Annotated in this window: 51 protein-coding genes and 3 rRNA genes (2 of these 54 only partly in view); 42 read left to right on the forward strand and 12 right to left on the reverse strand. The window is 67.1% G+C overall.

All coding sequences use genetic code 11. The features are described 5' to 3' along the window. The 7 genes from ACQPYY_RS05815 to prmC all read left to right on the forward strand — a co-directional run. Positions 1 to 280: the final stretch of a homoserine dehydrogenase gene (locus tag ACQPYY_RS05815; RefSeq protein WP_433592991.1), read on the forward strand. 1,064 nt of this gene lie to the left of the window's left edge; only the last 280 of its 1,344 coding nucleotides appear in the window; the start codon falls outside the window, past its left edge; the stop codon is at positions 278 to 280. Then, entirely contained in the window at positions 277 to 1,368 is a 1,092-nt protein-coding gene (gene thrC, locus ACQPYY_RS05820) for a threonine synthase (RefSeq protein ID WP_357282059.1), read from the forward strand. Before ACQPYY_RS05815 ends, thrC begins: the two co-directional genes overlap by 4 nt. 115 nt (positions 1,369 to 1,483) lie before the next feature. Then, complete coding sequence (gene thrB, locus ACQPYY_RS05825; RefSeq protein WP_433594577.1) at positions 1,484 to 2,425, forward strand: homoserine kinase; 942 nt, start codon at positions 1,484 to 1,486, stop codon at positions 2,423 to 2,425. A 392-nt stretch (positions 2,426 to 2,817) separates the two neighbouring features. Then, positions 2,818 to 4,809 (forward strand): transcription termination factor Rho, encoded by a 1,992-nt coding sequence (rho, locus tag ACQPYY_RS05830; RefSeq protein WP_433592992.1) that lies wholly within the window; start codon positions 2,818 to 2,820, stop codon positions 4,807 to 4,809. A gap of 644 nt (positions 4,810 to 5,453) precedes the next feature. Then, positions 5,454 to 5,675 (forward strand): 50S ribosomal protein L31, encoded by a 222-nt coding sequence (gene rpmE, locus ACQPYY_RS05835; RefSeq protein ID WP_357098869.1) that lies wholly within the window; start codon positions 5,454 to 5,456, stop codon positions 5,673 to 5,675. Positions 5,676 to 5,756: 81 nt separating this feature from the next. After that, the gene (gene prfA / locus ACQPYY_RS05840; protein WP_357289676.1) at positions 5,757 to 6,836 is read left to right on the forward strand and encodes a peptide chain release factor 1; all 1,080 of its coding nucleotides are present in this window, start codon (positions 5,757 to 5,759) and stop codon (positions 6,834 to 6,836) included. Positions 6,837 to 7,032: 196 nt separating this feature from the next. Further along, entirely contained in the window at positions 7,033 to 7,911 is an 879-nt protein-coding gene (gene prmC / locus ACQPYY_RS05845; protein ID WP_379105657.1) for a peptide chain release factor N(5)-glutamine methyltransferase, read from the forward strand. Positions 7,912 to 7,914: 3 nt separating this feature from the next. Here the strand turns inward: prmC and ACQPYY_RS05850 are convergent, their stop codons facing one another. Beyond that, positions 7,915 to 8,208, reverse strand: coding sequence for a DUF427 domain-containing protein (locus tag ACQPYY_RS05850; RefSeq protein ID WP_433592993.1), 294 nt, complete (start codon positions 8,206 to 8,208; stop codon positions 7,915 to 7,917). 257 nt (positions 8,209 to 8,465) lie between these two features. Between ACQPYY_RS05850 and ACQPYY_RS05855 the strand changes: the two genes are divergently transcribed. The 11 genes from ACQPYY_RS05855 to ACQPYY_RS05905 all read left to right on the forward strand — a co-directional run bounded on the left by ACQPYY_RS05855 (position 8,466) and on the right by ACQPYY_RS05905 (position 18,268). Then, entirely contained in the window at positions 8,466 to 9,131 is a 666-nt protein-coding gene (locus ACQPYY_RS05855; protein ID WP_357289668.1) for an L-threonylcarbamoyladenylate synthase, read from the forward strand. 11 nt (positions 9,132 to 9,142) lie between these two features. Beyond that, entirely contained in the window at positions 9,143 to 10,339 is a 1,197-nt protein-coding gene (locus ACQPYY_RS05860) for an MraY family glycosyltransferase (RefSeq protein WP_357289665.1), read from the forward strand. Positions 10,340 to 10,341: 2 nt separating this feature from the next. Continuing rightward, positions 10,342 to 10,779 carry a hypothetical protein gene (locus ACQPYY_RS05865; protein ID WP_379105661.1) on the forward strand — a complete coding sequence of 146 codons (438 nt, stop codon included), beginning with the start codon at positions 10,342 to 10,344 and terminating at the stop codon, positions 10,777 to 10,779. Between the two features lie 419 nt (positions 10,780 to 11,198). Then, positions 11,199 to 11,924, forward strand: coding sequence for a F0F1 ATP synthase subunit A (gene atpB / locus ACQPYY_RS05870; protein ID WP_357098873.1), 726 nt, complete (start codon positions 11,199 to 11,201; stop codon positions 11,922 to 11,924). Between the two features lie 75 nt (positions 11,925 to 11,999). Further along, positions 12,000 to 12,245, forward strand: coding sequence for an ATP synthase F0 subunit C (locus ACQPYY_RS05875; protein WP_357289659.1), 246 nt, complete (start codon positions 12,000 to 12,002; stop codon positions 12,243 to 12,245). A 26-nt stretch (positions 12,246 to 12,271) separates the two neighbouring features. Further along, the gene (locus tag ACQPYY_RS05880; protein ID WP_357289658.1) at positions 12,272 to 12,829 is read left to right on the forward strand and encodes a F0F1 ATP synthase subunit B; all 558 of its coding nucleotides are present in this window, start codon (positions 12,272 to 12,274) and stop codon (positions 12,827 to 12,829) included. 19 nt (positions 12,830 to 12,848) lie between these two features. Continuing rightward, positions 12,849 to 13,658, forward strand: coding sequence for a F0F1 ATP synthase subunit delta (locus ACQPYY_RS05885; RefSeq protein ID WP_379105665.1), 810 nt, complete (start codon positions 12,849 to 12,851; stop codon positions 13,656 to 13,658). Between the two features lie 89 nt (positions 13,659 to 13,747). Next, positions 13,748 to 15,385 (forward strand): F0F1 ATP synthase subunit alpha, encoded by a 1,638-nt coding sequence (gene atpA, locus ACQPYY_RS05890; protein WP_433592994.1) that lies wholly within the window; start codon positions 13,748 to 13,750, stop codon positions 15,383 to 15,385. A gap of 57 nt (positions 15,386 to 15,442) precedes the next feature. Beyond that, entirely contained in the window at positions 15,443 to 16,414 is a 972-nt protein-coding gene (locus ACQPYY_RS05895) for a F0F1 ATP synthase subunit gamma (RefSeq protein ID WP_379105669.1), read from the forward strand. A gap of 18 nt (positions 16,415 to 16,432) precedes the next feature. Continuing rightward, the gene (atpD, locus tag ACQPYY_RS05900; RefSeq protein ID WP_357289649.1) at positions 16,433 to 17,863 is read left to right on the forward strand and encodes a F0F1 ATP synthase subunit beta; all 1,431 of its coding nucleotides are present in this window, start codon (positions 16,433 to 16,435) and stop codon (positions 17,861 to 17,863) included. A gap of 33 nt (positions 17,864 to 17,896) precedes the next feature. Beyond that, complete coding sequence (locus tag ACQPYY_RS05905) at positions 17,897 to 18,268, forward strand: F0F1 ATP synthase subunit epsilon (protein ID WP_379105672.1); 372 nt, start codon at positions 17,897 to 17,899, stop codon at positions 18,266 to 18,268. A gap of 121 nt (positions 18,269 to 18,389) precedes the next feature. Here the strand turns inward: ACQPYY_RS05905 and ACQPYY_RS05910 are convergent, their stop codons facing one another. Further along, a complete protein-coding gene (locus ACQPYY_RS05910) occupies positions 18,390 to 19,481 on the reverse strand; it encodes an NAD(P)-dependent alcohol dehydrogenase (protein WP_433592995.1) in 1,092 nt (363 codons plus the stop codon). A 306-nt stretch (positions 19,482 to 19,787) separates the two neighbouring features. On the opposite strand from ACQPYY_RS05910, the gene ACQPYY_RS05915 reads away from it, so the two are divergent. The 11 genes from ACQPYY_RS05915 to ACQPYY_RS05965 all read left to right on the forward strand — a co-directional run bounded on the left by ACQPYY_RS05915 (position 19,788) and on the right by ACQPYY_RS05965 (position 31,105). Next, complete coding sequence (locus tag ACQPYY_RS05915; protein ID WP_433592996.1) at positions 19,788 to 20,417, forward strand: MspA family porin; 630 nt, start codon at positions 19,788 to 19,790, stop codon at positions 20,415 to 20,417. A gap of 170 nt (positions 20,418 to 20,587) precedes the next feature. Then, positions 20,588 to 21,010: a DUF2550 family protein gene (locus ACQPYY_RS05920; protein ID WP_379105680.1), complete on the forward strand. Its 423-nt coding sequence runs from the start codon at positions 20,588 to 20,590 to the stop codon at positions 21,008 to 21,010. A gap of 29 nt (positions 21,011 to 21,039) precedes the next feature. Continuing rightward, a complete protein-coding gene (locus tag ACQPYY_RS05925; RefSeq protein ID WP_433592997.1) occupies positions 21,040 to 21,633 on the forward strand; it encodes a cob(I)yrinic acid a,c-diamide adenosyltransferase in 594 nt (197 codons plus the stop codon). Between the two features lie 10 nt (positions 21,634 to 21,643). Continuing rightward, positions 21,644 to 22,906 (forward strand): UDP-N-acetylglucosamine 1-carboxyvinyltransferase, encoded by a 1,263-nt coding sequence (gene murA / locus ACQPYY_RS05930; protein ID WP_357289633.1) that lies wholly within the window; start codon positions 21,644 to 21,646, stop codon positions 22,904 to 22,906. Between the two features lie 466 nt (positions 22,907 to 23,372). Further along, positions 23,373 to 24,889 (forward strand): 16S ribosomal RNA (locus tag ACQPYY_RS05935). A gap of 325 nt (positions 24,890 to 25,214) precedes the next feature. Further along, positions 25,215 to 28,322 (forward strand): 23S ribosomal RNA (locus ACQPYY_RS05940). 139 nt (positions 28,323 to 28,461) lie between these two features. After that, a 5S ribosomal RNA gene (rrf, locus tag ACQPYY_RS05945) occupies positions 28,462 to 28,578 on the forward strand. The 16S, 23S and 5S rRNA genes sit together here, the layout of an rRNA operon. Before the next feature lie 131 nt (positions 28,579 to 28,709). Continuing rightward, positions 28,710 to 29,441 carry a rhomboid-like protein gene (locus ACQPYY_RS05950; RefSeq protein ID WP_379100330.1) on the forward strand — a complete coding sequence of 244 codons (732 nt, stop codon included), beginning with the start codon at positions 28,710 to 28,712 and terminating at the stop codon, positions 29,439 to 29,441. A gap of 63 nt (positions 29,442 to 29,504) precedes the next feature. Then, on the forward strand, positions 29,505 to 30,182 hold the full coding sequence (nucS, locus tag ACQPYY_RS05955; RefSeq protein ID WP_433592998.1) for an endonuclease NucS: 678 nt from the start codon (positions 29,505 to 29,507) through the stop codon (positions 30,180 to 30,182). A gap of 4 nt (positions 30,183 to 30,186) precedes the next feature. Then, the gene (locus tag ACQPYY_RS05960; protein ID WP_433592999.1) at positions 30,187 to 30,492 is read left to right on the forward strand and encodes an ATP/GTP-binding protein; all 306 of its coding nucleotides are present in this window, start codon (positions 30,187 to 30,189) and stop codon (positions 30,490 to 30,492) included. Between the two features lie 127 nt (positions 30,493 to 30,619). Continuing rightward, on the forward strand, positions 30,620 to 31,105 hold the full coding sequence (locus ACQPYY_RS05965) for a hypothetical protein (protein ID WP_433593000.1): 486 nt from the start codon (positions 30,620 to 30,622) through the stop codon (positions 31,103 to 31,105). Between the two features lie 89 nt (positions 31,106 to 31,194). Here ACQPYY_RS05965 and ACQPYY_RS05970 read toward each other — a convergent pair whose 3' ends face one another. Further along, a complete protein-coding gene (locus ACQPYY_RS05970) occupies positions 31,195 to 32,166 on the reverse strand; it encodes a hypothetical protein (RefSeq protein ID WP_379100336.1) in 972 nt (323 codons plus the stop codon). Positions 32,167 to 32,252: 86 nt separating this feature from the next. Further along, complete coding sequence (gene mce, locus ACQPYY_RS05975) at positions 32,253 to 32,750, reverse strand: methylmalonyl-CoA epimerase (protein WP_357289341.1); 498 nt, start codon at positions 32,748 to 32,750, stop codon at positions 32,253 to 32,255. Between the two features lie 87 nt (positions 32,751 to 32,837). Here mce and ACQPYY_RS05980 point away from each other — a divergent pair, with 87 nt between their 5' ends. The 3 genes from ACQPYY_RS05980 to ACQPYY_RS05990 all read left to right on the forward strand — a co-directional run bounded on the left by ACQPYY_RS05980 (position 32,838) and on the right by ACQPYY_RS05990 (position 35,595). After that, entirely contained in the window at positions 32,838 to 34,022 is a 1,185-nt protein-coding gene (locus ACQPYY_RS05980) for an acetyl-CoA C-acetyltransferase (RefSeq protein WP_433593001.1), read from the forward strand. A gap of 285 nt (positions 34,023 to 34,307) precedes the next feature. Beyond that, positions 34,308 to 34,679, forward strand: coding sequence for a DUF3817 domain-containing protein (locus tag ACQPYY_RS05985; protein ID WP_357289336.1), 372 nt, complete (start codon positions 34,308 to 34,310; stop codon positions 34,677 to 34,679). A 58-nt stretch (positions 34,680 to 34,737) separates the two neighbouring features. Beyond that, a complete protein-coding gene (locus tag ACQPYY_RS05990; RefSeq protein WP_379102102.1) occupies positions 34,738 to 35,595 on the forward strand; it encodes a tetratricopeptide repeat protein in 858 nt (285 codons plus the stop codon). Between the two features lie 70 nt (positions 35,596 to 35,665). Here ACQPYY_RS05990 and ACQPYY_RS05995 read toward each other — a convergent pair whose 3' ends face one another. Then, entirely contained in the window at positions 35,666 to 37,027 is a 1,362-nt protein-coding gene (locus ACQPYY_RS05995) for a TrpB-like pyridoxal phosphate-dependent enzyme (protein ID WP_433593002.1), read from the reverse strand. A gap of 120 nt (positions 37,028 to 37,147) precedes the next feature. On the opposite strand from ACQPYY_RS05995, the gene ACQPYY_RS06000 reads away from it, so the two are divergent. After that, positions 37,148 to 37,768: a TIGR03086 family metal-binding protein gene (locus ACQPYY_RS06000; protein WP_433593003.1), complete on the forward strand. Its 621-nt coding sequence runs from the start codon at positions 37,148 to 37,150 to the stop codon at positions 37,766 to 37,768. Positions 37,769 to 37,775: 7 nt separating this feature from the next. Here ACQPYY_RS06000 and glgB read toward each other — a convergent pair whose 3' ends face one another. From glgB to ACQPYY_RS06015, 3 genes are read right to left on the reverse strand one after another with little or no spacing between them, the layout of a single operon-like run. Beyond that, positions 37,776 to 39,947, reverse strand: coding sequence for a 1,4-alpha-glucan branching protein GlgB (gene glgB, locus ACQPYY_RS06005; RefSeq protein WP_433593004.1), 2,172 nt, complete (start codon positions 39,945 to 39,947; stop codon positions 37,776 to 37,778). Beyond that, on the reverse strand, positions 39,944 to 41,947 hold the full coding sequence (locus tag ACQPYY_RS06010) for an alpha-1,4-glucan--maltose-1-phosphate maltosyltransferase (RefSeq protein WP_433593005.1): 2,004 nt from the start codon (positions 41,945 to 41,947) through the stop codon (positions 39,944 to 39,946). The genes glgB and ACQPYY_RS06010 overlap by 4 nt, the downstream gene beginning before the upstream one ends. 22 nt (positions 41,948 to 41,969) lie before the next feature. Continuing rightward, on the reverse strand, positions 41,970 to 42,620 hold the full coding sequence (locus ACQPYY_RS06015; protein ID WP_357098629.1) for a PaaI family thioesterase: 651 nt from the start codon (positions 42,618 to 42,620) through the stop codon (positions 41,970 to 41,972). A gap of 211 nt (positions 42,621 to 42,831) precedes the next feature. On the opposite strand from ACQPYY_RS06015, the gene glgP reads away from it, so the two are divergent. After that, the gene (glgP, locus tag ACQPYY_RS06020; protein WP_433593006.1) at positions 42,832 to 45,405 is read left to right on the forward strand and encodes an alpha-glucan family phosphorylase; all 2,574 of its coding nucleotides are present in this window, start codon (positions 42,832 to 42,834) and stop codon (positions 45,403 to 45,405) included. Between the two features lie 6 nt (positions 45,406 to 45,411). Here the strand turns inward: glgP and ACQPYY_RS06025 are convergent, their stop codons facing one another. Next, positions 45,412 to 47,466, reverse strand: a complete 2,055-nt coding sequence (locus ACQPYY_RS06025; RefSeq protein WP_433593007.1) for an AMP-binding protein — start codon at positions 47,464 to 47,466, stop codon at positions 45,412 to 45,414. Positions 47,467 to 47,736: 270 nt separating this feature from the next. Between ACQPYY_RS06025 and ACQPYY_RS06030 the strand changes: the two genes are divergently transcribed. Beyond that, positions 47,737 to 49,104, forward strand: coding sequence for an NCS2 family permease (locus ACQPYY_RS06030; protein WP_379278532.1), 1,368 nt, complete (start codon positions 47,737 to 47,739; stop codon positions 49,102 to 49,104). Between the two features lie 153 nt (positions 49,105 to 49,257). Beyond that, a complete protein-coding gene (locus tag ACQPYY_RS06035; protein WP_433593008.1) occupies positions 49,258 to 49,764 on the forward strand; it encodes a DoxX family protein in 507 nt (168 codons plus the stop codon). Positions 49,765 to 49,926: 162 nt separating this feature from the next. Here the strand turns inward: ACQPYY_RS06035 and ACQPYY_RS06040 are convergent, their stop codons facing one another. The 3 genes from ACQPYY_RS06040 to ACQPYY_RS06050 form a co-directional block, all read right to left on the reverse strand. Beyond that, on the reverse strand, positions 49,927 to 51,972 hold the full coding sequence (locus ACQPYY_RS06040; RefSeq protein ID WP_357289306.1) for an ATP-dependent DNA helicase: 2,046 nt from the start codon (positions 51,970 to 51,972) through the stop codon (positions 49,927 to 49,929). A gap of 90 nt (positions 51,973 to 52,062) precedes the next feature. Next, positions 52,063 to 52,629 (reverse strand): nicotinamidase, encoded by a 567-nt coding sequence (locus ACQPYY_RS06045; protein ID WP_433593009.1) that lies wholly within the window; start codon positions 52,627 to 52,629, stop codon positions 52,063 to 52,065. A gap of 69 nt (positions 52,630 to 52,698) precedes the next feature. Further along, positions 52,699 to 54,006 carry a nicotinate phosphoribosyltransferase gene (locus ACQPYY_RS06050; RefSeq protein ID WP_433594578.1) on the reverse strand — a complete coding sequence of 436 codons (1,308 nt, stop codon included), beginning with the start codon at positions 54,004 to 54,006 and terminating at the stop codon, positions 52,699 to 52,701. Between the two features lie 182 nt (positions 54,007 to 54,188). Here ACQPYY_RS06050 and clpS point away from each other — a divergent pair, with 182 nt between their 5' ends. The 6 genes from clpS to ACQPYY_RS06080 form a co-directional block, all read left to right on the forward strand. Then, positions 54,189 to 54,545, forward strand: coding sequence for an ATP-dependent Clp protease adapter ClpS (gene clpS / locus ACQPYY_RS06055; protein WP_379102106.1), 357 nt, complete (start codon positions 54,189 to 54,191; stop codon positions 54,543 to 54,545). A 22-nt stretch (positions 54,546 to 54,567) separates the two neighbouring features. Further along, positions 54,568 to 55,137, forward strand: a complete 570-nt coding sequence (locus ACQPYY_RS06060; RefSeq protein ID WP_433593010.1) for a DUF2017 domain-containing protein — start codon at positions 54,568 to 54,570, stop codon at positions 55,135 to 55,137. A 57-nt stretch (positions 55,138 to 55,194) separates the two neighbouring features. Further along, a complete protein-coding gene (locus tag ACQPYY_RS06065) occupies positions 55,195 to 56,256 on the forward strand; it encodes a P1 family peptidase (RefSeq protein WP_433593011.1) in 1,062 nt (353 codons plus the stop codon). Between the two features lie 128 nt (positions 56,257 to 56,384). Next, the gene (locus ACQPYY_RS06070) at positions 56,385 to 56,804 is read left to right on the forward strand and encodes a M67 family metallopeptidase (RefSeq protein ID WP_357098659.1); all 420 of its coding nucleotides are present in this window, start codon (positions 56,385 to 56,387) and stop codon (positions 56,802 to 56,804) included. A 30-nt stretch (positions 56,805 to 56,834) separates the two neighbouring features. Beyond that, positions 56,835 to 57,113, forward strand: a complete 279-nt coding sequence (locus ACQPYY_RS06075; RefSeq protein WP_357289292.1) for a MoaD/ThiS family protein — start codon at positions 56,835 to 56,837, stop codon at positions 57,111 to 57,113. 2 nt (positions 57,114 to 57,115) lie between these two features. Then, a protein-coding gene (locus ACQPYY_RS06080; protein ID WP_433593012.1) for a PLP-dependent cysteine synthase family protein crosses the window boundary here: on the forward strand, positions 57,116 to 57,671 show its 5' portion. It continues 407 nt past the right edge of the window; 556 of the gene's 963 nt are visible here — the first part of the coding sequence; it begins with the start codon at positions 57,116 to 57,118; its stop codon lies beyond the right edge, outside the window.

Below are 57,671 nucleotides of genomic sequence, written 5' to 3' on the forward strand. Positions count from 1 at the left end.
GCCGATCGCCTCGATCGGCGACACCCCGACCCGCTACCACGTGAACATGCAGGTCGCCGACCGCACCGGTGTGCTGGAAGCGGTCGCCGGGGAATTCGCCAAGCACAGTGTGAGCATCTCGACGGTCCGCCAGGAGGGACACGACGAGGGTGCGCGCCTGGTTGTGGTGACCCACCACGCGCTGGAGTCCGCGCTGGCGGATACCGTTGCCGCATTGGCCGAACTGGACTCCGTCACGTCCGTGACCAGTGTTCTGAGATTGGAAGGCACCGAGGAATGAGTGCAACCGCACGCGCTGCTGCACCTGTGCACACGCCGTGGCCGGGTTTGATCGACGCGTATCGCGATCGTCTCGCGATTCCCGCCGACTGGAAGGCCGTCACTCTCTTCGAGGGCGGCACCCCGCTGGTGCCCGCACACCACCTGTCGGAACTGACCGGCTGTGAGGTGTACCTCAAGGTCGAGGGCGCGAACCCGACCGGCTCGTTCAAGGACCGTGGCATGACCATGGCCATGACCGATGCCAAGTACAACGGCAAGACCGCCGTGCTGTGCGCCTCCACCGGCAACACCTCGGCCTCGGCCGCGGCGTACGCCACTCGCGCGGGACTGCACTGCGCGGTGCTGATCCCGTCGGGCAAGATCGCCATGGGCAAGCTGGCCCAGGCGGTCATGCTGGGCGCGAAGATCATCCAGGTGGACGGCAACTTCGACGACTGCCTGGAGCTGGCCCGCAAGGTCACCTCCGACTTCCCCGAGGTCGGCCTGGTGAACTCGGTGAACCCGGCCCGCATCGAGGGCCAGAAGACCGCCGCCTTCGAGATCGCCGACGCGCTGGGCAAGGCCCCCGACGTGCACGTGCTCCCGGTCGGCAACGCGGGCAACATCACCGCGTACTGGAAGGGCTACAGCGAGTACTTCGCCGACGGCGTCACCACCTCGCGCCCGCGCATGCTGGGCGTGCAGGCCGCGGGCGCCGCGCCGCTGGTCAACGGCGCTCCGGTGTCGAACCCGGAGACCATCGCCACCGCGATCCGGATCGGCGCGCCCGCGTCCTGGAACGGTGCGATGAACGCCAAGGAGGAGTCGGGCGGCGCCTTCCGCGCGGCCACCGACGAGGAGATCCTCGCCGCGTACCGCCTGGTCGCGGCCACCGAGGGCGTTTTCGTGGAGCCCGCCTCCGCCGCGTCGGTCGCCGGTCTGCTGGCCGCTCGCGCCGAGGGCTGGCTGGATTCCGGCCTCACCGTGGTCTGCACCGTGACCGGCAACGGTCTCAAGGACCCGGACAACGCGCTCAAGGGGATGCCCGAGGTCAAGCCGATCGCGGTCGACCCGGTCGCCGTGGCCCACGAGCTCGAGCTGGCCTGAGTTGACCGCGCGCGACGCACAGCTCAGTGATCGAGCGGAGCGAGAGAACCATGTCGCAGCCGCTTCGCGGTCCGGTGGCACCGAGCGCCAGCGAGGCGGCGGCGGGACGCGGACGCTGACCGCCGGAATCTCCGTCACCGTGCGGGTTCCGGCGTCCAGCGCGAATCTGGGTCCGGGATTCGATTCCCTCGGAATCGCTCTGGGTCTCTACGACGAGATCACGGTGTCCACCACCGACACCGGCCTCACCATCCGGGTCGAGGGGGAGGGCGCCGATGACGTGCCCTGGGGCCCTTCGCATCTGGTGGTGCGCGCCATCGAACGCGGCCTGCAGGCCGCGGGCGTGTGGGCGGACGGCCTGGACGTGGTGTGCCGCAACGTGATTCCGCATTCGCGGGGCATGGGCTCGTCGGCTTCGGCGGTGGTCGGCGGTTTGGCCGCCGGCCGCGGCCTGGCCGCGAAATTCGATGCCGGACTGGCCTACGGCGATGACGTGATGGTGCAGCTGGCCTCGGAATTCGAGGGCCACCCGGACAACGCGTCGGCCAGCATCCTGGGCGGGATCGTGGTGTCCTGGTCCGAAACCGACGGTCCCGCAGCCGGAAACGGCACGGCCGAGCTTCATGGCCGCGCCTACCGCGCGGTGCGGCTGGAACCGCACGCCTCGTTGCGCCCGGTGGTGCTCATCCCCGAGGAGCGTTCCTCCACCGCGCACACCCGCGGTCTGCTGCCGGACACCGTGCCGCACGCCGACGCGGCGTTCAACGCCAGCCGGGCCGCGCTGGCGGTAGTCGCCTTGACGCAGCGCCCTGACCTGCTGATGCCCGCCACGGCCGACCGGCTACATCAGGGCTACCGCGCCTCGGCGCTGCCGCTCACCACGAAGTGGATCGAACGGCTGCGCGCGGCCGGCATCCCGGCGACCGTGTCGGGCGCCGGTCCGACCGTGTTGGCCTTCGCGACCAGCGAATTCCCCGAGGAACTGCGTGAACTCGCGATCTCCGACGGACTGCGCGTGCTCGAGCCCGGCATCGCTGACGGCGTCTTGGTGGATTGACAGCGCGCCTGCCTTGCCGATGCAAAAGGTGGGAGCTATCCTGAGCGAGTCCGTACATCGTGCGCGTCAGACGCCGGTGCTTCATCAGGGCAAATCGCTCCAGAGGCTCCTTGCTCGGGCTCGAGCTCGAGGCTCGAAACTTGGGGGTAGCCAGTCAACTGGAATGATCTCTCCCACCATTTGGCGAGCCCACCGGTCCGGCGGGACAGGCGATACGGCATCCGAGTCCGGCAGGAGTCCGGACTGCAGGAGGAACCCTCGAACTGGCACACGGCGGTCGAGGGAAGGAAAGGATTTCCGTGACAGATACGGACCTGCTCGCGACACCCGGGGTGGACAGTGATCCAGCGTCCTCGGGGAGCCGCGAAAGTGACTCCGGACAGATTTCGAAGATGAGCGAACAAACTGACGTCGCACGATCGGGGCTGACTGGAATGTTGTTGCCGCAGTTGCGTGCGCTTGCGGGAGAGCTCGGTATCCGAGGCACTTCCGGGATGCGTAAGGGTGATCTCATCGCCGCTATCAAGGAGAACCAGGTCGGGGCCACCACCAAGGCGCCCGCGACCGTTGGTGGCAAGACCACGGGCAAGGCCAAGGCGAAGGCCGAGGACGCGTCGACCGGCGGTGAGTCCGTGTCGGCCGCCGACACCGAGTCCGTGAAGAAGTCCGCCCGGTCCGCCGATGCGGCGCCGGCCGAGGCGAAGACCGAGGCGAAGACCGACCGCGCCGAGAAGGCCGAGTCCCGCCAAAACGCTTCGGAGACGCGCGAATCCACCGCTTCGGAGAAGCGCGATGCCAAGGGCGCGGAGTCCCGTGAGGCCAAGCGCGAGGAGGGCGAGACCGCCCGCGCCGAGGGTGGCGAGGACACTCGCGACGGCGGCCAGCGTGGCCGCGGCCGCCAGCGCCGGGGCCGCGAGCAGCGCGGCGCGGCCGACAATGCCGAGGCCCCCGTCGCCGACAAGGGCGAGCAGGAGGGCGGCGAGCGCCGCCGCGAGCGCAACCAGGGCGAGCGTGGTCAGGGCGAGCGCGGTCAGCGCGGCGACCAGGGCGAGCGCAACCAGAACGCCGGCCAGCAGAACGGCGCCGGCCGCAACGACCGCAACGACCGCGGTGGTGACGACGAAGAGGGCCGTGGCCGTCGGGGTCGCCGCTTCCGTGAGCGTCGCCGTGGGCGGGACCGCGACGGCGGCGCCGGTGGCGGCGGCGGCGAGGCCCGCGAGATGGAGATCCGCGAGGACGACATCCTGCAGCCGGTCGCGGGCATCCTCGATGTCCTCGACAACTACGCGTTCGTCCGCACCTCCGGCTACCTGGCCGGCCCGAACGACGTGTACGTGTCGATGAACCTGGTCCGCAAGAACGGCCTGCGCCGCGGTGACCACATCGTCGGTGCGGTGCGCGCCCCGCGCGACGGCGACCAGAGCAACCAGCGTCAGAAGTTCGATCCGCTGGTGCGGTTGGACACGGTCAACGGCGGCGACGTCGAAAGCGCCAGGCGCCGACCGGAATTCAACAAGCTCACCCCGCTGTACCCGAACCAGCGCCTGCGGCTGGAGACCCAGCCGAACAAGCTGACCACGCGCATCATCGACCTGATCATGCCGATCGGTAAGGGCCAGCGTGCGCTGATCGTGTCCCCGCCCAAGGCGGGTAAGACGATGGTCATCCAGGACATCGCCAACGCGATCGCGACCAACAACCCCGAGTGCTACCTGATGGTGGTGCTGGTGGACGAGCGTCCCGAGGAAGTGACCGACATGCAGCGCTCCGTGCGCGGCGAGGTCATCGCCTCCACCTTCGACCGCCCGCCGAGCGACCACACCTCGGTCGCCGAGCTCGCCATCGAGCGGGCCAAGCGCCTGGTCGAGGCCGGTCAGGACGTCGTCGTGCTGCTCGATTCGATCACTCGTCTCGGCCGCGCGTACAACAACTCGTCCCCGGCATCGGGCCGAATCCTTTCCGGTGGTGTGGATTCCACCGCGCTGTACCCGCCCAAGCGGTTCCTCGGCGCGGCCCGCAACATCGAGAACGGCGGCTCGCTCACCATCATCGCCACCGCGCTGGTGGAGACCGGTTCCACCGGTGACACGGTCATCTTCGAGGAGTTCAAGGGCACGGGTAACGCCGAGCTCAAGCTCGATCGCAAGATCGCCGAGCGCCGCGTGTTCCCGGCGGTCGACGTCAACCTGTCCAGCACCCGTCGCGACGACCTGCTGATGTCCCCGGACGAGGCGGCCGTGCTGCACAAGCTGCGTCGCGTGCTGTCCGGCCTGGACTCGCATCAGGCCATCGACCTGATGGTGGACCGGTTGAAGAAGACCAAGTCCAACATCGAGTTCCTGATGACGGTCTCCAAGACCGCCCCGGGCGCGATCGACGAATAAGCCTGTGGCGCAAGGCAACCGATTGCCTCGCGTCCGCAGCGAACCACGACGGCGGCCCCGCTTCGGCGGGGCCGCCGCCGTATGTCCGGAACCGGGACCGGGCCGAAGAAGAACAGTCCGATCAATGCCGCGCCGCCGATCATGAAGCCGAGCACGAGCGCGGTCACGGCACCGGTGTTCTCCGATACCGTGACCGCTCGATAGGTGAGGGTGTCGTCCCCCCGCGGCGGGAGTGGGGCCGGATTCACGGATCCCACCGCGTTGCCGGACTCTCCGGGAGCCATCCACCAACCCGCGAGAACCAGCAGACCGAGCAGCGCCAGGATTCCCCCAGCTGTCGCTTCCTTCCTGGTCGCCATGTCGCCTTTCCGGTCGCTCGCGTGGCCTTCACCTGGCAAGAACTCTATGAACACGGGTGTTCGCATTCCTGAGTAGCGCACTACTCGACTTTCGGGTTTGCTCGCGCGGTCTTCCGGGGCGCGGTCGGGAACAAATGGCTCGGGGCGCCTGTTCTGCCCCATGTCACCCCTCGTGGTGACCACGCGGGAGCAGCGCATAGACTGTTCCGTCGGCAACCATGCCTCTAGTCGGTTCCGGTTCACGCCTTCTCGAAGGCGACCCGGCGACCATTGAAAGGACACCCAATGAGGGCAGGAATTCACCCCACTTACGTGGACACCACCGTGGTCTGCGGTTGTGGCAACACCTTCCAGACCAAGAGCACCAAGGAGTCGGGCCAGATCACGGTCGAGGTCTGCTCCCAGTGCCACCCGTTCTACACGGGCAAGCAGAAGATTCTGGACACCGGCGGCCGCGTGGCCCGCTTCGAGGCCCGCTACGGCAAGCGCGACAAGGCTGCCAAGTAGCTGTCCCCCCGACGCCCGTCCTGCGCTCCGCAGGCCGGGCGTCGGTGCGTTTATGGACCTACTAAGACGGGAGTAACCGCGATGGCCGACAAGACGGCCCCCAACGCGATCGACGACATCCTGGCCGAGTACCAGGGGCTGGAGACCCAGCTCGCCGACCCTTCGCTGCACAACGACCCGGGCGCGGCCCGTCGCGTCGGCAAGCGGTTCGCCGAGCTCGGCCCGATCATGTCGACCTACAACAAGCTGACCTCCGCGCGCGAGGACCTCGCCGCCGCCGAGGAGCTGGCCGCGGACGACTCGTCCTTCGCGGCCGAGGTGCCCGGTCTGCAGGCGCAGGTCGAGGAGCTGGACAAGCAGCTCACCGACCTGCTCGCGCCGCGCGACCCGCACGACGGCGACGACGTCATCCTCGAGGTGAAGTCCGGCGAGGGCGGTGAGGAGTCGGCGCTGTTCGCCTCCGATCTGGCCCGCATGTACATCCGGTACGCGGAGCGGCACGGCTGGAAGGTCGAGGTGCTCGGCGTCACCTACTCCGATCTGGACGGGTACAAGGACGCCAGCTTCTCCATCAAGAGCAAGGAGGCCTCCCGCGACGGCGTGTGGTCCAAGCTCAAGTTCGAGGGCGGCGTGCACCGCGTGCAGCGCGTGCCGGTCACCGAATCCCAAGGGCGCATTCACACTTCGGCCGCGGGCGTACTGGTCTACCCGGAGCCCGACGAGGTCGAGGAAGTCGAGATCGACGAGAAGGATCTGCGCATCGACGTGTACCGGTCCTCCGGCAAGGGCGGTCAGGGCGTCAACACCACCGACTCCGCGGTGCGCATCACCCACCTGCCCACCGGCCTGGTGGTGACCTGCCAGAACGAGCGGTCGCAGTTGCAGAACAAGATCCGCGCCAAGCAGGTCCTCGCGGCCCGGCTGCAGGCCCTGGCCGAGGAGCAGGCCGACGCCGACGCCGCGGCCGGACGCGCTTCGCAGATCCGGACGGTGGACCGTTCCGAGCGGATCCGCACCTACAACTTCCCGGAGAACCGCATCGCCGACCACCGCATCGGTTTCAAGGCCCACAACCTGGATTCCGTGCTGGACGGCAACCTCGACGACCTGTTCAACGCGCTCGGTGAGGCCGACCGCGCGGCCCGCCTGGCCGCGGAATGAGCGGCGCGCCGAACCGCCATGGACGGGAGTCCGCGACCGGAGGATCGTTTCCCACCGTGACAACGGATGTCGTGACGGTCGGAGTAGGTCCCCGGGTACGTCCAGAATCGGTTCGGCGCTCGACCGCGGGCACGGGTGCATGGCGGTCAACGGCTCTCAGGCGTCCGCTGAAGTCCCGGAGAGGCGGGGAAGCGCAGTGAGTCGTGCACCATTGCGGCCGGCCATTCGGGAGGCCGTCGACATCTTGGCCGCGGCGGGGGTCCCCAGTCCGCACGCCGACGCCGAACACCTCGCCGCCCACGTGCTGGGCGTCGATCGTGGCCGCCTGGTCCTGATGCCCATGCTCACCCCCGACCAGCTCGAGGAATTCCGCAAGCTGGTCGCCCGCCGCGCGGAACGCGTTCCGCTGCAACACCTCACGGGTACGGCCGCCATGGGGGAGATCGATCTGGCGGTCGGTCCCGGCGTCTTCGTGCCCCGCCCGGAAACCGAGTTGATCTTCGCCTGGGCGCTGGCCCGGCTGGAGGAGATCGGCCACGAACACCCGCCGATCGTCGTCGACCTGTGCACCGGCTCCGGGGCTCTGGCCCTGGCCATCGCCCACGCCCGCCCCGACGCCGAGGTGCACGCGGTCGAACTCGATCCCGAGGCGCTCGCGTGGGCCCGCCGCAACGCCCTGCAATTGGCCGACGAGGGCGACACCCCCATCGACCTGCACGCGGGCGACGTCACCGATCCGGCCATTCTCGACGACCTCAACGGCCGCGTCGACGTGGTCGTCTCCAACCCGCCCTACATCCCCGAAGACGCCCGGCTCGACCCCGAGGTCATGGACCACGACCCGCACCGCGCGTTGTTCGGCGGCCCCGACGGCCTGGACGTCATCCGCCCGATGGTGGCCACCATCGGCCGCCTGCTCCGCGACAACGGCGCGGCCGCCGTCGAACACGACGACACCAACGGCTCCGGCGTCGCCGCCCTCTTCACCGCGCACGGCGGCTTCACCGACGTGATCGAGCACCCCGACCTCGCCGGCAAACCCCGTTTCGTGGTCGCCCGCCGCATCGCGGACTGACCGCTAGCCGGGCTCGCCCTCGACCGTCACGCCGTGCCAGAAGGCGACATGGTCCTTGATCTTCCGCGCCGGCGGGCTCGGATGCGGGTAGTACCACGCCGCATCCGGATTCTCCGCGCCGTCGACCGTGACGGTGTAGTAGCTCGCGATGCCCTTCCACGGGCACACGGTGTGCTTGGCGCTCTCGCGGAAGTACTCGCTCTTCAGGGACTCCACCGGAAAGTACTGATTGCCCTCGACCTCCACGGTCGTGGCGGCCTCGGCGATGACCGTCCCGTTCCAGATCGCACGCATCATGAGTCCGTGCCTCCTTCGTCCACGCGAGCCTATGCCCGTCGCGAGCCCGCCGCCCGGGCGGTTGCCGGGTCTCGCCGGGTCCCGGCGCGCCACCCGGCAAGTCCTGGCGGGGGCTGGTGCGTGGCACCGGGGAAGTCCTGATGGGGGTTCGGGGGCGTAGCCCCCGGAGTGCTCGGGGTTTCAGGGGCGGGCTTGCCCCGGGGCCGAGAGGGGGAGCCGCGAGCTGTCGCGAGTTGATTCATGCCAAGATGTCAGCCGTGAGTACCGTCTACGACTGTGCCGATCCCGACTCCCGCGCCGCCGGTCTGAGTGCCGCGCGCAGCACGCTGAAGAGCGGTCGATTGGCCGTCATCCCGACCGACACGCTGTACGGAATCGCCGCCGACGCGTTCGACAGTCAGGCGGTGGGCGCGTTGCTGGCCGCCAAACGGCGCGGTCGCGATATGCCGGTGCCGGTGCTGGTCGGGTCGTGGACCACGATCGACGGGCTGGTGTATTCGGTGCGCCCGCAGGCGCGGGAACTGATCCGCGCGTTCTGGCCGGGTGGCCTGAGTCTGGTTGTGCAGCAAGCGCCTTCGCTGGCCTGGGATCTGGGTGACGCGCGTGGCACGGTGATGCTGCGCATGCCGCTGCATCCGGTGGCGCTGGAGCTGCTGCGCGAGGTGGGCCCGCTCGCGGTGTCGAGCGCGAACGTGTCGGGGCAGCCGCCGGCCGCCACGGTGGGGGAGGCGCAGGCGCAGCTGGGCGATCTGGTCGGTGTGTATCTGGACGGTGGTCCGGCCGATCACGCGGTGGCGTCCACCATCGTGGATCTGACCGCGGACACCCCGCGGGTGTTGCGTGAGGGCGCGGTGCCGATCGAGAAGATCGCGGAGGTGCTCGGTATGTCGCCCGAGGAACTCCGTCAGGCCGGCGCGCGCTGACGGCCAGCTGGATGCTTCTGAGTCAGGGCGTATTCAGCCAGGGCGCGGTCGTCCCGCTGCGGGAGCTGCTGCTGGTGCTGCTGGCCGCCGCGGTCATCGCCTTCCTGAGCACGGGCGGAATCCGGGTGCTGGCCATCGCCTTCGGCGCGGTGGCGATTCCGCGGGAACGCGATGTGCACGTGAAGCCGATTCCGCGGATGGGCGGCCTGGCCATCTATCTGGGTCTGGTGGCCGCCGTCCTGTTCGCGCATCAGCTGCCCGCCTTGCGCCGGGGCTTCGACTATCCCAAGGACATTCCCGCGGTGCTGGCCGCGGCGACGCTGATCGTGCTGGTCGGCATCATCGACGACCGCTGGGGCCTGGACTGGCTGACCAAGCTGGTGGGGCAGATCACCGCGGCGGGCGTGATGGCGGTGATGGGCCTGAGCTGGGTGGCCATCTACAACCCGTTCACCAACGAGACGGTGGTGCTGGATCCGCTGCAGGGCGGTCTGGTGACGGTGGGCATCACGGTGACCGTGGTGAACGCCATGAATTTCGTGGACGGTCTGGACGGATTGGCCGCGGGCCTGGGGTTCATCGCGGCGGTCGCGGTTTTCGTGTTCACCGTGGGGTTGCTCTACGAAGTGGGCGGTTCCACCGATACGTATCCGCCCGCGTTGCTGGCGGCCGCCCTCGCGGGCGCGTGCCTGGGATTTCTGCCACACAATTTCTCACCGGCCCGCATTTTCATGGGGGATACCGGATCCATGCTGATCGGATTGATGCTGGCGGCGGTGTCGACCGGCGCGTCCGGGCGAATTCCGCTGCAGGGTTACGGCCCGCGCGACATCGTGGGTCTGTTGTCACCGTTGTTGCTGGTGGGTGCGGTGATGTTCATTCCGGTACTTGATCTTGTCTTGGCCGTGGTGCGCCGAGTGCGCGCGGGTGTGAGTTTCTCCACCCCGGACAAAATGCATCTGCATCACCGTTTGCTGCAGATCGGGCATTCGCAGCGCCGCGTGGTGCTGGTGATCTATCTGTGGGTGAGCGTGTTCGCATTCGGCGCGGTCGGCACCTCGTTGATCTCCGATCGCCGCCTGGTGGTGCTGCTGTTCGCGGCCGGGCTGGTTTTCGCGCTGATCGTCACCGCGGTGCCGTCCTGGCGGGAACTGAGGATCAACTCGGTTCGCAAACCGCCGCGTGGGCGCGATCGCGCCGCCGGGTAGAGTTGCTGTCCGTGAGCACGCCTTCCGATCCCGGTCCTGACGCCCCGCTGCGCGCGGCACTGCGCTACGGCATCGCCGGTTTGGCTGTGCTGGTTGTGGTTTCGGCGATTCTGTCGTCGATCTTCGCCGGTCTGCCCGGCCTGTGGGGCGCCCTCATCGGCTCCGCCCTGGGTGGCGCGTTCATTCTGACCACGGCCGCCTCGGTGCTGTTCAGCGCCAAGATCGAAACGGGCCTGCAGGGCCTGGTGCTGCTGGGCAGCTGGGTCGGAAAGCTGCTGCTGGCAGTGATTGTCGTCGCAGTGCTGCAGAACTACGACTTCTACAGCCGCGGCGCGCTCTTCCTGACCGTGGTCGGCGCCCTGCTCATCGTGCTCGGCGCGGAGACCTACGGCCTTCTGCGCCAACGGGTTCCGACCGTTCACGTCGAGCGCGACCTGTAGCCGGAGACCCTCCGGCGCGGCCGTCGAAACATCGTTCATCCGGCGTTTCCACGACCCCCTACGCATTGTCGTAGATAACTTGATAAACTCTTTACCTGTAGCCAACCGAATCAACAGGGGGGGTCGCCTGAGACCCGCCTGAGAGCAGGTTATGCTTACAGCCGTACCGGACCCTTTCGGGTCACGGTTCTGCACCGTCGACGATGTCGCCGACGCGCGTACAGACGCCAGGGCGTGACTGCCACAGCTGCTGACGAACTTCGAGCCGACCTGAGTCGACCCACCAGATCGTCAATGTCCGATCGAACCGCAGGAGAAAACTATCTCCTGGCGGCCGACCACGGGAGAGAACGCTGAGCGTCACCATTTTGGCAGGCGAGTTCCACGCGCCGTCACTCAACGACTTCTTCCCTCCAGCAGTGCTGTTCGAGGGGACGCCTTTCGAGCTCGACCGTTTGATGCTCATTCGCATCCTGATGTCGGTCGTTCTCGTGGCAGTCATGTTCGCCGCTTTCCGTCGGCCTCAGCTGGTTCCGCGCGGACTGCAGAATGTCGCCGAATCAGGTCTGGTGTTCGTCAAGGAGCAGATCTGCGACGAGGTGCTCGGCAAGGAATCCGGTAAGAAGTTCTTCCCGCTCATCGCGTCGATCTTCTTCACCGTGCTGTTCCTGAACATCTCGGGTGTTATTCCCGGTCTGAACATCTCGTCGAACGCGCGCATCGGCATGCCGCTGGTGCTGGCCGTCGTCGCCTACGTCACCTTCAACTACGTGGGCATCAAGAAGTACGGCTTCCTGAAATACATGCGCTCGTCCATCGTGGTGCCGAATGTGCCGGCCGCGCTGCACGTGCTGCTGATCCCCATCGAGTTCATCTCGACCTTCGTGTTGCGCCCGTTCACGCTCACCGTCCGTCTTATGGCGAACATGCTGGCAGGCCACATCATGTTGGTGCTGTTCTTCAGTGCCACCCAGTTCTTCCTGTTCGATGCCGCCTCCTGGATGAAGGTGTTCTCGCCGTTCTCGCTGCTCGCGGGCTTCGGCTTCACCCTCTTCGAGCTGCTGGTGGTCTTCCTGCAGGCGTACGTGTTCGCGCTGCTGACCGCTGTCTACATCGGTCTGGCGCAGCACGCCGACTCTCACTGACCGACCGCACCAACTCCATAAACCTGCCTTCCACGCCGCCCGGCGGGTGGGCGACAGAAAGGGAATGAAACACACATGAGCACCCTCTCGTACCTGGCTGCTGAAGTTGCCGAGTCCAAGTCCAAGGGCTTCGGCGCCATCGGTTACGGCCTCGCTGCGATCGGCCCCGGCATCGGTGTGGGCATCGTCGTCGGTAAGGCCATCGAGGGCATCGCCCGCCAGCCCGAGCTGATGGGCACCATCCGGACCAACATGTTCCTGGGTATCGCGTTCACCGAGGCCCTGGCGCTGATCGGTCTCGTCGCCGGCTTCATTTTCTGATTCCGGCCAAAGACTAGGAATCAACGATGAACAGCACCTATCTGCTTGCGGCTGAGGGGTCTGACGAAGTCAACCCCCTCATCCCCGAGCCGTACGACATCTTCTGGTCTGCGGTCGTCTTCATCGTTATCGCCTTCGTCTTCGCCAAGTACGTCGTCCCGCGCCTGACCCAGGTGCTGGACGAGCGTTCGCAGAAGATCGAGGGCGGTATCGCCAAGGCCGAGGCCGTGCAGGCCGAGGCGCAGGCCACCCTGCAGCAGTACCAGGAGCAGCTGGCCGAGGCTCGCCTCGAGGCCGCTCGCATCCGCGAGGAAGCCCGCACCCAGGGTGCGGCCATCCTGTCGCAGATGCGCACCGATGCGCAGGCCGAGGCCGACCGCATCGTGGCCGCCGGCCACTCGCAGCTGGAGGCACAGCGCCAGCAGATCGTGACCGAGCTGCGGTCCGAACTGGGCCGTACCGCGGTCGACCTGGCCGAGAAGATCATCGGTCAGTCGGTGGCCGACGAGGCCAAGCAGGCGGCGTCGATCGACCGGTTCCTCGCGGAACTGGACGCGAACGCCGGCATCGGGGTCGGAAGGTAACGAACCGAAAGTGGGAAGCATGTACGCAGCGAGCCGCGAGGCGAGTTCCCGTGCGCGGGAAGCTCTTCGGGCCGCTCTGACCGGTAGCGACACCGTCGCGGCTACTACGGGGTCGGAACTGTTCGCCGTTGTCGCCGTCCTCGACGACCAGCGTTCGCTGCGTGTGGCGCTCGCGGATAAGTCGGTGTCGAGCTCGGCGCGCGCCGAGCTGGCCGAACGCGTCTTCGGCGGCAAGATCAGCGGTACCACGCTGGCCGTGCTGACCACGGCCGTGGCCCAGGACTGGTCGCGCGCCCGGGATCTGGTCGACACGCTGGTTCTGCTCGGCCGCGAGGCGCTGCTGCGCGCCGCGGACGAGCGTGGCCGCCTGACCGCGGTCGAGGACGAGCTGTTCCGGCTGGCCCGGATCATCGACGACAACCCGGACCTGGAGCAGGCGCTGCAGGACCACGGCAAGCCGGCGGAAGCCAAGCTGGCCCTGGTGCAGCGTCTGCTCGCCGGCAAGGTCGAGGACATCACCCTGCAGCTGGTCGACCAGGCCGTGCTGCGCCACAAGGGCGATGTCGGCGGCGCCATCGACGAGCTGTCCGACCTGGCGGCTTCGCTCCGGGAGCAGATCGTGGCGCACGTCCGTGCCGCGGTGGCCCTGACGCCGCAGCAGCGCGAGCACCTGGCTGCTTCGCTGCAGCGCATCTACGACAAGCCCGTCACGGTGCACGTGCAGGAAGACCCGAGCCTGCTGGCCGGCGTCGTCGTGCGCGTCGGCGACGACCTGATCGACGGCAGCGCCGTCGGCCGCCTCCAGCGCTTGCGTCAGTCTCTCGCTTAAGAGACAAACGCACGGAGTTTGATTTTCGGCTCCGCCGAAGAGCGCAGTAACACACCGACATTCGAGACCACAGCGAGAGCAGGAAGAACATGGCGGAGCTGACGATCTCCCCCGATGAGATCCGTAGCGCGATCGAGAGCTACACCCAGAGCTACACCCCCGAGACCTCCATCGAAGAGGTCGGTGTCGTCACCGACACCGGCGACGGTATCGCCCACATCAGCGGCCTGCCGTCCGCGATGGCCAACGAGCTGCTGGAGTTCCCGGGCGGCGTCCTCGGCGTGGCGCTGAACCTGGAGGACACCGAGATCGGCGCCGTCGTCCTGGGTGAGTTCGACACCCTGGAAGAGGGCCAGCAGGTCCGCCGCACCGGCGACGTGCTCTCGGTCCCCGTGGGCGACAAGTTCCTGGGCCGCGTCATCGACCCGCTGGGCGCCCCGATCGACGGCCTGGGCGAGATCGAGGCCGACGAGCGCCGCGTGCTCGAGCTGCAGGCCGCCACCGTGCTGGAGCGTCAGCCGGTCGGTGAGCCGATGGCCACCGGCATCACCGCCATCGACGCCCTGACCGCCATCGGCCGCGGCCAGCGTCAGCTGGTCATCGGTGACCGCAAGACCGGTAAGACCGCGGTCTGCATCGACGCGATCATCAACCAGAAGGCCAACTGGGCCACCGGCGATCCGTCGAAGCAGGTGCGCTGCATCTACGTCGCGATCGGCCAGAAGGGCTCCACCATCGCGGGCGTGAAGTCGGCCCTCGAGGCGCACGGCGCGATGGAGTACACCACCATCGTCGCGGCCCCGGCCTCCGACTCCGCCGGCTTCAAGTGGCTGGCCCCCTACACCGGTTCGGCCCTCGGCCAGCACTGGATGTACCAGGGCAAGCACGTCCTGATCGTGTTCGACGACCTGTCGAAGCAGGCCGAGGCCTACCGCGCCATCTCGCTGCTGCTGCGTCGCCCGCCGGGCCGCGAGGCGTACCCGGGTGACGTCTTCTACCTGCACTCGCGTCTGCTGGAGCGTTGCGCGAAGCTGTCCGACGAGCTGGGCGCGGGCTCGATGACCGGTCTGCCGATCATCGAGACCAAGGCCAACGACGTCTCGGCGTTCATCCCGACCAACGTCATCTCCATCACCGACGGCCAGGTGTTCCTGGAGTCGGACCTCTTCAACAAGGGTGTCCGCCCGGCCATCAACGTCGGTATCTCGGTGTCCCGAGTCGGTGGTGCCGCGCAGACCAAGGCCATGAAGAAGGTCTCCGGTTCGCTGCGTCTGGAGCTGGCCTCCTACCGTGAGCTCGAGGCGTTCTCCGCCTTCGCCTCCGACCTGGACGCCGCGTCGCTGGCTCAGCTGGAGCGTGGCGCGCGCTGGGTCGAGCTGCTGAAGCAGGACCAGTACGCCCCGGTTTCCGTTGAGGACCAGGTCGTCTCGCTGTACCTGGTCGACGGTGGCTACTACGACTCCGTGCCGGTCGGCGACATCCGTCGCTTCAACGCCGAGCTGCTCGAGAACCTGCACGCCTCCGTGCAGTCCTCCTTCGACGCCCTGCAGGGCGGCGCCAAGGTGCTCGAGGGCGACGCCGCCGACGCCATCAAGGCCGCGACCGACAAGTTCAAGCAGGGCTTCCTGGCTTCCGACGGCTCGCGGGTCGTCGAGGCCGAGGCCGGTCAGCTGGACCACGAAGAGGTCGAGTCCCTCTCGGTCACCCGCAAGCACGTCGAGAAGTAATCGAGACGAGCACATGCGACTGACCGAATCGACGAATGAAGGGAGTGTGAACCGCTAATGCCAAGCGTGCGCGAATTGCGCTCCCGCATTCGTTCCGTGAGCTCGATCAAGAAGATCACCAAGGCTCAGGAACTGATCGCCACTTCGCGAATCAGCAAGGCGCAGGCCCGAGTTGCCGCGGCCAAGCCGTACGCGGAGGAGATCACCAAGGTGCTCGCCGAATTGGCGAGCGCCAGTGGGAATCTCAATCACCCGCTGCTGACCGAGCGTGAGAACGCCCGCCGCGCGGCCGTTCTGGTCATCACCTCCGACCGCGGTATGTGCGGTGGTTACAACTCCAACGTGCTCAAGCGCGCCGAGGAGCTCATGACCACCCTGCGCTCCGAGGGCAAGGAGCCGGTGCTGTATGTGATGGGCGCGAAGGGCCTGACCTACTACACCTTCCGCAAGCGGACGGTGAACGGGTCCTGGCTGGGCTTCTCGCAGCAGCCCAACTACGTGGACGCCTCGGCCGCCTGCAACCACCTGGTGGAAGCGTTCATGGCCGGGTCCGACGGCGAGGTCGTCAACCCCCACGGGGGCGAGACCATGGCCGGCGTCGACGAACTGCACATCGTCTACACGCGTTTCGTGTCGATGCTGTCGCAGCAGCCCGAGGTGCGTCGCCTGGCCCCGATCCAGGTGACGTTCGTGGACGAGAACTTCGACATGGGTCCGGACAGCTTCTCCGACTCCGAGTCTGCGGAGATCAAGCCGCAGTACGAGTTCGAGCCGGACGCGGATCGCCTGCTGGGCGCGCTGCTGCCGAAGTACGTCAACACTCGGATCTACTCGTCGCTGCTCGAAGCAGCGGCATCGGAGTCGGCTGCGCGCCGCACCGCCATGAAGGCCGCGACGGACAACGCCACGGATCTGGTCAACTCGCTGACCCGAACCGCGAACTCGTTGCGCCAGGCGCAGATTACGCAGGAAATCACGGAAATCGTCGGTGGTGCCAATGCACTGGCGGCGAGCTCGGACCTCGACTAAGGCCCAGGAAGAGAACCAATGACCGCAGCTACTGAAACCCGGGTCGGCACTGGCCGTGTCGCCCGCGTCATCGGACCCGTCGTGGACGTCGAGTTCCCGCGCGGTTCGATTCCCGACCTGTACAACGCCCTGAACGTGGACATCGCGCTCGCGTCCGTGGCCAAGACCCTGACCCTCGAGGTCGCGCAGCACCTGGGCGACAACATCGTTCGCACCATCTCGATGCAGCCGACCGACGGTCTGGTCCGTGGCGCCGAGGTGCGCGACACCGGCAAGCCGATCTCGGTGCCCGTCGGTGACGTCGTCAAGGGCCACGTGTTCAACGCCCTCGGTGACTGCCTCGACACCCCCGGTCTGGGCCGCGACGGCGAGCAGTGGGGCATCCACCGCCAGCCGCCCGCCTTCGACCAGCTCGAGGGCAAGACCGAGATCCTCGAGACCGGCATCAAGGTCATCGACCTGCTGACCCCGTACGTCAAGGGCGGCAAGATCGGTCTGTTCGGTGGTGCCGGTGTCGGCAAGACCGTTCTGATCCAGGAGATGATCACCCGTATCGCGCGTGAGTTCTCCGGTACGTCCGTGTTCGCGGGCGTCGGTGAGCGCACCCGTGAGGGCACCGACCTCCACCTCGAAATGGAAGAGATGGGCGTCCTTCAGGACACCGCCCTCGTCTTCGGCCAGATGGACGAGCCGCCGGGCACGCGTATGCGCGTCGCCCTCTCGGCGCTGACCATGGCCGAGTACTTCCGCGACGTCCAGAACCAGGACGTGCTGCTGTTCATCGACAACATCTTCCGGTTCACCCAGGCCGGTTCCGAGGTCTCGACCCTGCTGGGTCGTATGCCTTCGGCCGTCGGTTACCAGCCGACCCTGGCGGACGAGATGGGTCAGCTGCAGGAGCGCATCACCTCGACCCGTGGCCGCTCGATCACCTCGATGCAGGCGATCTACGTGCCCGCGGACGACTACACCGACCCCGCGCCGGCCACCACCTTCGCGCACCTGGACGCCACCACCGAGCTGTCGCGTCCGATTTCGCAGAAGGGCATCTACCCGGCCGTCGACCCGCTGTCGTCGACCTCGCGAATCCTCGAGGCCTCGATCGTCGGCGAGCGTCACTTCCGGGTGGCCAACGAGGTCAAGCGAATCCTGCAGAAGTACAAGGAACTCCAGGACATCATCGCGATTCTGGGTATGGACGAGCTCTCCGAAGAGGACAAGGTCCTCGTCGGTCGCGCCCGTCGCCTGGAGAAGTTCCTGGGCCAGAACTTCATCGTGGCCGAGAAGTTCACCGGCCAGGAGGGTTCCGTCGTGCCGCTGGAGCAGACCATCGACGACTTCGATCGGGTCTGCAAGGGCGAGTTCGACCACCTGCCCGAGCAGGCGTTCAATTCGTGTGGTGGTCTCGACGACGTCGAGGCCGCTGCGAAGAAGATCGCCGGGAAGTAGTCACCCATGGCTACTGGGTCTGATTCAAATACCATGTCCGTTGACCTGGTCGCCGTCGAGCGACTGCTGTGGTCGGGCCGCGCGTCTTTCGTGTCGGCCCAGACCACGGAGGGTGAGATCGGTATCCTCGCCGGCCACGAGCCGCTGCTCGGCCAGCTGGTCGAGGGCGGCACCGTGACCATCGTGTCCGACGACAACGAGCGTGTTGTCGTGGCCGTGCACGGCGGATTCTTCTCCGTCACCGCCACTTCGGTGCGTGTGCTGGCCGAGTCCGCCGACTTCGCCTTCGACATCGACGAGGCGGCCGCCAAGGCCGTCGTCGCCGATGCGGACGCGAGCCCGGCCGCGCTGGCCAAGGCACAGGGCCAGCTGCGGGCGGTCGAGAAGGCCGCTGCGGCCCACTAGCTCGACGCTGAGACAACGGCGGCGGCCCCGGGGAAATCCCCGGGGCCGCCGCTGTTTTCGTGCTTCTACACTCCGAAGACCACACGCGCGCCCGGTATCGGCCGGGCGCGCGTGCCGCTTCTCACTGGAAGGTGAGAATCGGCTTGATCGTGGTGCCGTGGTGGGCGTCGGCCAGCGCGGTGTCGATGTCGCTGAACGCGTAGGTCTTACTGATCTTCTCGATCGGGAACTTGCCCTCGGCATGCCACCGCAGCAGCTGCGGAATGAACTTCTGCGGATCGCCGCTGCCCTCGATGCATCCGCGAACGGCCTTGCCGTTGCCGGTGAGGTGGCCGATCTCGAGGTCCATGCTGGCCTCGCCGAGGCCGACGAGCACCAGGGTGCCCATGGGCGCCAAGGCTTCCAGGCCCTTGGCGATCACGGCATTGACGGCCGTGGTGTCGAGGGCGAAGTTCGCGCCGCCGCCGGTGGCCGCGATGATCTGCGCCACCACGTCGTCGGCCGCGCCGTCGATGGTGACGTCCGCGCCCAGCTCCTTGGCCACGGCCAGGCGGTCCGCGGAAAGGTCGATCGCCACAATGGTTCCCGCGCCGATGGCCCGGGCCGCCATGAGCGCCGCCATGCCGACGCCGCCCACGCCGAAGATGGCGATCGAGTCGTTCGGGCCCGGCTTCATGACATTGGCGACCGCGCCCGCACCGGTCTGCACGCCGCAGCCGAACGGGGAGGTGGCGACCAGGTCGACCTCCTTGTCCACGACCACGATGCTGCGCGCCGACACCAGTGCGTGGGTGGCGAAACTCGATTGTCCGAAGAACGCGCCCATGACGCGCTCGCCATTGTTGCTCAGCGGCGAGGTGAAATCGGAGCGGCCGCCCGAGGTGTTCAGAATGACGAAATTCTCGCAATAGGGCGGAAGCCCATTGGTGCATCGAGAACACGTGCCGCAACTGGCGTAGGTGAGCAGCACATGGTCGCCCACTTCGATTCCGGTTACTTCCGAGCCGATCTGCTCCACGATGCCCGCGCCCTCGTGTCCGAGGACGATCGGCAGCTCGGCGGGAAACACGCTCTTGGAGACCAGGTCGGTGTGGCAGACGCCGGTGGCGACGATGCGCACCAGCACCTCGCCCGGACGGGGTTCCTCGAGGCTGAGGGTCTCCATCGAGAAGGGCGCATCGGCTCCTCGGGCCACCGCAGCGGTAATTTCCACGGAATCTCCTTCCAAGACATCCCAATTGTCGGGAGCATAAGAACGTGTTCCAGTTTACGGCCATCGGCGATCCCGCTCAGTGGTCCCGTGGGTGGTCTCGTGGACGGCGGACCTGTAGGCCGCTACGGATACCGGATCGTTCGCCGGGTAATAGCTCTCGCGTCAACCCGGTGTGGTTGAATGCAATCGCCGATCACCGGGTTGTGATCTGAAGCGCCCGGCAGTGGGTCGGCAATTCCCGCATTCTCAGCTTTACCTCCACGATGCAACAGCACGATGAGCGAGGGGTTGACGAGCAGGCTTCGAATGGGCACATGGGGGGTCACCGTCGCCGTCGTCACGGTCGCGGTCGGAGTCCTCGCACCGGGTACGGCTGCCGCGGATGTCACGGTCCCACTGCCCGACGGGCGTATCGAGGGCCCGGGGGTCACGATCACGAGTGTCGGTGAGCGCGCGATCATTTCGCCGTCGCTGGCCTCCAACGGCGCGGGCCGGACCTCGTGGGTGACGGGCAATGTCACCGCCGAGGTGGAGACCCCGGAGGGGGATGTCGGTCCCAACAACGGTCCGCTGAATTTTCCCGGCACCAATAACTCGGGAACGCACGGATCGTCCAACCTCACCACCGGCTACATCGTCGGCTGTCAGGTCGCGCTGGGTCAGTTGAGCGCGAACGCCGCGGTCCTCGTCAGCTCCACGCCCGCCCTGACCGGTGGGTTCAGCTTCCCGCTCTCGCCCGGTCAGGTGCAGTGGGTGGCGATCAACAACATCGAGTTGGTCAAGAGCGGCGCCTACACCATCAACTATCAGGACATCCCGATGGAGATCCAGGGCTGCGGCGGTTACGCGCAGGCCCGCCAGGTCTCCGTGGTCGAGATCATCGGTGTCGACTACCACAAGGTCACCCTCTACGGACAGCCGTTCAGCAGCGGCTGACATATATCTTCGACGCCTCGCTGAACAGGGCATTCATCACATTCGGTGGATGGCCGGACTCCGCGTTTCCGCGGTCGCTACTATCGACCGAAAGCGGGGCCCGGCTTCCGGCCGGTCAGTGATCGACAGCAACGCGGATGTGAAGGGACGGAGCGGCATTGCAAACCGGGATGTGGCTTCTGATCATTCTGGTATTGCTGCTGGTCGGATTGGCCTTGGCCTCGACCTATCGCCTCGTCATGCTGCGTCGCGGCGGCACCGCCGCCCTGCTGCGGGTCCTGCCCGCGCGCGGACACGGCGGCGGCTGGCGGCACGGCCTGATCCGCTACGACGAGGACACGCTCCTCTTCTACAAACTCTCCAGCCTGAAACTCGGCCCGGACTCCACCATGCGGCGGCTCACCATCGAGGTGGGCCCGCGTCGCTCCCCGGCCGACGACGAATACGACATCATGACCGACGAGGTCATCGTCATGGTGTCCGACGGTGACGGCAACTACGAGCTGGCCCTGGACCGCGGCGCCATGGCGGCCTTCCTGTCCTGGGTGGAATCGCGCCCGTCCGAGCGCATCCGCCGCCGCCGCGCCGGATAGCCCGATACCGAGAGCGATAGTGTGACCCTGTGAGCGTTCACTTGACGCGGATCTACACGCGAACCGGCGACGACGGCACCACCGGACTGAGCGATTTCTCGCGGGTGGCCAAGACCGACCCGCGGCTGATCGCGTATGCCGACTGTGACGAAACCAATGCGGCCCTCGGGGTCGCCATCGCGCTCGGCCGGCCGGACACGCGGATTCTGGCTGTGTTGCGTTCCATACAGAACGACTTGTTCGACGCGGGCGCGGACCTCTCCACCCCCGTCGTCGCCGACCCCAAGTACCCGCCGCTGCGCATCACCCAGGACTACATCGACCGCCTGGAGAAGTGGTGCGACGAGTTCAATGAGCCTCTGCCGCCATTGAATTCGTTCATCCTGCCCGGCGGCACCCCGCTGGCCGCGCTGCTGCACACCGCGCGCACCGTGGCGCGACGCGCCGAGCGTGCGGCCTGGGCCGCGGTGGCGGCGCACCCGGACGACACCAACGTATTGCCCGCCAAATACCTCAACCGCCTGTCCGACCTGCTGTTCATCCTCGGCCGGGTCGCCAACCCGGACGGCGACATACTGTGGCGGCCGGGCGGAGACGCCGCGAGTGCGGGAGAGGACCACTAGGCTGACCCCCGTGAGTGAACGGTTTCTGGTGACCGGGGGCAGCAGGCTCGTCGGTGAGGTCGCGGTGGGCGGCGCGAAGAACAGCGTCCTCAAGCTGATGGCTGCCGCGTTGCTGGCCGAGGGTACGACCACCATCACGAACTGCCCGGACATCCTGGATGTGCCGTTGATGGCGGACGTGTTGCGCGGTCTCGGCTGCGATGTGGTCATCGAGGGCGGCACGGTCCATATCGCGACCCCGCCGGAACCGAAGTACCACGCGGACTTCCCGGCGGTCACCCAGTTCCGCGCCTCGGTGTGCGTGCTGGGTCCGCTGATGGCGCGCTGCAAGCGGGCCGTGGTGGCGCTGCCCGGTGGCGACGCGATCGGTTCGCGTCCGCTGGACATGCACCAGCAGGGTCTGCGCCTACTCGGCGCGACCTCGGAGATCGAGCACGGCTGCCTGGTGGCCCGGGCCGAGGAGCTGCAAGGCGCCCGGATCCGGCTGGACTTCCCCTCGGTCGGCGCGACCGAGAACATCCTGATGGCCGCGGTGCTCGCCGAGGGCGAGACCGTCATCGACAATGCCGCGCGTGAGCCGGAGATCGTGGATCTCTGCAACATGCTGAACCGGATGGGCGCGAAGATCGCCGGGGCCGGCACCTCGGTGCTGACCATCCAGGGCGTGGAGAAGCTGGCCCCCACCACCCACCGGGTGATCGGCGACCGCATCGTCGCCGCGACCTGGGGCATCGCCGCCGCCATGACCACCGGTGACGTGCGGGTGACGGGCATCAACCCCAAGCACCTGTCCCTGGTGCTGGACAAGCTGCGCTCGGCGGGCGCCCGAATCTCGTTCGAACCGGATGGTTTTCGCGTGGTGCAGGCGGATCGCCCTCGCGCCGTGAACTTCTCGACCCTGCCGTTCCCGGGCTTCCCCACCGACCTGCAGCCGATGGCCATCGGCCTGGCCGCGATCGCGGACGGCACCTCGATGATCACCGAGAACATCTTCGAGGCGCGCTTCCGTTTCGTCGAAGAGATGATCCGGCTCGGCGCGGACGCCCGCACCGACGGGCATCACGCTGTGGTGCGCGGTATTCCGCGACTGTCCTCGGCGCCGGTGTGGTCCTCCGACATTCGGGCCGGCGCGGGTCTGGTGCTCGCGGGTCTGGTGGCCGACGGTGTCACCGAAGTCCACGATGTCTTCCACATCGACCGGGGTTACCCGTCTTTCGTGGAGAACCTGCGCGGGCTCGGAGCGGAAATCGAACGCGTCGGAACCTCCGACTGAACGGCCGGTGTCGGGACGTGTTCGCGAAAACCCGTCCTGAACAGGCGATTTGACATGAGAACAACCAACACGTAACTTATTCCAGGTCAGAGCGACACGGACACCGACCCGGGCCCCAGAGGCTAGGGAAACGAGGTAGTACGAGGAGCGCCTGATGATCACATTGGTTCGGCAAGATCAGCGGATTTGGTTCTGCTGGGAGGGCTGAGCTAAGCTTCAAAAGCAGCCTCACCGACAAGCGGGATGAAAGTTCCGGGATGTTGGTGTGTGCGTGTGTTCTTTGAGAACTCAATAGTGTGTCGATGAATGTCAGTGCCAAATAATATATTTGGTTCCAATCATTCTCACCCCCGTGAGGGTGGTTGGACATTTAAGTCGGTCATTTTCCGACCGACTAATTTTGCTAGGTTTTCGGACTCTGGTTCGAGATACTTCTGATTCGCTCTTCGGAGCGTGTCTAGAGTCTTCAACGGAGAGTTTGATCCTGGCTCAGGACGAACGCTAGCGGCGTGCTTAACACATGCAAGTCGAGCGGTAAGGCCCTTCGGGGTACACGAGCGGCGAACGGGTGAGTAACACGTGGGTGATCTGCCTCGCACTCTGGGATAAGCCTGGGAAACTGGGTCTAATACCGGATATGAGCCTGGACTGCATGGTCTGGGTTGGAAAGGTTTACTGGTGCGAGATGGGCCCGCGGCCTATCAGCTTGTTGGTGGGGTAACGGCCCACCAAGGCGACGACGGGTAGCCGACCTGAGAGGGTGACCGGCCACACTGGGACTGAGACACGGCCCAGACTCCTACGGGAGGCAGCAGTGGGGAATATTGCACAATGGGCGAAAGCCTGATGCAGCGACGCCGCGTGAGGGATGACGGCCTTCGGGTTGTAAACCTCTTTTGACAGGGACGAAGCGCAAGTGACGGTACCTGTAGAAGAAGCACCGGCCAACTACGTGCCAGCAGCCGCGGTAATACGTAGGGTGCGAGCGTTGTCCGGAATTACTGGGCGTAAAGAGCTTGTAGGCGGTCTGTCACGTCGATTGTGAAAACTTGCAGCTCAACTGCAAGCTTGCAGTCGATACGGGCAGACTAGAGTACTTCAGGGGAGACTGGAATTCCTGGTGTAGCGGTGAAATGCGCAGATATCAGGAGGAACACCGGTGGCGAAGGCGGGTCTCTGGGAAGTAACTGACGCTGAGAAGCGAAAGCGTGGGTAGCGAACAGGATTAGATACCCTGGTAGTCCACGCCGTAAACGGTGGGTACTAGGTGTGGGTTTCCTTCCACGGGATCCGTGCCGTAGCTAACGCATTAAGTACCCCGCCTGGGGAGTACGGCCGCAAGGCTAAAACTCAAAGGAATTGACGGGGGCCCGCACAAGCGGCGGAGCATGTGGATTAATTCGATGCAACGCGAAGAACCTTACCTGGGTTTGACATACACCGGAAAGCCATAGAGATATGGCCCCCCTTGTGGTCGGTGTACAGGTGGTGCATGGCTGTCGTCAGCTCGTGTCGTGAGATGTTGGGTTAAGTCCCGCAACGAGCGCAACCCTTATCTTATGTTGCCAGCGCGTAATGGCGGGGACTCGTGAGAGACTGCCGGGGTCAACTCGGAGGAAGGTGGGGACGACGTCAAGTCATCATGCCCCTTATGTCCAGGGCTTCACACATGCTACAATGGCCGGTACAGAGGGCTGCGATACCGTGAGGTGGAGCGAATCCCTTAAAGCCGGTCTCAGTTCGGATCGGGGTCTGCAACTCGACCCCGTGAAGTTGGAGTCGCTAGTAATCGCAGATCAGCAACGCTGCGGTGAATACGTTCCCGGGCCTTGTACACACCGCCCGTCACGTCATGAAAGTCGGTAACACCCGAAGCCAGTGGCCTAACCCTTGTGGAGGGAGCTGTCGAAGGTGGGATTGGCGATTGGGACGAAGTCGTAACAAGGTAGCCGTACCGGAAGGTGCGGCTGGATCACCTCCTTTCTAAGGAGCACTTCTCCAGATGGTGTCTCGAACAGTCGAGATCGCCTCTGGCAGAGACAGTTTCGGACTCACATGTAGTCCGGCTGGAGCTCATGGGTGGAACACTGACAACCTCTTCTCATCAAGTTCGGTCCCATGTGGCCGGCAGAGCAGATATATCGACACACTGTTGGGTCCTGAAAGAACAGACGTTCTTTCCAGGCAAAAAACGACGAGACTTCCTCCGCGTGTCATACCGCGGGAAATTCTTCCCGGCTGGTGCCGCAGTAGCGAGAGAGTCTTGTGTGTTGTTTGAGAACTGCACAGTGGACGCGAGCATCTTTGTTAGTAAGTGTGTAAGAGCGTACGGTGGATGCCTTGGCACCAGGAGCCGATGAAGGACGTAGTAGGCTGCGATAAGCCTCGGGGAGCTGTCAAACGAGCTGAGATCCGAGGATTTCCGAATGGGGAAACCCAGCACGAGTGATGTCGTGTTACCCGCGCCTGAATATATAGGGCGTGTGGAGGGAACGTGGGGAAGTGAAACATCTCAGTACCCACAGGAAGAGAAAACAACAGTGATTCCGTGAGTAGTGGCGAGCGAAAGCGGAAGAGGCTAAACCGGTTGTGTGTGATAGACGGCAGTCGTTGCATAGCCGGGGTTGTGGGACCCATCTTCCCAATTCTGCCGAATTGGGCATGAGTAAGAAACCAAGTTGTTAGTCGAATTGGTCTGGGATGGCCAACCGTAGACGGTGAGAGTCCGGTAGACGAAAACATCTTGGCTCATGTGGTGGGCACCCGAGTAGCAGCGGGCCCGTGAAATCTGCTGTGAATCTGTCGGGACCACCCGATAAGCCTGAATACTACCTGGTGACCGATAGCGGACTAGTACCGTGAGGGAAAGGTGAAAAGTACCCCGGGAGGGGAGTGAAATAGTACCTGAAACCGTGCGCTTACAATCCGTCAGAGCTGTAATAGGTGATGGCGTGCCTTTTGAAGAATGAGCCTGCGAGTCATCGGTGTGTGGCAAGGTTAACCCGTGTGGGGGAGCCGTAGCGAAAGCGAGTCCGAATAGGGCGCCCTGAGTCGCACACTATGGACCCGAAGCGGAGTGATCTACCCATGGCCAGGGTGAAGCGACGGTAAGACGTCGTGGAGGCCCGAACCCACTTAGGTTGAAAACTGAGGGGATGAGCTGTGGGTAGGGGTGAAAGGCCAATCAAACTCCGTGATAGCTGGTTCTCCCCGAAATGCATTTAGGTGCAGCGTCGCGTGTTTCTCACCGGAGGTAGAGCTACTGGATGGCCTAGGGGGCCCACAAGCTTACCGAAGTCAGCCAAACTCCGAATGCCGGTGAGTGAGAGCGCGGCAGTGAGACTGTGGGGGATAAGCTTCATAGTCGAGAGGGAAACAGCCCAGATCGCCGGCTAAGGCCCCTAAGCGTGTACTAAGTGGAAAAGGATGTGGAGTCGCGAAGACAACCAGGAGGTTGGCTTAGAAGCAGCCACCCTTGAAAGAGTGCGTAATAGCTCACTGGTCAAGTGATTCTGCGCCGACAATGTAGCGGGGCTCAAGTACACCGCCGAAGCCGCGGCACTCAGACATACAGATCGCCTTCGGGCCAGTCGTCTGGGTGGGTAGGGGAGCGTCGTATGGCCAGGGAAGCGGCGGAGTGATCCAGCCGTGGAGGCCATGCGAGTGAGAATGCAGGCATGAGTAGCGAAAGACGAGTGAGAAACTCGTCCGCCGAATGACCAAGGGTTCCTGGGCCAGGTTAATCCGCCCAGGGTGAGTCGGGACCTAAGGCGAGGCCGACAGGCGTAGTCGATGGACAACGGGTTGATATTCCCGTACCCGTGTATCCGCGCCAAATATCGAATCAGTTGTGCTAAGTGCCCAAATGCGGTCTTATCGAGCCTTCGGGCGAGAGGGAACGCGGCTGCGCATGACCCTGGCTGTAGTAGGTAAGCGATGGGGTGACGCAGGAAGGTAGCTGGGCCAGGTGATGGAATACCTGGTGTAAGCCTGTAGGGCGTCTGGTAGGCAAATCCGCCAGACATGTAGCCTGAGAGGTGATGCGTAGCCGATTGAGGCGAATTCAGTGATCCTATGCTGCCGAGAAAAGCCTCTAGTGAGTTGGTACACGGCCCGTACCCCAAACCGACACAGGTGGTCAGGTAGAGAATACTAAGGCGATCGAGATAACTGTGGTTAAGGAACTCGGCAAAATACCTCCGTAACTTCGGGAGAAGGAGGGCCCGGTCTGGTGAACACCCTTGCGGTGGGAGCTGGGTTGGGTCGCAGAGACCAGTGAGAAGCGACTGTTTACTAAAAACACAGGTCCGTGCGAAGTCGTAAGACGATGTATACGGACTGACGCCTGCCCGGTGCCGGAAGGTTAAGAGGACCGGTTAGCTCTTCGGAGCGAAGCTGAGAATTTAAGCCCCGGTAAACGGCGGTGGTAACTATAACCATCCTAAGGTAGCGAAATTCCTTGTCGGGTAAGTTCCGACCTGCACGAATGGCGTAACGACTTCTCAGCTGTCTCAACCACAGACTCGGCGAAATTGCAGTACGAGTAAAGATGCTCGTTACGCGCGGCAGGACGAAAAGACCCCGGGACCTTCACTATAGCTTGGTATTGGTGTTCGGTACGGTTTGTGTAGGATAGGTGGGAGACTGTGAAGCGGGCACGCCAGTGTTCGTGGAGTCATCGTTGAAATACCACTCTGATCGTATTGGACCTCTAACCTCGGACCCTGATCGGGTTCAGGGACAGTGCCTGGTGGGTAGTTTAACTGGGGCGGTTGCCTCCCAAAATGTAACGGAGGCGCCCAAAGGTTCCCTCAGCCTGGTTGGCAATCAGGTGTTGAGTGCAAGTGCACAAGGGAGCTTGACTGTGAGACCGACAGGTCGAGCAGGGACGAAAGTCGGGACTAGTGATCCGGCACCGGCAAGTGGAAGCGGTGTCGCTCAACGGATAAAAGGTACCCCGGGGATAACAGGCTGATCTTCCCCAAGAGTCCATATCGACGGGATGGTTTGGCACCTCGATGTCGGCTCGTCGCATCCTGGGGCTGGAGTAGGTCCCAAGGGTTGGGCTGTTCGCCCATTAAAGCGGCACGCGAGCTGGGTTTAGAACGTCGTGAGACAGTTCGGTCTCTATCCGCCGCGCGCGTTAGAAACTTGAGGAAGGCTGTCCCTAGTACGAGAGGACCGGGACGGACGAACCTCTGGTGTGCCAGTTGTTCCGCCAGGAGCACGGCTGGTTGGCCACGTTCGGAAGGGATAACCGCTGAAAGCATCTAAGCGGGAAGCCTGTTCCAAGATGAGGTTTCTCACCCCCTCGAGGGGGTAAGGCCCCCAACAGACCATTGGGTTGATAGGCCAGAACTGGAAGTGCGGTAACGCATGGAGGTGACTGGTACTAATAGGCCGAGGACTTACCAACAAAGAAGCTACGCGTCCACTGTGCAGTATCTGAAACAACACACAGATCCTGCTGTTCCCGTTGGGAATGGGTGCTCGAGGGCCAGGCCCTCGATCCTCCCTTTCCCCGCGGAACGCGGGGTGTGACAGTTTCATAGAGTTACGGCGGCTATAGCGGTGGGGAAACGCCCGGTCCCATTCCGAACCCGGAAGCTAAGGCCACCTGCGCCGATGGTACTGCACTCGACAGGGTGTGGGAGAGTAGGACACCGCCGGAACATCATTCGCGAAGGCCCCCAGCATCTGCTGGGGGCCTTCTGCGTATTCTGATGTTTCCCGGGTATCTCCCGGGTATGTACCCACAGGGAGTTCCCAGCCGAAAACCAGTCCCGGCTGGATGAGAAAGACAATGATCGACAGCATGGTCCTCGCGCCCGCGCCTCAGCGGCCCGTCACCGCCCGCCGCTTCCGGTGGTCAGCCCTCTGGCTCCCCGCCACCTACAGCTACGTGGGTGTGCTGATGGCGGTGGCTGTCGCCCTGACCATGGTGAGCGCTCCCCGTGAGACGCGAATCCTGCTGCACGCCAGCACCAACTTGCACAATCTCACCAACGGCCGCTTCGGCACGTTGTTCTCCAGCGCCTTCCTGGTCGGTGAGGGCGCGGCCACGGTCTTCTTCATCGTCCCCATGCTGGCCTGCCTGCTCGCGTTGGCGGAGCGCAGGCTCGGGGCTGTGAAGCTTGTGCACACTTTCTTCGTGGGCCATATCGGTGCGACCGTCCTGGTCGCGCTGGGCCTGTGGGTGGCTGTGCAGTCGCAGCTGATCCCCGGCAGCATCGCCATGGCCCAGGACGTGGGCGTCAGTTATGGCTCGATGACCGTCGTGGGCGCCCTGGTGGCCGTGCTGCCGCCGCATCGCCGGTGGGTGTGGGCGGCCACGTGGCTGTCGTTCGCGTTGGGCGGGGTGGTGCTGTGGCACACCTTCACCAATGTCGGTCACTTCCTGGCGCTGTGCCTGGGGCTGGGGATCGGGCGGTTGACGATTCGCCGGCAGGGCGGTGCGGTGCGGCCGTTGAACGTTCCGGAGTACCTGTTGCTGGCGGGCGGGTCGCTGTTCGCCTGCCTGATGCTGCTGGGCTGAATCCGGCGCCGCCGGGTCGAGGCCGCGTCACCGCGGCCGCCGCCCGGTCACTAGACTCGACCGGTGCGCCTTGTGATTGCTCGTTGCCAGGTCGATTACGTTGGCCGTCTGACCGCCCATCTGCCCATGGCTCGTCGTCTGCTGATGATGAAGGCCGACGGTTCGGTGCTGGTCCATTCCGACGGTGGTTCCTACAAGCCGCTCAACTGGATGAGCCCGCCGTGCTGGCTGGAGGAGGGGGAAACCGATTCGGAGACAACCCAACTGTGGGTGGTGTCCAACAAGGCCGGTGAGGAACTCCGGATCACGGTCGAGGACATCGAGCTGGATTCCAAGCACGAGCTGGGCGTCGATCCCGGGCTGGTGAAGGACGGCGTCGAGGCGCACCTGCAGGAGCTGCTGGCCGAGCATATCGAGACCCTCGGCCCCGGGTACACCCTGATCCGCCGCGAGTACATGACCGCCATCGGCCCGGTCGACATCCTTTGCCGGGACGCCGACGGCGCGACGGTGGCGGTGGAGATCAAGCGGCGCGGCGAGATCGACGGCGTCGAACAGCTCACCCGCTACCTCGAGCTCCTCAACCGCGATCCCCTGCTGGCCCCGGTGGCCGGTGTCTTCGCCGCCCAGCAGATCAAGCCGCAGGCGAAAACCCTTGCCGCCGACCGCGGTATCCGCTGCCTCACCCTGGATTACGATGCCCTGCGCGGCACGGACTCCAGCGAATTCCGGCTCTTCTAGGGTCATGCCCCGGCGCAAGCCCCGCCCCAAGGATTCGGCGCGATCCCATCGGGATCCGCGCCCCCTGGGCGACGTCTTCGGCCGCACCGAGCCGGGCCCCGGCACCGACGAATCCTTCATCGTCCGAACGGTTCCGGGCACTCGAGCCACCAAGCCCTACCGCTGTCCCGGCTGTGATCACGTGATCCCGCCGGGCACTCCCCATATCGTCGCCTGGGCGGCGCTCGACGGCGAGGACGACCGCCGCCATTGGCACACCGGCTGCTGGAAGGGCCGCAATACCCGCACGATCACCCGCCGCTGGTCCTGAGTCCCCTAGTCGGAATGGCCCAGGTCATCGCGCCCCAGGAATTGGGGGAGATCGATTGCGGTCACACGTCTTTCCCACTGGTTAAGCTCCCGAGCTGAAGTTCGAATGTGTTCCAAGGGAGTCCGGGATGAAGAAGAAGCGAATCGGGTTGGCGCTGGGGGCCTTTGCGGCGGTGGCCGTGAATCTTGCGGGAAGCCCTCTCGCCGTAGCGGATTTTCACGACATGCTTGTGAACGCCACTGGTCACGGACACTCGGAGTCCGGGATGTATGCGTGGTCAGTCGCCGTGGATGTGACGTGCGATCCAGCCGCGTCTCCTATCGCTCCGCCGGTCTACTTCACTGACAATGGGCAACCCTTGGCCGGCAATCCCGTGGCGGCAGGAACCGGGAATCCTCCGCTGGTTCCCGCCTGTGTTTTCAACGGTGTCGTGTATCTTTCCCAGACCCAAACCGCTTTCAAGCCGACGACTCTCGGCGTTCATCACGTCGTCGCGACGCAGTACAAGCCGGATGGGTCGGTGCTGAGCACGATGTCACAGGACGTCGATGTCACGGCGCTGCCCTGCGTCTACTCGGTCGGCAGCGCCCAGTACCCATTCGGTTGTCAATGACCGGAAGGCGCTGAGCGGCATAAGGAAGGCCGCTTCCCGGTTGGGAAGCGGCCTTCGTACGGCTTCGGGTTGTCGCCCGGTGGAGTGGATTAGCCCGAGATGTCGGCGTTCTCGCGCTCGTCGACGAGGTCCTCGTCGTCCTGCGCCTCGGAGATGGCCTTACGGCCGCCCTTGGCGAGGGAACGCTGTTCCGGTGCGCCGTCGAGGAGTTCGCTTTCGCGGTTGACGGCGGCGAGCATGGCCGGGACCGAGTCGAGCTGGCCGCGGATGCCGAGCAGCTGGGCCAGGACGCGGCCGCGGAGGACACGCATTTCCTCGGCGAGTTCCTTGGCGTGCGCGATCTTCCGATCAGCGGTGTTGGTCGCCGAGGTGATGAGGCGGTTGGCCTCGTCGGTGGCGTCCTTGATGCGCTGGGCGGCCTCGGCGCGGGAGGTGGCCTCGAGCTCCTCCATGGCGCGGGTCAGCTTGGTGCGCCGCTCCGCCATGGTGACCTCGAAGTCCTGCTGCGTCGCCTTGCGCTTGGCGTCGGACTCCTTGGTGAGGCGATCGGCCTCGGCGTTGGCCGCCTCGACGATCTTGGCGGACTCGGAGCGGGCGTTGGCGAGAGTCTGCTCGAATTCGATTTCGAGAGCTTCGCGCTTCTCCTTGGTCTCGGAGAGGAGCGATTCGTACTTCCCACGCATTTCGGTGGCCTGCTGCTCGGCGATCGAGATCATCTCGGCGGCCTCGGCCTGAGCCTGGGCGCGGACCTCGGAGGCCTCGTCGGAGGCCAGGCGCAGCATGCGGGAGATGCGATCGGACATGCCTTCGGCGGTCGTCGGCGGCACGGACAGCCGGTCGACTTCCTTACGGAGCTCGTCGATCTCGTCCCGGGCATCCTCGAGCTGGGCGGCCAGGTTGCGGGCCTGGGCGGCGGCGGCATCGCGGTCGGTGGCGGTGACCCTTAGCTCGGCATCGAAACGGTCGAAGTAGTTACGCACCTCGTCACGGTCATAACCCTTCCGCACAACGGTAAAGGGCAGCGCGACGAAGCGATTGCGATCGGGCTCAGTGGACGACATGCCCCACAAACTACAGCCTGACCGTCGCGGATGGTGACCCGACCGCGAATGTTGTTACGCCCTCTTTAGGAGGGCGGAACACGGTACTAGTGAGTAGTTTTCGCGGCCGGTTCGACGAGTTCGACCAGCACACCGCCAGCATCCTTGGGGTGGATGAAATTGATGCGGGAACCAGCGGTTCCACCACGCGGCTCTGCGTACAGCAAACGCAAGCCCCGTTCACGAAGTTGCGCGGAAACCGCCTCGACATCGGTGACGCGGTAGGCGAGCTGCTGCAGGCCAGGACCGTTTCGGTCGATGAACTTGGCGATGGTGGACTCCTCGTTGAGCGGAGCCAGCAACTGGAGAGCGACCGAGCCCTCGGGCGTGCCGGGGACCGACAGCATGGCCTCGTGGACGCCCTGCGACTCGTTGATCTCGCGGTGGGTCTCCACCATGCCCAGATTGTCGCGGTACCAGGCGACCGCGGAATCCAGGTCCGGCACGGCGATTCCCACGTGATCGACGGCCACGACGTATTCCGACGGGATGAATGCGGTGTTCTCGGTAGTGCTCACAGCAGTGACGGTAGCGCGCACCCGCATACCCCCGCCGAAGTGCCTGGAGTTACCGTGGAGTACGGCTCCGATGGTTGGCGGGGCCGTGACGACACACAGTAAGTGAGGCCCCACGTGACGACTACCTCCGTGATCGTGTCCGGTGCGCGCACCCCGGTGGGTCGCCTGCTCGGGTCGCTGAAGGATTTCAGTGGCTCCGACCTGGGCGGCATCGCCATCAAGGCGGCGCTGGAGAAGGGCGGGGTGGCGCCCGATCAGGTCGACTACGTGATCATGGGCCAGGTCCTCACCGCCGGCGCGGGCCAGATCCCGGCCCGGCAGGCCGCGGTCGCCGCGGGGATCCCGATGGACGTCCCGGCGCTGACCATCAACAAGGTGTGCCTGTCCGGCATCAACGCAATCGCCCTGGCGGATCAGCTGATTCGCGCCGGTGAGTACGAGATCGTGGTGGCCGGCGGCCAGGAGTCCATGACCAACGCCCCGCACCTGCTCGAGAAGAGCCGTGAGGGCTTCAAGTACGGCGACGTGAACCTGCGCGACAGCATGGCCTACGACGGCCTGTACGACATCTTCACCGACCAGGCCATGGGCGCGCTCACCGAGCAGCGCAACGACACCGACAAGATCAGCCGCGAGGAGCAGGACGCCTTCGCCGCCGCCTCGCACCAGAAGGCGGCCGCGGCCTGGAAGAACGGCCTGTTCGCCGACGAGGTCGCGCCGGTCTCCATCCCGCAGCGCAAGGGCGACCCGATCGTGTTCGCCGAGGACGAGGGCATCCGCGCCGACACCACCGCGGAGTCGCTGGGCAAGCTGCGGCCGGCCTTCCGCAAGGACGGCAGCATCACCGCCGGTTCCGCCTCCCAGATCTCCGACGGCGCGGCCGCCGTGATCGTCATGTCGAAGGCCAAGGCCGAGGCGCTGGGCCTGAGCTGGATCGCCGAGATCGGCGCGGCCGGCGTCGTCGCCGGTCCCGACTCCACCCTGCAGGACCAGCCCGCCAACGCCATCGCGAAAGCCTGTGCCAAGGAAGGCATTTCGCCGGCCGAGCTGGACCTCGTCGAGATCAACGAGGCCTTCGCCGCGGTCGGCATCGCGTCCACCCGCACGCTGGGCATCGACCCGGAGAAGGTGAACGTCAACGGCGGCGCCATCTCCATCGGCCACCCGCTGGGCATGTCCGGCGCCCGCATCGTGCTGCACCTGGCCAACGAGCTGAAGCGCCGCGGCGGCGGCGTCGGCGCGGCCGCCCTGTGCGGCGGTGGCGGCCAGGGCGACGCCCTGATCATCCGCGTGAAGTAGCGCGCCTCCCGCACGACCGAAAGGCCCCGGCTCCACTGGAGCCGGGGCCGTTGTCGAGGTTGGCCCGTGTTCCCGCCTTGGGTGCCCTCGGACACAGGCCACGGCTCGCGGCCTTCGGGGGCCAGGGCTTGGCGCCGCTCGCACCTCTGGCGGTGTGGAGTTCGGCCCCCGCACCTGACCTTGTGGGGTTCGGGGGCGCGGCCCCCGGAAATCCCTCCCGAACGCTGAAAGCGTGTGACCAGCTCCACTACGGGGCGTCGTAGCCGGTCGGGCAGAATGGGGGGCATGGGTGATCTGTTCGACCTGTCCACGGTCGCGAAGCGTGTGCGTTTCTTCGGCCTGCTCGAGGTGCCGTCCTGGGTGCTGCTGTTCATCGGCTCGGCCCTGAAGCGCGCCGACGCGCTGGGCATCGCCGATCAGCCGATCAAGTGGCCGGTGATGGTGTTCGGCATGCTGCACGGCGTCGTGTTCCTGGCGTACGCGATCAACTGCCTGCTGGCCTCGCGTGAGTTCGAATGGCCGGGCAAGACCACGCTTCTCGCGCTGGCGTCCTCGGTGGTGCCTTTCACCTCCGTGCTCTTCGAGCGGTGGGCGATCAAGACGGGTCAGCTCGGTGAACTGAGCGGAGCCCCGGCGCCCGCCGCCGTCGCTTCGTGACAAACTGGATGGCGTGACTCGACCCGCACGCCGTCCTTCCGCCGCCGCAGCCGCCGCCATGTCGGGCGCTGTGGACCTGTCCGCTCTCAAGCAGCCGGCCGCCCCCGCGGGGGAGGTCCCGGGTGACCACGCCGTCACCGAGGCCAATTTCGAGGATCGAGTGCTGCGGCGCTCCACCCAGGTCCCGGTGGTGGTGGCGCTGTACTCGCAGCGCAGCCCGGGCAGCATCGAGCTGGTGAAGCTGCTCGAGCAGCTGGTCGGCCGCAGCGGCGGCGACTGGGATCTGGCCACCGTCGAGGCCGAGGCCAATATGCGCATCGCGCAGGCCTTCGGTGTGCAGGGCATTCCGACCGTGGTCGCGGTGGCCGCGGGCCAGCCGCTCGCCGACTTCACCGGCAATCAGCCCGAGGAGCAGGTGACGCAGTGGCTGGCCGCCGTGGTGGACGCCGTGCGCGGCAAGCTCCCCGGTGTCGGCGAGGGTGACGCCGCCGAGCCCGAGATTCCCGAGGATCCCCGGTTCGTCGCGGCCGAAGAGGCTTTGGAGCGCGGCGAATTCGACAACGCCATCGCCGCCTACCAGGACATCCTGACCGCCGAGCCGAACAATGTCGAGGCCAAGGCCGCGCTGCGGCAGGTCCAGTTCATCTCCCGCGTGCAGGATCTCGACCCGGCCGCGGTGGCCAAGGCCGACGCCGACCCGGCGGATCTGGACGCCGCCATCGCCGCGGCCGACCTCGAGATGTTCAACCAGCAGCCCGACGCCGCGTTCGATCGGCTGATCGCCCAGGTCAAGCGCACCGCCGGGGACGACCGCACCCGGGTTCGCACCCACCTGCTGGAGCTGTTCGAGCTCTTCGACCCGGCCGAGCCGCTGGTCGTGGCCGCCCGCCGCAAGCTGGCCGCCGCCCTGTACTGATTCCGAGATCAGGGAGCTCCCGGCGCGGGGATTCGGACAGAATCCCGCGGTGGGAGCTCCCTGATCTCGTTCAGAGCTTGGGCAGTCCGGCGAGCGCCGCGTCGATCCGGGGCTGGGGCAGTTCGAAATCGGGGATGTCGCCCGCCAGATAGCGTTCGTAGGCGGTCATGTCGAAGTGGCCGTGCCCGCACAGTGCCGTGAGCAGGACCTTCTCCTCCCCGGAGGCGGTGCAGCGGTGGGCTTCCTCGATGACCGTCGCGAGCGCGTGCGAGGGTTCGGGGGCGGGCAGGATGCCCTCGGTCTTGGCGAAAGTGACCGCGGCGGCGAAGCATTCGCGCTGCTGCTTGGACACCGCCTCGAACAACCCGAGCTCGTACATGTGCGAGAGCAGCGGCGACATGCCGTGGTAGCGCAGACCGCCCGCGTGTACGGGGTCGGGGATGAAGTCGTGGCCCAGGGTGTGCATCTTCATCAGCGGCGTGAAGCCCGCGGTGTCGCCGAAGTCGTAGGCGTAGATGCCGCGGGTGAACGACGGGCAGGCGGCCGGTTCGACGGCACGGATGACGGGATTCCCTCGGCCCGCGAGCTTTTCGCGCAGGAACGGCAGGAACAGGCCCGCGAAGTTGGAGCCGCCGCCGGTGCAGCCGATGATCACGTCGGGGGCGCGCTCGCCCGCCGCGGCGAACTGCTTCAGCGCCTCCTCGCCGATGACGGTCTGATGCATGAGCACGTGGTTGAGCACGCTGCCCAGCGCGTAGCGGGTGAACGGGTCGCCCGCGGCCACTTCGACCGCCTCGCTGATGGCGATGCCCAGGCTGCCGGGCGAATCCGGGTGGTCGGCAAGGATTTTCGCGCCCGCCGCGGTGACCGGGGAGGGGCTGGCGTGCACGGTGGCGCCCCAGGTCTGCATGAGGGTGCGCCGGTGCGGCTTCTGGTCGTAGGAGGCGCGGACCATCCACACCTCGCAGTCGATGCCGTATTGCGCGCACGCGAAGGCCAGCGCGCTGCCCCACTGGCCCGCGCCGGTCTCGGTGGTCAGGCGGCGGGTGCCCTCGGCGGCGTTGTAGAAGGCCTGCGGCACAGCGGTGTTCGGCTTGTGTGAGCCCGCGGGGGAGACGCCCTCGTATTTGTAATAGATGCGCGCCGGGGTGCCGAGCGCCTTCTCGAGTCGGCGCGCCCGGAACAGCGGTGTCGGCCGCCAGAGCCGGTACACGTCGATGACGTCGTCCGGGATGTCGAGGTAGCGGTCGCCGCTCACTTCCTGCCGGATCAGTTCCATGGGGAACAGCGGGGCCAGGTCCTCGGGGCCCACGGGCTGCCCGGTGCCGGGGTGCAGCGGTGGCGGCGGGGGTTCGGGCAGGTCCGGGATGACGTTGTACCACCGCCGCGGGATCTCGGATTCGTCCAGTGTGATCTTGGTGCGCTCGTCCACGGGGCCCTCCCGGGCTTGATCCGACTGTCCGTCCAGGGTGCGCCCGAAGCGGACCTGTTGGTGTGGAATTCGCCGGATTGTTCCTGGTCATGATCGATCGGAATTAGTAAGCTTGTGCGTATGATAAGCACGTATGAAGAATTGCTGGCCTCGGGAACCGAACTGCTCGCGCTGGACGCCCGCGCGGTGCGGACGAGCATCGACGTGGTGTCGGGGGTGACCTCGGGCGACCTGGACGCGGCCACCCCGTGCGCGGGCTGGGCGCTGCGAGATCTGCTGGAGCACATGATCGTTCAGCACTACGGATTCGCGGCGGCGGCCCGCGGTGAGGGTGATCTCGGACTGTGGAAGCCGCAGCCGCTGGGCGAGGACCCGGTCGGTGAATACCGCGCGGCGGCCGAGTACGCGCTGGCAGGGTTCGCCGAGCCGGGCGTGCTGGAACGGCAGTTCCCCCTCCCGGAGATCCGCGACGGCATAGTCATCCCGGGGACGCTCGCGGTGAGCTTCCACTTCATCGACTACGTCGTGCACTCGTGGGATGTCGCGCGGACACTCGGCTGGACCGTGGCATTCGACGATGACCTGGTGAGCGCGGCGCTGCCGGTGGCCGAGGCCGTCCCGCGGGGCGCGGATCGGGAGCGTCCGGGCGCGTCGTTCGCGCCGGAAGTGTCCGGCGCTCGGACCTCGGGGCTGGATCGGATTCTGGCGGTGCTGGGCCGTTCCCCCGGATGGCCGGAGTAGCGAACGGTCAGTCGCGCGGGGCCGGTGGGGCGGTCGAGAGCCAGATGGCGCTGTGCGGCGGCAGGGTGAGGGCGGCCGACACCGGGCGGCCGTGCCACGGCTGCTGTTCGGCCGGGATCGGCCCGTGGATGCCCGCGCCGCTGCCGCCGTAGGCGACGGCGTCGGTATTGAGCACCTCGTACCACGAAACCTGTTCGCACTCCGGCAATCCGATGCGGTAGCCGCTGAGCTGCCGCCCGGAGAAGTTGTACACGCAGGCGAGAATCGACCCGTCGGTCCCGTACCGCAGGAACGACAGCACATTGTTGTCGCGGTCGTCGGCATCGATCCAGGCGTACCCGCCCGGCGAGGTGTCCTGACTCCACAGCGCCGGATTCGCGACGTAGAGCCGGTTGAGGTCGCCGACCAGGGCCTGGATGCCGCGGTGCAGCGGGTTCTCCAGCTCCTGCCAGTCCAGTCCGCGGTCGTGGTCCCATTCCCGGAACTGGCCGAAGTCCTGGCCCATGAACAGCAACTGCTTGCCCGGGTGCGCCCACAGGTAGGCGAGCAGCGCCCGCACCCCGCCCGCCTTGGCGTAGTCGTCGCCGGGCATGCGGGTCCACAGCGTGCCCTTGCCGTAGACGACCTCGTCGTGGCTGATCGGCAGCAGGTAGTTCTCGCTCCAGGCGTAGGTGAGGGAGAAGGTGACCTCGTTGTGGTGCCAGCTGCGGTGTACGGGATCGCGGGCCAGGTAGCCGAGGGTGTCGTGCATCCAGCCCATGTTCCATTTCATGGTGAAGCCGAGCCCGCCGACCTCGGTGGGGCGGGTGACGCCGGGCCAGGTGGTGGATTCCTCGGCGATGGTCAGCACGCCCGGATGATGCTTGTGCACGGTGGCGTTCATCTCCTGGAGGAAGGCGACGGCCTCCAGGTTCTCGCGACCGCCGTGGATGTTCGGTTCCCAGTCCGGGCGCGAATAGTCCAGGTAGAGCATGGAGGCGACGGCGTCCACACGCAGGCCGTCGAGGTGGAATTCCTCGATCCAGTAGAGCGCGTTGGCGACCAGGAAGTTGCGGACCTCGTGGCGGCCGAAGTTGAAAACGTAGGTGCCCCAGTCGAGTTGCTCGCCGCGGCGCGGGTCGGCGTGCTCGTAGAGGGCGGTGCCGTCGAAGCGGGCCAGCGCCCACTCGTCGCGCGGGAAGTGCGCGGGCACCCAGTCCAGGAGTACGCCGACGCCCTTGCGGTGCAGGTGATCCACGAGGAAACGGAAGTCGTCGGGGGAGCCGAAGCGGGCGGTCGGCGCGAAGTAGGACGTGACCTGATAACCCCACGAGCCGCCGAAGGGGTGCTCGGCCACGGGGAGGAGTTCCACGTGGGTGAAGCCTTGGGCGAGAACGTATTCGGCGAGCTGCTCGGCGATCTCGCGATAGTCGAGACCCGGCCGCCAGGAGCCGAGGTGCACCTCGTAGATGCTGATCGGCGCGCGCAGCGGGTCGGTGCGGGCGCGTTCCCGCAGCCATTCCCCATCGCCCCAGGTGAATGCGCTCGCCGTGATCACCGAGGCGGTGGCGGGCGGCACCTCGGTGGCGAAGGCCATGGGGTCGGCGTGATCGACCACACGCCCGTCCGCCCCGTGCACCCGGTACTTGTAGAGCGCCCCGGGCCCGATGCCGGGCAGGAACACCTCCCACACGCCCGAATCGCCGAGTCTGCGCATGGGCGCGGTGTTTCCGCTCCAGCCGTCGAAGTCCCCGATCACGGCGACGCCGCGCGCGTTGGGCGCCCACACCGCGAACGCGGTGCCCGTCACCTCGCCGTCGAAGGAGGGGTAGGTCTGGGGATGCGCGCCGAGCACCTCCCACAGCCGCTCGTGACGGCCCTCCCCGAGCAGGTGCAGGTCGACGTCGCCGAGGGTGGGCAGGAAGCGGTAGCCGTCGGCCTCGACCACGATGCGCCCGCCCGGATAGGAGGCGACGATGCGGTAGTCCCACAGCTCCGGGAACGGCAGGACGGCCTCGAACACCCCGTGATCCCGGTGCGTCAGTGGATGATCCACCTCGCCGACGCGGGCCGCGACCGCGTCCGCGTGCGGGCGGAGCACCCGGATGACGGTGCCGTCCGGATGCGGATGGGCCCCCAGTACGGTGTGCGGATCGGGATGCGTGCCCGCCGCCAGCAGCAGGAGGTCACGCCGGTTCATCGGAACGATCTGCGATAGGCGAGTTCGGTGCGCGCGGCGGCCGGGACCGGCGGCAGGGTGAGGATGTGGGCGGCCGCGCGATGCGGGTCCAGGCGCACGTAATTGCTCTGGCCCCAGTGGTATTCCTCGCCGGTGATCTCGTCGGTCACCACCGGCCGGTCGTGCCATTCGCGGCCGATGGCGGGCAGATCCAGCGACACCATGCCGTGTTCGGTCCCGAACGGGTTCAGGTTCACCACGACGAGCACCGCGTCGCCGGTGGTCGGATCCATTTTCGAGAACGCCAGGATCGCGTCGTTGTCCACGTGGTGGAAGTGGATGCAGCGCACCTGCCGCAGCGCCGGGTGCGCGCGCCGGATCTCGTTGAGCCGGGTCAGCCACGGCTCCAGGGATTCCCCGCGCGCGGCCGCGGCGGCGAAATGCCGTGGGCGCAGCTGGTATTTCTCGGAGTCGAGGTATTCCTCACTGCCGGGCCGCAGCGCCTGGTGCTCGTACAGTTCGAAGCCGGAGTACACGCCCCAGGTCGCGCCGAGGGTGGCGGCCAGCACGGCCCGGATCGCGAACATGCCGGGCCCGCCGTGTTGCAGGCTCTCGTGCAGGATGTCGGGGGTGTTCACGAACAGGTTGGCGCGCGCCTCGTCGGCCTTGGCGGCGAGTTCCCGCCCGAACTCCTCGAGCTCGTGCTTGTGGGTGCGCCAGGTGAAATACGTGTAGGACTGGCTGAATCCGCGGCGCGCCAGCCCGTACATGCGGGCCGGGCGGGTGAACGCCTCGGACAGGAAGATGATCTCCGGGTGCTTCTTGTGCACCGCGGCGATCAGCCATTCCCAGAAGTCGGCGGGCTTGGTGTGCGGGTTGTCGACCCGGAAGATGGTGACGCCCAGGCCGATCCAGTGCCGGACCACGCGCAGCACCTCGGCGTAGAGCCCGTCGGGGTCGTCGTCGAAGTTGAGCGGGTAGATGTCCTGGTACTTCTTGGGCGGGTTCTCCGCGTAGGCGATGGTGCCGTCGGGCAGGGTGATGAACCATTCCGGATGCGAGGTCACCCACGGGTGGTCGGGCGCGCACTGCAACGCCAGGTCGAGCGCCACCTCCAATCCCAGTTCCCGGGCGGCCGTGACGAAGTCGAGGAAGTCGGCCTCGGTGCCCAGCCGCGGGTGGATGGCGTCGTGGCCGCCCTCGTCGGAGCCGATGGCCCACGGCGAGCCCACATCCTCGGGGCCCGCGGTCAGGGAATTGTTGGGCCCCTTGCGGTTCACCTTGCCGATCGGGTGGATCGGCGGCAGGTACACCACGTCGAAGCCCATGGCGGCGATGCGCGGCAGATCTTTGGCGGCGGTGGCGAAGGTGCCGTGCACCGGCTTGCCCGCGGCGTCCCAGCCGCCGGTGGAGCGCGGGAAGAATTCGTACCAGGAGCCGTACAGCGCCCGCTGCCGGTCCACCTGCACGGTGTGCAGCGGCCCGTGGGTCACCAACTCCCGCAACGGGGTTGCCCGCAGGATCTCGCCGGCCTCGGCGCTGAAGGCGGGCGCCACGCGCGCGGGCAGCTGGGCGTCGCTGCGCAGCGCGGCGGCCGCGGCGCGCAGGATCTGCCACTGCTGCTTCGGCACCGCGAGCGCGGCCCGGTCCAGCAGGCGCGCACCGAGCTCCAGGTCGTTGGCCAGGTCGACGGCGCTCTGCCCGACGGCCAGTTTGGCCTCGACGCCGGAACGCCAGGTGGCGATGGGATCGCTCCAGCCCTCGATGCGGAAGGTCCAGCGGCCGGGCGTGCTCGGGGTGAACGCCGCGTTGAACACGTCCGGCTCGTATTCCGGGCTCATGCGAATGCGTTGCGTGCGTGCCGAATCCGGGCCCTGCACCGCGAGGGTCGCGGCCACGACCTCGTGTCCCTCGCGCCAGACCACGGCCCGGACCGGGACCACCTCGCCCACCACGGCCTTCGACGGCCGGCCGCCGGGGATCGCGGGGGCGGTGTCATCGATGGCGATGCGGCCGGTCACGCCTTCGAACTTACCGGAGCGACTACTGCTGGCCCGGCTTGAGGAGCAGGAACAGGCCGTGCGCCTCGGCGCACAGCCGGTCGCCGTCGTGCAGGGTGGCGCGCACGAACACCTTGCGGCCCTCCTGCCGCTCCACCCAGCCGTGCACCCTCAGCTCGGTGTTCAGCGGCGTGATGGACCGGTAATCGACGTGCAGGAACGCGGTGCGGGTGACCGCGCGTGTGTTCAGCGCCACGGTCATGCCGAGCAGGTCGTCGAAGCCCAGCGCGATGTGGCCGCCGTGCGCGGCCGCATTGCCGCCCAGGTGGAAGGTGCGGAAGGTGATGCGCGCGTGCACGCCCTCGGCGCTCGCGTCGTCGATCAGGAACGGCGGCAGGGTGATATTGCCGCGCGCCGGCAGGTCGTTGCGGTGCCAGGCGGGCGCGTCCCACTCGTCGCCGACCGCGGAGTCGAGCTTGGCGTTGAGCTCCTTCAGCGTGGCGATGGCCTCGAGGGCGACCTCGTCGGTCGGGGAGGCGAGCCGGACCCGGTCCATCAGCCCGCGCACCTGCTCGATGAACTCCCCGTAGTGCGGCCCACCCCGGCTGGCGTCGCGGCCCAGGGTCTGGATCGGCCGAAACCCGCCCTCATGGTGCTCTTCGGGGGCCAGTGCCTCGACCTGCTGCTCGCTCATGTGAAACACGTTATCGGTTGCTTACCGGATGCTCCGAGTGGGGATGCCGCTGACCAGCATCAGACCCGCCCGACGGTTCGCGGCCGTCTCGATTCCGGACCGCGCTCCGCCTCCCCGCGCTCGGAGCGGGGGAGCGGAGCAGAGGAGGGAAGAATCGAGTCCTCGGGGCCGCGAACCCGCCCGGAGCGAAGCGGAGGGCAGAATAAGCACCGTGAAGGCATTGCGTCGATTCACCGTTCGTGCCCATTTGCCGGGGCGGTTGTCAGCTCTGACCGAGTTGGCGACCAATCTGCGCTGGTCCTGGCATGGGCCCGCGCAGGACGTGTTCGCGGAGCTGGATCCCCGGTTGTGGGTCGAGGTCGGCAACGATCCGGTGCGGATGCTGGGCGAGGTGCCCGCCGAGCGGCTCGACGAGCTGGCCGGGGACGAGGCCTACACGCGGCGTGTGGATGCCGCCGCCGAGGACTTGCGTGACTATCTGGCTCGGCCGCGCTGGTTCCAGAAGCAGCGGAGCGGGCCGCGCGGGATCGCCTACTTCTCGATGGAGTTCGGCGTCACCGAGGTCCTGCCCAACTACTCGGGCGGGCTCGGGATTCTGGCGGGCGATCACCTCAAGGCCGCCTCCGATCTGGGCCTGCCGCTGATCGGCGTCGGATTGCTGTACCGCTCCGGCTATTTCCGGCAGTCGCTGACCGCCGACGGCTGGCAGGCCGAGCGCTATCCGGCGCTGGACCCCATGGGCCTGCCGCTGCGGCTGCTCACCGACGGGGACTCCGGCGCGCCCGTGCTCATCCACGTGTCCATGCCGGAGGGCCGGGTGCTGCGCGCCCGGGTGTGGATCGCCCAGGTCGGCCGGATCCCGCTGCTGCTGCTCGACTCCGACATCGCCGAGAACGATCCGGAACTGCGCGCCGTCACCGACCGCCTCTACGGCGGCGACCAGGACCATCGCATCAAACAGGAGATCCTGGCCGGGATCGGCGGCGTGCGCGCGGTGCGCGCCTACACCCGCGCCAACGGCCTGCCCGATCCGGACGTCTTCCACATGAACGAGGGTCACGCCGGTTTCCTCGGCATCGAACGCATCCGCGAATTCATGGTCGCCGGAATGGATTTCGACACCGCGCTGACCGCGGTGCGGGCGGGCACCGTGTTCACCACCCACACCCCGGTGCCCGCGGGCATCGACCGTTTCGCGAGCGCGCTGGTGCGCCGCTACTTCGGCGGCGCGCACGGCGAGCGCGAATCCCCGGTACTGCCGGGCGTTTCGGTGGACCGCATCCTCGCCATGGGCCGCGAGGCCGATCCGTCGGTGTTCAACATGGCCCACCTGGGTCTGCGACTCGCCCAGCGCGCCAATGGCGTGTCGAAGCTGCACGGTGAGGTCAGCCGCGCCATGTTCGCGCCGCTGTGGCCGGGCTTCGACGCCGCCGAGGTGCCGATCGGCTCGATCACCAACGGCGTGCACGCCCCCACCTGGGCCGCGCGCGAGTGGATCGACAAGGCCCGCGAGCTGATCGGCGACGAACTGGTCGAGGAGGCCCGCGGCTGGGAACGGCTCTGCGACGTCGACCTGCGCGAACTGTGGTCCACCCGCAATGCCCTGCGCGGCGTCCTGGTCGACGAGGTGCGCCGCCGGTTGCGCGCCTCCTGGCTCGACCGCGGTGCCGCCCCGGCCGAACTCGGCTGGGTCGACGAGGTTTTCGACCCGCGCGTGCTGACCGTCGGCTTCGCTCGCCGCGTCCCCACCTACAAGCGGCTCACCCTCATGCTGCGCGACCCGGACCGGCTGCGCGCCCTGCTGCTCGACCCGGAACGCCCGGTGCAGCTGGTGGTGGCGGGCAAATCCCACCCTGCCGACGAGGGCGGCAAGGCGCTGATCCAGCAGATCGTCCGGTTCGCCGACGATCCGGCGGTGCGGCACCGCATCGTCTTCCTGCCCGACTACGACATCTCCATGGCCCGCTACCTGTACTGGGGCTGCGATGTCTGGCTCAACAATCCGCTGCGCCCGCTCGAGGCGTGCGGCACTTCCGGTATGAAGTCCGCCCTCAACGGCGGCCTCAACCTGTCCATCAAGGACGGCTGGTGGGACGAGATGTGCGACGGCGAGAACGGCTGGTCCATCCCGACCGCCGACGGCGTCCGCGACGAGCACCGCCGCGACGACCTGGAGGCGTCGGCGCTCTACGAACTGCTGGAACGCGCTGTGCTGCCGCGCTTCTACGACCGCGACCACGACGACCTGCCGGTGCGCTGGATGGAGATGGTCCGCCACACTCTGCGAACCCTGGGCCCGAAGGTGCTGGCCTCGCGCATGGTCCGCGACTACGCCGTCGACTACTACGCGCCCGCCGCCGCGGCCTTCGGCGCGGTGTCGGCCGACGACTTCAAGGGCGCACAGGACCTGTCGGTGTACCGCCGCCGCGTCGAATCCGCCTGGCCCACCGTGAAAGTCCTGCAGGTGGACAGTGCCGGGCTGCCCGACATCCCGGTGATCGGCGCGGAACTGGACCTGCGGGCCCGCATCGACCTCGGCGGCCTGACCCCCGCCGACGTCAGCGTGCAGGCGGTTCTGGGCCGGGTCTCACCCAGCGACGACCTCACCGACGTCCACAGCTTCCCCATGCAGCATGCCGGAAATGATTCCGGCGCGGACGTTTTCACCATCCGGACGCCGGTGCCGATCTCCGGTGCGGTCGGCTACACCATCCGCATCCTGCCGCACCATCCGCTGCTGGCCTCGGACGCGGAACTGGGTCTGATCGCCTCGCCCAGCCCGTAGTCGCGCTCAGGCGGGCGCGATCAGCGTCCGCTTGAGAATCTTCCCGGTCGTATTGCGCGGCAACGCCTCCAGGAAGGTGACGTCGCGCGGCACCGAGAAACGGCTCACCCGGTGCCGGATGTAATTGCGCACCATCTCCGAGTCCAGCCCGGAGCCCGGGCGCGGCACCACGAAAGCCGCCAGGCGCTGGCCGAATTCGTGATCCGGCACGCCCACCACCGCCACCTCGCTCACCTGCGGCAGATGCGACAGCGCTTCCTCCACCGCGCGCGGGAAGACGTTCTCGCCGCCGGAGATGATCATCTCGTCGTCGCGGCCGGCCACGAACAGCTTGCCGGAGGCGTCGAGATAGCCGATATCGCCGGTGTCGAGCATGCCGTCGGCCTCGTCGGGCGGGGTGGCGTCGGTGTAGCCGTCGAAGAGCATGTGATTGCCGACGAAGATGCGGCCCGTCGCACCCACCGGCACCGGCCGCCGATCCGGGCCCAGCACCGCCAGTTTCGTGCCCAGCGGCGGACGGCCCGCGGTGGTGGGGGACACCCGCAGGTCCGCGGAGTCGGCGATGGACGCCCACGACACCTCGGTGGAGCCGTACACGTTGTAGAGGATGTCGCCGAAGGTGTCGAGGAAACGCAGCACCGTCGCACCGTCCAGCGGCGCACCGCAACTGGCCACGATGCGCAGGCTCGACAGGTCGTAGCGGGCGCGCACCGCCGCGGGCAGATCCAGGATCCGATTCACCATGATCGGCACCACCACCAGGGCCGTCACCTTGTGCTCGGCCACCCGGCGCAGCGTGTCCTCGGCATCGAAATGATCGCTCAGCAGCACCGTCGCCCGTACGGCCGTCGACATCTGCAGCGCCCCGAGGCCCCAGGTGTGGAACAGCGGGGCCGGGATGAACATGGTCTCGTTGGTGCCGAACGGGATTCGCGACAGCAGCGCGGCCACCGTCCCGAATCCCTTGGGGTGCGGCCGCCGCGCGCCCTTGGGCGTCCCGCTGGTGCCGGAGGTGAGCACCACCAGCCGGCCCGGGCGCGGCGCCTTGCGCGGCGGATCCTGACGCATGGCGATCAGGTCCTCGATGCTGGTGCGGCCCGCGTCCGGCGGGGCGTCGTCGGTGGTGAATCGTGGGACGTCGGCGGGCACGTGGCGCACCAGATCCTCGAACTCGCTGTCGGAGAACAGCGCCGAGAGCCGGTGCCGCTGCACGATCTCCTCGATCTGCCGCGCGGGCAGCCCGGTATTGAGCAGCACCGCGTCCGCGCCCGACTTGCCCGCCGCGACCATGCACTCGACCATGCCGGTGTGGTTGCGGCACAGCAGCCCGATCGACGTGCCCGGGCCGAAGCCGAGCGAGGTGAACGCACCCGCGAGTGCGCTACTGCGCGCGTGCAATTGGTCGAAGGTGCTCGAGTACCGGTCGTCGATCACCGCCGCCCGGCGCGGGGAGTGCGCGGCCGCCGCCGCGTAGCCGCCGCCCAGGCTGAACCCCCACTTGGCCAGGCCACCGATCTGCCGCAGGCCCACATCGGGGCGATAGGTGCGCACCACGCCGGAGCTCACCATCTGCCGGACCACCCCGGCCTGCAACTTCATTCGGGAATCCTCGGCATTGACGACGCGGGCCGTCGGCGCGCCCTGGATCAGCTCGGCCACCCGTTTCAGCCCGGCCTGCGTCCAGGCCGCCACCGCCGCGTTCGGGAGCTGGGTGAGCAGCGGATGCACGGGCGCGGCCTTGAAATAGGTGACGTAGATCCGGGTGTGCCCGGCGTCGCCGCGCAGCCGGATCGTGGCGAAGCTGCCGTGTTCGGAGTAGTGCAGTTCGAAACCCTCGCCCGCGCGGGTGATGTGCATATGGATACGCACCACCCGGATCTCGGTGCCCGCGCCGCCTACTCGCAAATTCCACGCGGGGTGCGCATCGACGGTGTCGGCGGGCTCGCAGGCGCCGATTCCGGGAAATAGCCGGGGGTAGGTCTGCGGGTCGATCAGGACGTCCCAGAGCGATTGGCGGTCGATCGCGAACTCCGCGACCGCGTCGATGACATCGGTAACCACTGGCGTACAACTTCTGCCTGGCCGGTTCCCCTGATCAACCCCGGCGGATTACGTATTTGTAACGTCCCAGACAATGGCGGTCAAGGATCTCTAATTACCGGCCGGTAATCAGTTTATTTGCGGATCAATTGCGCTGGTCGTGAGTGGAAACCAACGCTCTGGCAGGTGGGATTGCCCACAGTTCGCCGGGGTGGTGGGCGAACCGACCCGTCCGACCAACTAGCGTGACCAGCAGCCTCTGTCCTCCTGGTCGACTGGAGATCCCCACCTATGAGCACCGACGTCCTCACGCGCACCAAGGGGCGCGTCGACCGGTACTTCGGCATCAGCGAACACGGTTCCACCCTCGAGCGCGAGCTGATGGCCGGCACCGTCACCTTCCTGGCCATGTCCTACGTGCTCGCGGTCAACCCGCGCATCCTCGGCGACGGCCCCGGCGGCGATCTCCACGACAAGGGCATGCCGGTCCAGGCCGTGTTCACCGCGACCGCGGTCGCCGCCATCTTCGGCACCCTGGTCATGGGTCTGTGGGCCAAGTACCCGGTCGCGCTCGCGCCGGGCATGGGCCTCAACGCCTTCTTCGCCTACACCGTCGTGCTGCACATGGGTATTCCGTGGCAGGAGGCGCTGTCGGGCACCTTCCTGTCCGGCGTCATCTTCTTCATCCTCGCGGTGACCAAGGTGCGCGAGAAGATCATCGAAGCCATCCCCATGCAGATGAAACTCGCGGTCGGCGCGGGCATCGGTATGTTCGTGGCCTTCCTCGGGCTCAAGAGCGCCGGGATCGTCACCTCCGATCCGAACACCTTCGTGCACCTGGGCAACTTCCACCACGGCACCACGCTGCTCGCGCTGTTCGGCCTGGTGGCGACGGTCGTCTTCCTGGTGCTCGGCTGGCACGGCGCGGTGCTGTACGGCATCCTCGCCACCACCGTGGTCGGCATGGTGACGGGCCTGGTGAAGCTGCCGGACTCGGTGGCGGCGCTGCCCCACGGACTGGATCAGACCTTCGGCCAGGCCATCATCCACCTGCCGGGCGCGTTCACCGGGCAGATGGTGGTGGTCGTGCTGACCATGCTGTTCGTCGACTTCTTCGACGCCTCCGGTACCCTGATCGGCGTCGCCAACCAGGCCGGGCTGCTGGGCAAGGACGGCAAGCTGGAACGCGCCGGGCAGGCGCTGGCCGCCGACTCGGTCGGCACCGCCGCGGGCGCGGTGATCGGCACCTCGAGCACCACCGCCTACGTGGAATCCACCGCGGGCGTCTCGGCGGGCGGCCGCACCGGCCTGACCGCGGTCGCCACCGCGGGCTGGTTCCTGATCGCGCTGTTCTTCTTCCCGATCTTCGCGGTGTTCGCCGACGTCTCGGCGGTGACCGCGCCCGCGCTCATCGTGGTCGGCGTGCTGATGGCCCGGGCGCTGGGTGAGATCGAGTGGAACAAGCTCGAATTCGCGGTGCCCGCCTTCATCACCGTGATCATCATGCCGCTGACCTACTCCATCGCCAACGGCATCGCCATGGGGCTGCTGTTCTATCCGATCGTCATGATCGCGAAACGGCGTGCGCGCGAGGTGCATCCGATCATGTGGGTGCTGATGGCGGTGTTCCTCTACTACTTCTGGTTCCTGGCCGAGTAGGGCAGGCGAGCTCTCGAGCGAGCCGGATTTCGGGCGCGAGGCGGAATAGCCTCGCGCCCGCTCTCGTTGGGGACCTGCTGTAGGCTCCAAAACGGACCACGGTCCGGATGGACGACCGGAGTAACGTAGAGAACCGAAAGACGAGGACCCGCCATGACCGCAACCGTGAACGCCACCACCTCCAAGGCTCCGACCGGTATCGACATCGGCCTCGCCATCGTGCGGGTCAGTGTCGGCGGCCTGCTGGCCGTGCACGGCAGTCAGAAGCTGTTCGGCTGGTTCAACGGCTACGGCCTGGACGCCACCGCGGGCTCGTTCGCGAAAATGGGCTACGACCCGGGCAAGTTCTTCGCCACCCTGGCCGGGCTGAGCGAGCTGGTCGGCGGTCTGCTGCTGGCGCTGGGCCTGCTGACGCCCCTGGCCGCGGCCATCGTGCTGGGCACCATGATCAATGCGCTGAACGTCACCTGGAGCGGCGGCTTCGCGAGGTGGGAGCTGCCCGCGGTCTACGCCCTCGTGGCGGTCGCCTTCGCGTTCGCGGGCCCGGGCCGGATCTCGCTCGACGCGGGCCGTCCGTGGCAGCGTCAGGGTCTGGCCTGGGGGGCCGGCGCGATCGCGCTCGGCGTGGCGGCCGCGCTCATCACCCTTGCGGTGAAGTAGCGAAACCCGATCGGAAAAGTTTCGGGTCCCCGCGCCGCGTGCAGGGCTTGGCGCGGGGACTACGGACACATCCGATGTGGGAATTGGGGGTTCACCGGAGTATCGAAATCCAATTTACTTCTACCCGGAAGTAGGAGCTATTCCTGTGAGGGTTCTCACAGCTCATTTCAATTGTGCGACACTATTTGTCAGTCGTTCGAGAGCTTTTGTCACAACTTGGGGATCGGATGTTTCCCAATAAGGTGGTAAAGATGCTCGAAGATAACCGCCATAGCGTGCCGTCGCGAGTCGCGAATCGAGAATTGCGATAACGCCGCGATCGTCCACACTGCGCAGCAGGCGGCCCGTGCCCTGCGCCAGCAGCAGCGCCGCGTGATTGGCCGCGATCGACAGAAAGCCATTGCCACCTCGGGATTCGACCGCCCGCTGGCGGGCCACCAGCAGCGGGTCGTCCGGGCGCGGGAACGGAATGCGGTCCAGGATCACCAGGCTCAGCGACGGCCCCGGGACATCCACGCCCTGCCATAGCGAAAGTGTTCCGAACAGTGAGGTTTCCGGGTCGTCGGCGAATTTCCGGACAAGTGCGCCGGTCGCGTCGTCACCTTGGCACAACACGGGCGTATCGAGCCGTTCACGCAGAATCTCGGTGGCCGCCTTGGCCGCTCGCATCGACGAGAAAAGCCCGAGCGTGCGCCCGCCCGCCGCGCGAATGAGACGTTCGATCTCGTCCAGGTAGGACTGCGGCAGCCCGTCCCGGCCCGGCGCGGGCAGATGCTTTGCCACATACAGGATTCCGGACTTGGCATGATCGAACGGCGAACCCACGTCCACCGAATTCCAGCGCAGCGCTTTCTCGTCCGAGGGGGCTTCGGCGCCGTTGGCCAGCGCGGGATCCACCACCGCCGACGACTGCGGCGGCAGGCCCCAGGTCACCGCCAGATTGTCGAAGGAACCACCGATCTGCAGGGTCGCCGATGCCAGCACCACGGTGGCGGTGCCGAACAGGCGGCTGCGCAGCAGACCGCCCACCGACAGCGGGGCCATCTGCAGGGTCCGGCGCGGCACCCCGCGGATCTCCTCCGAGGACAGCCAGACCACGTCGCGGTGCGCGGCCGGATCGGCCTCCTCGAAGGTGGTCAGCACCCGGACCGCGGCGTCGTGCACCTCCTCCACCGCCGCCAGCGCCTGATTGCGGGCCGCCGCCGACTCCGGATCGGCGGCCTGGCCGCCCTGCGGGGCCAGCGCGGTGCGGGCGTTCCAGGCCGCGTCGCGGATCAGCGCCAGCACCGGGGCCGCGCCGTCGGGCATCCGGTCCCAGCGGCCGGGCTGCAGGTCGTCGAGCAGGCCGTGCCAGGCCTCGGCCGCGCCCTCGAGCCGGTCCACTTCCTGTTCGTCGATGAGCTTGGAGCAGCGTTTGGCGGCGGCGCTGATGCCGCCGGTGGACAGTTCGGCGGTGGCCACGCCGGTCACCCGGTCCACCAGTTCGTGCGCCTCGTCCACGACCACCACGTCGTGTTCGGGCAGCACCTGGATGCCGCTGATGGCGTCGATGGCCAGCAGCGCGTGATTGGTCACCACCACATCGGCCTGGGCGGATTCGGCGCGCGCCTTCTCCGCGAAGCAGTCCTGGCCGAACGCGCAGCGGGACTTGCCCACGCATTCGCGGGAGCTGACGCTCACCTGCCGCCACGCGCGATCGGTGACGCCGGGGGTGAGTTCGTCGCGGTCGCCGTTCTCGGTGTCGGAGACCCATTCGTTGAGGCGCTGGACCTCGCGGCCCAGCTTCGAGATGGCGAATGCGTCGAACAGTTCCTGTTCCGGCTCGTCCGGAATCGCGCTGTTGATCTTGTTCAGGCACAGATAGTTGTTGCGTCCCTTGAGAATCGCGAACTGCGGCACCCGGCCCAGATCCGACGCCAGCGCGTCGGCCAGGCGCGGGAGGTCGCGATCCACCAGCTGACGCTGCAATGCGATGGTTGCCGTCGACACCACGACGGTCCGTCCCGTCCGCACCGCGTGGCGCAGACTCGGCACCAGATAGGCGAGGGACTTACCGGTACCCGTGCCGGCCTGGACGGCGAGGTGTTCACCGGTGTCGATGGCGTGCGCGACCGCCGCGGCCATCGTCTGCTGCCCCTTGCGTTCCTTACCTCCCAACGCCTGTACAGCGGTGGCCAGGAGCTTGGGAACGGCAGGCAGTTCGGGCACGCGACGACATTACTGCGCCGCCCTGACAACCCTCGCGCAAACCTCGGCGGGCCGTCCGGCAGGACCGATTTCCGCCGACAGCCGGGCGGGTCACTCCAGCGTTCCGGCCAGTTCCACGCCGGATTCGCGCAGCGTCTTCAGCGCGGTGGCCAGGGTGCCGGGGGAGACGGCGGCGGTGAGGCCGAGCAGGACGCGGGTCTCGAAGCCAGCCGCGCGGGCGTCCAGGGCGGTGGCCCGTACGCAGTGGTCGGTGGCGATGCCGCAGACGTCGACGGCATCGATGCCGCGGTCCCGCAGCCAGGCGTCCAGGGCGGTGTCGCCGTCGGTGGCCGTGCCCTCGAAGCCGGAGTAGGCGGCGGTGTAGGCGCCCTTGGAGAAGATCTCCTGGATCGCGGTGGTGTCGAGGGCGGGGTGGAAGTCCGCGCCGGGGGTGCCGACGCGGCAGTGCGGCGGCCAGGTGTCGACGTAGTCGGGTTGCGCGGAGAAGTGCGCGCCCGGGTCGATGTGGAAGTCGCGGGTGGCGACGATCGCGGTGTAATCGGAGACGCCCAGGTATTCGGTGATGCGTTCGGCCACGGCCGCGCCGCCCGTGACGGCCAGCGAGCCGCCCTCGCAGAAGTCGTTCTGGACGTCGACGACGATCAGGGCTCGGCTCATGGACTGCCTCCCGGGGCCTGGGCGAACCACAGCGGTTCGGGTCTCGTAGTGCATTGTGCCGCTCGGTCGTCAGCCCTGGAAGGTCGTCGGGATCGCCGGTTCGCCCGCCGACAGCTTCAGGCCCTCCCACGGAAGACTGATCAGGCCCTTCGCGACCAGTTCGCGGCTCTGGGCCAGGGTCGGCAGGCCGGGGAGCACATCGCCGTCGCGGACCAGGGGGACCTGGAGGTCGCGGACCTCGAAGCGGCCGGACTCGGGGCGGTCCGAGACGGCCGGGTAGACGATCTCCTCGACCACGGTGCCGGTGTCGCGGGACAGGCGCACGGCGCGCTTGGTGCCGCCGCGAGACTCCTTGTGGGAGCTGCGTTTCGCGACCGGGACGCCCTCCACCTCGACCAGCTTGTAGACCATGCCCGCGGTGGGCGCGCCGGAGCCGGTGACCAGTGAGGTGCCGACGCCGTAGACGTCGACCGGTTCGGCGCGCAGCGCGGCGATGGCGTATTCGTCCAGGTCGCCGGACACCACGATGCGGGTGCGGAGGGCGCCCAGGGCGTCCAGCTGCTCGCGCACCTGCCTCGCCAGCACCCCCAGATCGCCGGAATCGATACGCACCCCGCCCAATTCGGTTCCCGCCACCTCGATGGCGGTGGCCACGCCGCGGGTGATGTCGAAGGTGTCCACCAGCAGCGTGGTGCCCACGCCCAGGGCCTCGACCTGGCTGCGGAAGGCCGCCGCCTCGTGCGCGCCGTCGCGGCCGCTGTGCAGCAGGGTGAAGGCGTGCGCGCTGGTCCCGGCGCTGGGCACCCCGAAGCTGCGGGCCGCCTCCAGGTTGGAGGTGGCGTCGAAGCCGGCCAGGTAGGCGGCGCGGGCACTGGCGGGGGCGGCGAGTTCGTGGGTTCGGCGCGAACCCATTTCGATCATGCGGCGGCCCCCGGCCGCGCTGACCATGCGGGCGGCCGCGGCGGCGATGGCGCTGTCGTGGTTGTAAATGGACAGGATCAGGGTTTCCAGCAGTACGCATTCGGCGAAGGTGCCGCGCACGGTGACGATCGGGGAGCCCGGGAAGAACAGCTCGCCCTCGCGATAACCGTCGATCTGCCCGCCGAAGCGGTAGTCGCGCAACCACTCCAGGGTGCGCTCGTCGAGGAACTGGGCGGCGACCGCGAGTTCGGGCTCCCCGAAACGGAATTCGCCCAGGGCGGCCAGCAGACGCCCGGTCCCGGCGACCACACCGTAACGACGACCATTCGGCAATCTCCGAGCGAACACTTCGAAAGTGCACTGCCGCTGCGCCGAACCATCCGCCAGCGCCGCCGCCAGCATGGTGAGCTCGTACTGGTCGGTCAGCAATGCGGTACTGGTCAGTCCGTCAGCCATGATCACGTGGCCAACTCTAGGACGCGGATCGATGGCAGCGACTATCGACAGACCCGCGGTTCGCGGCCCGCCTCGTTCTGGACTGTGGCTTGATCGGCCCCCGCCTGGGAGCGGGGGAGCGAAGCGGAGGGCATATGGGCACCGCTGTTGTTTCATTGGGGTCGAGTCGTACCCTGGTTGATATGGGTCTGTGTAAAGAAGACGTTGTCGAGATGACCGCCGGTTCGGTGGGCGTCGGCGCGACACTGTCGTCGGCACAGGCGACACCGGAGGCCATTGAACACTCCGAGATTCTGGAAGCAGAGGATCGGCCCTGGGTCACCGTCGTATGGGACGATCCGGTCAATCTCATGCACTACGTGACCTATATTTTCCAGAAGCTCTTCGGCTACAGCAAAGGTAAGGCAACCGAGCTGATGCTGAAGGTCCACAACGATGGCAAGGCCGTGGTGTCCGCCGGTTCGCGCGACAAGATGGAGCACGACGTCCAACGGCTCCACGCCGCCGGGCTGTGGGCCACCATGCAACGTGACGAGTGAACAAGGCGACTACGGTGAACCCGTGCGGAAGTGGAGCAGAAAGAACTCCCTGGGCGGGCTGAAGCTGCGTTCGGAAATGGACGCCCACGAGGCGGACGTCCTGCGTTCCCTGGTCGGAGCGGTCACCGGACTGCTGATCGACCGGGCCGAATCGGCCCCCGAGGACGATCTCGCGGCGCTGACCGGGCTACAGCTCGGCAACTCGATGCCGCCCACCGACCCGCGGCTGGCCCGGCTGCTGCCGGACTTCCACCGCCCCGAACCCGGTTCCCCCGACGCCGAGCGCGCCGACCTGAACAGCGCGCTGCGCAGCCTGCACGAGCCGGAGATCATCGAATCCAAGGTGGCCGCGGGCCGGGTCGTGCTGGACACGCTGCCCCCGCAGGGCGGCCGCGTCGTCATCAACCCCGAACAGGCCGACGCCTGGCTCACCGCCCTCAATGACGTCCGCCTGGCCCTGGGCACGGCCCTCGACATCGACGCCGACACGCCCGAGCATTTCCCGGATGACGACCCGCGCGGCCCGAGCCTCGAGGTCTACCACTGGCTCACCTGGATGCAGGACTCGCTGATCCAGGCGCTCGCGCCGTAGCCAGGTCCCCGACCTGCCCGGAGCCAAGCGTAGGGCCAATCAGACACGAGGAGCGCCGTGAACGGTACTGCGGGACCACGTAATTCGATCACCGACGTCGGCGGGGTGCTGGTCGGGCATCACAGCCTCCTGGATCCGAACGCCACTCTCGGCGAGGGTGCTGCCACCGGCTGCACCGTGGTGCGCGTGCCGGGCGGCGCGGTCGCGGCGGTGGATGTGCGTGGCGGCGGCCCCGGCACCCGCGAGACCGACCTGCTGGATCCGGGAAACACTGTGCGGCAGGCGAATGCGATCCTGCTCACCGGCGGCAGCGCCTACGGCCTGGCCGCGGCCGACGGCGTCATGCGCTGGCTGGAGGAGCATCGGGAGGGCATTCCGATGGATCCCGCCGACCCCGCGCGGGTGGTGCCGATCGTGCCCGGCGCGGTCATCTTCGATCTGCCGGTGGGCGCGTGGAACATCCGGCCCGACGCGGACGCCGGATTCCTGGCCGCCGACGCCGCGGGAGAACAGTTCGCGCGCGGTTCGGCCGGGGCGGGCGTGGGCGCGCGGGCCGGGTCGATCAAGGGCGGAATCGGCACGGCCAGTGTGCGTTTCGCGGAAGGCCCGGCCGCCGGCATCACGGTGGGTGCGGTGATCGTGGCGAATCCGGTCGGCTCGGTGTTCGATCCGCGCACCGGATTCCCGTGGGGTGCCGGCACCGACGGTCCCGAGTTCTTCGGGCTGCGCGCGCCCACCGCCGCGCAGCTGACCGCCGCCAACGCGCTGGCGGTGAAGGGCACCGTGCTCAACACCACGATCGGCGTGGTCGCGACCGACGCGGCGCTGGATCCGGCGGCCTGCCGCCGTCTGGCCGCCACCGCGCACGACGGCCTGGCCCGGGCCATCCGGCCCGCGCATTCCCCGCTGGACGGCGACACGCTGTTCGCGCTGGCCACCGGGACCGCCGAGCAGCAGCCGAATTTCCCACTGCCCCCGGCTTTTCCCGCGGATCTGCTGATCCTGGACCAGCTGTGCACGGCGGCCGCGGTGTGCGTGGAGCGGGCGATCGTGGACGCGATCCTGTCCGCGACGGCGGTGGCGGGCATCCCGACCTACCGCGACCTGTTCGACGAGTGACGCGACCGGGCGCCCCCGGGCGCGAGGGTGACCGGCCGCCTCGGGAATACCCGCATATTCTCACCTGTTGACGGGAGCGTTTCGGCCGTTCGGCCGGGTGCTTCGGGCGCGAACGGAAGGATGCGACGGTGCTGGTGATCAGGGCGGACCTGGTGGAGGCGATGGTCGCGCACGCGCGCGCCGACCACCCCGACGAGGCCTGTGGCATCCTGGCCGGTCCCGAGGGCTCCGATCGCCCCGAGCGGTTCGTGCCGATGATCAATGCCGCCCGCTCGCCCACCTTCTACGAGTTCGATTCCGACGAGCACCTGCGCCTGTGGCGGGAGCTGGACGCGGCCGACGAGGAGCCGGTGGTGATCTACCACTCGCACACCGCGACCGAGGCGTACCCGAGCCGCACCGACGTGTCCTTCGCCTCCGAACCCCATGCCCACTACGTGCTGGTCTCCACCCGGGATCCGCACGAGCACGAGCTGCGCAGCTACCGGATCCTCGACGGTGTCGTCACCGAGGAACCGGTCGAGATCGTCGCCGCCTACCCCGCCTAGCGTCCACCCAGAAACAGAGGAGTCCCCCCGATGCCGGTCACCGTGTCCATCCCGACCATCATGCGCCCGATCACCAAGGGCGAGAAGCGAGTTCAGGCGCAGGGCGCGACCCTGGCCGCCGTCATCGCGGACCTGGAGGCCAACTATCCGGGCCTGGCGGCGAAGCTGCTCGAGGACGGCAAGCTCAAGCGCTACGTCAATATCTACGTCGACGACGAGGACGTGCGTTTCACCGGCGGCCTGGACGCCGAGGTGCCCGAGGGCGGCTCGATCACCATCCTGCCCGCGGTCGCCGGCGGGGCCCGCTGACCGTGGCCCGCTACGAGTCGCTGATCGCGACCCTCGGCAACACACCGCTGGTGGGTCTGAAGAACCTGTCCCCGCGCTGGGACGGTGACGAGCATGTGCGCCTGTGGGCCAAGCTCGAGGACCGCAATCCGACCGGTTCCATCAAGGACCGTCCGGCGCTGCGCATGATCGAGGCGGCCGAGGCCGAGGGGCGGCTCACGCCCGGCTGCACGATCCTGGAGCCGACCAGCGGCAATACCGGCATCTCGCTGGCCATGGCGGCCAAGCTCAAGGGGTACCGGCTGGTGTGCGTGATGCCCGAGAACACCTCGGTGGAGCGGCGTCAGCTGCTCACCATGTTCGGCGCGGAGATCATCGACTCCCCGGCCGCGGGCGGCTCCAATCAGGCCGTGGCGCTGGCCAAGCAGATCGCGGCCGAGAATCCGGACTGGGTGATGCTCTACCAGTACGGCAATCCGGCCAACTCGCTCGCGCACTACGAGACCACCGGCCCGGAGATCCTGGCCGACCTGTCCGAGATCACGCATTTCGTGGCCGGTCTCGGCACCACCGGCACGC

This window comes from Nocardia sp. CA-145437 (genome assembly GCF_050956485.1).
Classification (GTDB): Bacteria; Actinomycetota; Actinomycetes; order Mycobacteriales; family Mycobacteriaceae; genus Nocardia.

Bases quoted from the DNA above. Each gene is read 5' to 3' on its own strand.
- ACQPYY_RS05895 (WP_379105669.1), top strand. From the start codon at position 15,443: ATGCCAAGCGTGCGCGAATTGCGCTCCCGCATTCGTTCCGTGAGCTCG.
- clpS (WP_379102106.1), top strand. From the start codon at position 54,189: ATGGGTCTGTGTAAAGAAGACGTTGTCGAGATGACCGCCGGTTCGGTG.
- atpA (WP_433592994.1), top strand. From the start codon at position 13,748: ATGGCGGAGCTGACGATCTCCCCCGATGAGATCCGTAGCGCGATCGAG.
- ACQPYY_RS05990 (WP_379102102.1), top strand. From the start codon at position 34,738: ATGTCGGGCGCTGTGGACCTGTCCGCTCTCAAGCAGCCGGCCGCCCCC.
- ACQPYY_RS05985 (WP_357289336.1), top strand. From the start codon at position 34,308: ATGGGTGATCTGTTCGACCTGTCCACGGTCGCGAAGCGTGTGCGTTTC.
- atpD (WP_357289649.1), top strand. From the start codon at position 16,433: ATGACCGCAGCTACTGAAACCCGGGTCGGCACTGGCCGTGTCGCCCGC.
- thrC (WP_357282059.1), top strand. From the start codon at position 277: ATGAGTGCAACCGCACGCGCTGCTGCACCTGTGCACACGCCGTGGCCG.
- ACQPYY_RS06000 (WP_433593003.1), top strand. From the start codon at position 37,148: ATGATAAGCACGTATGAAGAATTGCTGGCCTCGGGAACCGAACTGCTC.
- ACQPYY_RS05850 (WP_433592993.1), bottom strand. From the start codon at position 8,208: ATGATGCGTGCGATCTGGAACGGGACGGTCATCGCCGAGGCCGCCACG.
- ACQPYY_RS06015 (WP_357098629.1), bottom strand. From the start codon at position 42,620: ATGAGCGAGCAGCAGGTCGAGGCACTGGCCCCCGAAGAGCACCATGAG.
- ACQPYY_RS06035 (WP_433593008.1), top strand. From the start codon at position 49,258: ATGACCGCAACCGTGAACGCCACCACCTCCAAGGCTCCGACCGGTATC.
- ACQPYY_RS06030 (WP_379278532.1), top strand. From the start codon at position 47,737: ATGAGCACCGACGTCCTCACGCGCACCAAGGGGCGCGTCGACCGGTAC.
- ACQPYY_RS05860 (WP_357289665.1), top strand. From the start codon at position 9,143: ATGCTTCTGAGTCAGGGCGTATTCAGCCAGGGCGCGGTCGTCCCGCTG.
- ACQPYY_RS05970 (WP_379100336.1), bottom strand. From the start codon at position 32,166: ATGTCGTCCACTGAGCCCGATCGCAATCGCTTCGTCGCGCTGCCCTTT.
- ACQPYY_RS05880 (WP_357289658.1), top strand. From the start codon at position 12,272: ATGAACAGCACCTATCTGCTTGCGGCTGAGGGGTCTGACGAAGTCAAC.
- rho (WP_433592992.1), top strand. From the start codon at position 2,818: ATGAGCGAACAAACTGACGTCGCACGATCGGGGCTGACTGGAATGTTG.
- ACQPYY_RS05965 (WP_433593000.1), top strand. From the start codon at position 30,620: ATGAAGAAGAAGCGAATCGGGTTGGCGCTGGGGGCCTTTGCGGCGGTG.
- ACQPYY_RS05905 (WP_379105672.1), top strand. From the start codon at position 17,897: ATGTCCGTTGACCTGGTCGCCGTCGAGCGACTGCTGTGGTCGGGCCGC.
- ACQPYY_RS06075 (WP_357289292.1), top strand. From the start codon at position 56,835: ATGCCGGTCACCGTGTCCATCCCGACCATCATGCGCCCGATCACCAAG.
- ACQPYY_RS05915 (WP_433592996.1), top strand. From the start codon at position 19,788: ATGGGCACATGGGGGGTCACCGTCGCCGTCGTCACGGTCGCGGTCGGA.
- rpmE (WP_357098869.1), top strand. From the start codon at position 5,454: ATGAGGGCAGGAATTCACCCCACTTACGTGGACACCACCGTGGTCTGC.
- glgB (WP_433593004.1), bottom strand. From the start codon at position 39,947: ATGAACCGGCGTGACCTCCTGCTGCTGGCGGCGGGCACGCATCCCGAT.
- ACQPYY_RS05875 (WP_357289659.1), top strand. From the start codon at position 12,000: ATGAGCACCCTCTCGTACCTGGCTGCTGAAGTTGCCGAGTCCAAGTCC.
- ACQPYY_RS06045 (WP_433593009.1), bottom strand. From the start codon at position 52,629: ATGAGCCGAGCCCTGATCGTCGTCGACGTCCAGAACGACTTCTGCGAG.
- ACQPYY_RS05960 (WP_433592999.1), top strand. From the start codon at position 30,187: ATGCCCCGGCGCAAGCCCCGCCCCAAGGATTCGGCGCGATCCCATCGG.
- prfA (WP_357289676.1), top strand. From the start codon at position 5,757: ATGGCCGACAAGACGGCCCCCAACGCGATCGACGACATCCTGGCCGAG.
- ACQPYY_RS05920 (WP_379105680.1), top strand. From the start codon at position 20,588: ATGTGGCTTCTGATCATTCTGGTATTGCTGCTGGTCGGATTGGCCTTG.
- ACQPYY_RS05885 (WP_379105665.1), top strand. From the start codon at position 12,849: ATGTACGCAGCGAGCCGCGAGGCGAGTTCCCGTGCGCGGGAAGCTCTT.
- ACQPYY_RS05950 (WP_379100330.1), top strand. From the start codon at position 28,710: ATGATCGACAGCATGGTCCTCGCGCCCGCGCCTCAGCGGCCCGTCACC.
- mce (WP_357289341.1), bottom strand. From the start codon at position 32,750: ATGCGGGTGCGCGCTACCGTCACTGCTGTGAGCACTACCGAGAACACC.
- ACQPYY_RS06050 (WP_433594578.1), bottom strand. From the start codon at position 54,006: ATGGCTGACGGACTGACCAGTACCGCATTGCTGACCGACCAGTACGAG.